Here is a 57,671-nt window from a genome sequence, read left to right on the forward strand (position 1 = left end):
GAGACAATTGGCCGAAGGCTAATGCAGAACTGATGCCATATCTTGTTGAGGCTGTGAGGGCAAACGCCACGTTAGAAGAATCCATGGGGGTATTAAAGGAAACCTTTGGCTGGAGTTATATTTACTAAGAGGGGGGGCAGTATGGAAAGGGATAAGAAAACAGCGAAAATTCTACTTTGCAAATGGGCAATGGATGCCCATGACAGAGGCGTGAAAACGATAGCAAGAACCCTTCGTGACGCTGGCTTAGAAGTCATCTTTACTCGTTTTGAATTGCCAGCAGAGGCAGTAAGGGCTGCCGAAGAGGAGGATGCTAATATTATTGGTATCAGTTGTTCCATGGGAGAGCATAAATATTTCGCTTCCGAATTTCTCAGACTTTTAAACGAGAGGAATATGGGTGAAATTCCTCTAATATTTGGAGGGGTTGTTTCACCAAATGATTCTAAAGAATTACTCAAACAAGGAGTTAAGGCAGTTTTTGGCCCTGGTGCATCTGTTCAAGAAATTTTAAAATATATTAATGGCCTGACAAGATGAAGAAAATAAGAGATGCAAAGGCTTAACAAAACCAAAAAATTATTGCATTTAATATTTTTTTGTAGTAGTAAACAAACCATATTTTTATAAAGGGGGGATATAAAAAGGTTTTATTTGTAGCATTTTTCATCTGAATCCTGAGTACTTTTTCCTGTAGTATCGCACTTCTGATATTTACTATTCCAATTACCTTCATCCTGTATTGATATTATCCTGTTGAACCAGTCATTAAATGTAATTTCACAGCATATTAATCTGATCCCCGAGTTCTAAACCAGAGGTTTATAATATGGAAACTCAAAGTAACACAGCCAAACTCAAGGTTGAGGGATTACACCTCAGCTTTGGGGGTGTAGCAGCACTTTCAGACGTGAGTTTTGAGATTAAAGAAAAAGAGATCCTGGCAATCATTGGCCCAAATGGTGCAGGAAAAACCTCTATCCTGAACTGTATAACGGGGTTTTACCGTACCCAGAGGGGCGATATTTATTTTGAGGGTAAGAGGATCACAAATCTCCGTCCTCATAAGATTGTGTCTTTAGGCATAACCAGGACATTCCAGAACATTGAACTCTTTACCGGACTTACCGCCCTTGAAAATCTTATGGCAGGAAGACATATACATATGAGACAGGGCTCCATTGCCGGCTCTTTATTTTTTGGCAGAGCAAGGAATGAAGAAGTTAAACATCGAGAGGTGGTAGAGGATATTGTAGAGCTTTTAGAGATGGAGGAGATCAGGCAGAAAGTTGTTGGGTCACTCCCCTATGGACAGCGAAAGAGGGTTGATCTGGGCAGGGCTCTTGCTTTAGAACCAAAATTGCTGTTATTGGACGAACCTATGGCGGGAATGAATGTGGAAGAAAAAGAGGATATGGCAAGATTTATTTTGGATATACAGGAACTTAAGGGTATCTCCATAGTGTTGATTGAGCACGATATGGGTGTTGTTATGGACATTGCCGACAGGATAGTGGTACTGGATTTTGGAGAAAAGATTGCTGAGGGCATTCCCGAAGAAATAAAAGCAAGTCCAGAGGTTATAAGTGCGTATTTAGGGTCATCCTCTTTAGGGAACCGGGAGGAACGATGAACAAAGAAGACACTACGGTCAAGCTTCTCAGAAGGAATTATATGAGATATGGCAATAAGGTTGTTGCAATGCGTGAAAAGACACGGGGCATCTGGAAGAGATATTCATGGGAAGAATACTATAACAACGTAAAATTCCTTTCTCTATGCCTGGTTAGCCTGGGTTTAAAACGGGGTGACAAGGTGGCAATTCTGGGTGAAACAAAACCTGAATCCTATTGGGCAGAGCTGGCTGCCCATGGAGCTGGAGGGGTTGCCGTTGGTGTTTTTGCTGATTGTATACCTTCGGAGGTTCAATTCTATGTATCCCACTCCGACTCAAAGTTTATTATAGCCCATGACCAGGAGCAGGTCGATAAAGTGTTGCAAATCAGGGATGAACTTCCAATGCTGAATAAAGTAATCTACTGGGATGAAAAGGGGCTGTGGTTTTATGACGATACTCTCCTCATGAGTCTGTCTGAGGCACTTGAAGTCGGGAAGGAATATGAGAAGAGTCATCCTGGCCTTTTTGAGGAAAACATAGAAAAGGGGAAAGGAGATGACCTGGCTATACTACTGTATACATCAGGTACTACTGGTCTTCCCAAGGGAGCTATGTTAAGCCATGACTGTATGATTGTCGCTGGCAGGGCATTTGATGAAGTAGATAAGCTTAATGATACAGACACATATCTAGCATTCATTCCCATGGCATGGGTTGGAGAGCAGCTTATTGGGCTTACCTGTTCTTTATACTCTGGCATGGCGGTTAATTTTCCGGAAAAGGCAGAAACTGTGCAGGAAAATATCCGTGAAATAGGTGCCAGTATTTTATTCTATGGACCAAGACAATGGGAGAGCGTTAATCGTATGGTACAGGCAAGGATGAGAGATGCGGCGTGGATAAAGCGTGTCTTCTATGATTTATTTCTCCCTGTGGGGCAAAGGATCGCCGATATGCATCTTGCAAAGGAAAAGCCAAATCTTCTGTGGAAAATCCTCCACTTCCTCGGGTACTGGACGGTTTTTAAACCCCTGAGAGACAAGTTGGGTCTATCAAAGATAAGGGTTGCCTATACTGCAGGCTCTGCGATAAGTCCGGATATTATCCGGTTCTTTCAGGGTATAGGCGTAAATATAAAGCAGGTTTACGGCGCTTCGGAAATGGGACTGGTAACTGCTCATCGGGAGGGTGATATAAAGCCCGAAAGTTCAGGCACTACTCTTCCGGGTGCTGAGGTTAAATTAACTGAAGAAGGTGAAATTTTGGTAAAAAGCAGAGGTATGTTTGTAGGTTATTACAAGGCAAATGATGCTTACCTCGAGAAGATGAAAGATGGCTGGTATGTGACAGGTGATTTTGGCCATATAGATGAAGACAGCCATCTTATTGTTATAGATCGGATGGAAGATCTCAGGGAACTTTCCAGTGGTCGTAAATTTTCTCCCCAGTATACAGAGGTCAGGTTGAGGTTCAGCCCTTTTATAAAGGACGCAATTGTAGTAGGTGGTAAGGATAATGATTACGTTGGCGCATTGGTAAATATAGATGTTGACAATGTGGGGCGCTGGGCGGAGTCAGAACGTATCTCTTATACAACCTTTGCCGATTTGTCTCAGAAAAAAGAGGTTATAGGGTTGATTGCAGAGGAAGTAAAAAAGGTGAATAAAACCATTCCTGAATGGACAAGAATAAAGAAGTTCATCAATCTCCATAAGGAGTTTGACCCTGATGAGGCAGAGTTAACCAGGTCACGGAAACTGAGACGAACATTTCTTGAGGAAAGGTATGGAGACCTGGTTGAGTCTCTTTATGGAGGGAAAAATGAGTACGAGGTGGAAACGACGGTGACCTATCAAGATGGTCGTAAAGGGTCATTGAAATGCACGCTTAAGGTCACATCTCTGTAGTCTGACAGGAGGTATAAATCTTGGATTTATTCTTACAGTTCTTTTTAAATGGTATTATGGTAGGGGGATTGTATTCCCTTATAGCAATAAGTATGGTTCTTATATATAAAGCAACGCGGATATTAAACCTTGCCGTTGGTGAGATGGTAATGTTGGGTGGGTTTTTTTGCTTGTCTTTTCTGGGATGGTTTAAATTTCCGATCTGGCTGGCTTTGCCTCTGGCCCTGGCTGGAGCGGTAGTACTTGGTTTTTTGATAGAACGATTGGCACTTCGTCCCTTGGTTGGACAGCCCATCCTGGCAGCTTTGATGGCTACCATAGCCCTTTCTCTGATCTTCCGAGGCTTCGGGATGTTTGTATGGGGGGCTTCAACCCTTCCCTATCCACCAGGAGGTATTTCACGTTCTCCTGTATTAGTGGGCCAAGTCGTAATACCTGGCGTGCTTCTCTGGACATTTGTAGTCTCTATTGTCATATTCTTAGCGTTGGCATTCTTCTTGAAAAAAAACAGGATGGGGTTTTTTATGAGAGCTACTGCAGAGAGCCATAAAATAGCCCAGTCTATTGGGGTTGATGTGAAAAGGGTTTTTGGTACCACGTGGGCAATCGGGGCACTTATTGCCGCCGTGGGAGGGATATTCATGGGGGCAAGAATGGGGGTTGGAGTTGGTGATACACCTCTTATACTGCTCAAAGCCCTCCCCGCAGTGTTATTTGGAGGGTTGGAATCGATCCCCGGGGCACTCATAGGTGGCATCATAGTAGGAATCATAGAGAATCTGACAGGGGGGTTTATTGATCCCAACTTTGGAGAGATTACACCCTATATAATTTTGCTCTTAATCTTACTCTTTCGCCCTGAGGGTTTGTTCGGGCTAAAAAGGATAGAAAGGATCTAATTGATATGTACCGTCCCTGTGGCACTTTTGATGAAACGTATACTCAGGACATTGCTATTATACGAACCCCAATGCATTGGGCATATTTGGTTGCTGGGACCGGCATTCTTTTGTTACTCCCTTTCCTTATAGGTGGAAAGTACATTGCCCTGGTGAACCTGATCGCCATTACCGTCGTTTCGGTTCATGGCCTCAATATACTAACAGGCTATACCGGACAGATATCGTTAGGTCATGCAGCATTTATGGCTGTCGGCGCTTATACTACCGGACTGCTTGCAGTGTATCTGAAATTTCCATTCTGGCTGGCACTGCCATGTTCCGGGCTGAGTGCAGGTATAGTAGGGATAATATTCGGTCTGCCCTCTTTAAGGATTAAGGGATTATACCTTGCAATGGCTACACTTGCCGCACAGTTTATTATTCCATGGCTTATCGTCAACGTAAGGCCTGATTTGACCGGGGGAACCGATAGTCTGGTTGTACCAACAGCACATATTGGCTCTTTCGCTTTCAATAGTCAGGAACGTATCTTTTATTTGGTTGTACCTGTAGCAATACTTGTAACTTTTTTTGTAAGAAGCCTGGTACGTACTCGAATCGGCAGGGCATTCACTGCAATCAGAGACAACGACCTGGCAGCAGAGGCTATGGGGATAAGTCTGTTTCGTTATAAGTTGCTTTCCTTCTTCATCTGTTCATTTTATGCAGGGATTGCGGGAAGCCTTTGGGCGTACTGGATGAGGGTAATAAACATCGATTATTTTGGCCTGCTGGACACTATATGGTATGTAGGGATCATTATTGTGGGGGGCATGGGTAGTGTACCAGGGGCAATATTTGGTACAATTCTGGTGCGTGTCCTGGATCTGTTTGTTAAATATATAGGTCCATGGATAGGGACTACCTTCGCTTCATTGGCAGGAGTGGCTGCTGCTGCCTTAGGACCTTTGGTGTTTGGATTGATTATTCTTGCCTTCCTGATTTTTGAGCCCCGGGGTTTGGCTCACAGGTGGGAGATAGTAAAGGGCTATTTTCGGCTTTGGCCATTCTCATATTAACGGTATCTGTTAAGGTAAGATATAGTATTCCTTTTTATAAAGGGAGTAAAAATACGTCAAGATAAAAAAAGGAGGGAGTATGAGAAAAACAAAAAGTGGTAAAGTCTTTTTAATTGGTTTTAGCTTATTCCTTATTTATTTTTTAGCCTTTTTTCAACCCGCAAATGCATCTCCAAGTAAACCCAAGTCAGTAAAGGTAGCCTTTATCGGTGATATCAGCGGCCCCTATGCAGCCATAACAGGAGCTACGTACTATGGCATGACAGATGCCCTGGAGTATGTCAATAAAGAGCTGGGCGGCATCAACGGTGTTAAGATGGAAGGCGTAATTAAGGATGACGGGGGCAGGGTAGCTGTTGGTGTCTCCCACTATATGGAAGTGAGGGAGATGAAACCGAGACCGGCGATGGTTTATATCATTGTCTCTGCATTGGGAGAGGCATTAAGGGAAAGACTCGCAGAGGATAAGATTGTCGCTATAAGTGTGACCGGTGTACCTGCCATCTATCCTGCAAAGTATACATTCGGCTGGTTTCCCATCTACCCTGACCTCTTCGGAGCATTTATAGACTGGTTAAAAGAGACATGGAAGGAAACAAGGGCACCCAGAGTAGCCTTTTTAACATGGGATAGTACCTATGGGAGAGGACCTGTTACACCCGAGGCATATGCTTATGCCAAATCAAAGGGTGTCGAGATGGTCGCTGAGGAGCTTTTTACACCGAGGGATGTCTTTGTCGGTACGCAGCTTTTCAGAATCAGAGCTAAAAAAGCTGACTGGATTTATACGAATACCACGGCGAATGCCCCATCGATCATAGTGACTTCGGCTCGTGAATCAGCGATAAAGATCAATCTTGCCGGTGGACTCGGCATGGACTGGTCATCAGTCTATATCGCCGGTAAAGCAGCCATGGAGGGTGCAATATCAGTTTACCCCAATACAAGTCTTGACGAAGAAAATCATAAAGGTATCAAAATCCTCAGGAGATATTTTGAGAAGAACAAGAGAAAGAAGTTTGACTGGAACTATATGTATCAACTGGCATGGCAACTGGTGGTGACAACAAGAGATGTCGTCAAAAGGGTCGTTGATAAGGATGGTTGGGATAACGTAAAGGGTGAAACAATTAAGAGAGAGATGGAAAGCCTGAGGGATTATCGACCCTTAGACCTTATTCATTACACAACTACGCCTAAAAAACATGCACCGGATAAAACATATATAATGCGGTTCACGGATGGGAAAATGATACCAATAGGAGGATTGAGAACCTGTCCCGACCTGAGGCCTGCGGAATTTAAATAACGCTGAAACGTACCTTCTGGATTTCAAGATATGATTCTTTCTCCCAACTTAGGATATATCCCATCTCAATAGTCTATTATATTGTGTACATTCTATTAGGGGTATGATGTGTCGTTTCGTATAAAGAAGAAAAGAGATTTTAAAAAGGCACTAACTGTCTAAAAGGAGGAGAAGGACATGAAAAGAACAAAGGTATGTAAAGTCTTTGCAATGGGTTTTATTTTACCCCTGACTTGTCTATTAGTCTTTTTTCAACCCGCAAATGCATCTCCAAGTAAACCCAAGTCAGTAAAGGTAGCCTTTATCGGTGATATCAGCGGCCCTTATGCAGCCATCACTGGACCTACATACTATGGTATGACAGATGCCCTGGAGTATGTCAATAAAGAATTGAATGGCATCGATGGTGTGAAGATGGAAGGCGTAGTTAAAGATGATGGGGGCAGGGTGGCTGTTGGTGTCTCTCACTATATGGAAGTGAGGGAGATGAAACCGAGACCAGTAATGGTTTATATCATTGTCTCTGCCTTGGGTGAGGCATTGAGGGAAAGACTCGCAGAGGACAAGATTGTCGCCATGAGTGTGACTGGTACACCTGCCATCTATCCTGCAAAGTATACATTCGGCTGGTTTCCTCTTTACTGTGACCTCTTCGGAGCATTTATAGACTGGTTAAAAGAGACATGGAAGGAAACAAGGGCACCCAGAGTGGCCTTTTTAACATGGGATAGTACCTATGGGAGAGGACCTGTCACACCCTAGGCATACGCCTATGCCAAATCAAAAGGTGTTGAGATGGTTGCAGAGGAGCTTTTCACACCCAGGGATGTCTTTGTCGGTACTCAGCTATTCAGAATCAGAGCCAAGAAGGCAGATTGGGTCTATACAAATACCACGGCAAACGGCCCCTCAGTAATAGCAACATCGGCTCGTGAATCCGCGATCAAGATCAATTTAGGCGGTGGGCTAGGTTTGGATTGGACTACAGTCTATATCGCCGGTAAAGAAACTATTGAGGGTGCTATAACAGTGATGCCATACACGAGTCTTGACGAAGAAAATCATAAGGGCATCAAAATCCTGAAAAAGTATTTTGCAAAGAATAAATCTGTTAAGAAATTTGACTGGAACCTTATGTATGAGATAGCCTGGCAACTGGTGTTGACAACAAGAGAGGTTGTAAAAAGGGTTGTTGACAAAGATGGCTGGGAAAAAGTGAGTGGTGAAACAATCAAGAGAGAGATGGAAAGCCTGAAGGATTTTCGACCATTGGATCTTATTCATTACACAACTACGGCTAAGAAGCATGCATCAGATCAAACATTTATAATGCAATTCAGGAATGGTAAACTTGTCCCGATAGGAGGATGGAGAACATGCCCGGACATAAGACCGCAGGAATTTAAATAGCCAGTTCTCTCCTATGCTATACAATGATCCAAGTATTTGTTTGCATGAAGGTGTTTTATGCTATTATTAAACTGCAGATAATCCGATCAAGGCAAATTTATCAACTTTTGACAATACGTTACTACCAGGAAGGGGGAAGATATGAGAAAAACAAAGAGTGGTAAAGTCTGTGTGATTGGTTTTTTGTTGTCCCTGATTTCTCTATTTGCCTTTTCACAACTCTCCGATGCGGCTCCAAAAAAACCTGAATCGGTAAAAGTTGTTTTTATGGGCGATGTCAGTGGTCCCTATGCTCCTATTACTGCACCCGCATACGTTGGTTTGACAGATGCCCTACAGTATGTGAATAAAGAACTGAATGGCATCGATGGTGTGAAGATGGAGTTTCTGCTTAAAGATGATGGGGGTAGGGTGGCATTGGGTGTCCAACATTACATGGATTTAAGGGAGATGAGACCAAAGCCGGTAATGGTTTATGTAGTAGTATCGGCATTGGGAGAGGCATTGAGAGAAAGATTTGCCGAGGACAAGATTGTTGCCATGAGTGTAACCGCTACACCTGCCATCTATCCTGCAAAGTACACATTCGGGTGGTATCCGATTTATCCTGACCAGTTCGGTGCATTTATAGATTGGTTAAAAGAAACATGGGATAAGCCAACAGCACCAAGAGTAGCCTTCTTAACGTGGGATAGTACGTATGGAAGAGCAGTTATGACACCTGAGTGCTACGCTTATGCCAAATCGAAGGGTGTTGAAATGGTTGCCAGTGAGCTTTTCAACGTGAGGGATGTCTTTGTGGGTACACAGCTTTTCAGGATTAAAGCGAAGAAGGCCGACTGGGTTTATACAAACACCACAGCAAACGGGCCGGCACTGATAAAAGCCTCAGCTCGTGAATCCGGGATGAAGATCAATCTTGCCGGGGCGATTGGTTTCGACTGGGCATCAGTTTATATCGCCGGTAAAGAAATCATGGAGGGTGCGGTAGTAGCGATGCCTTATACGAGTCTTGATGATGAAAATCATAAAGGCATCAAGATTGTGGAAAAGTATTTTGCGAAGAATAATAGAAAGGAGCCCGACAGGACTCTCATGTATGAAATAGCCTGGCAACTGGTGTTGACCACAAGGGAGGTCGTAAAAAGGGTCGTTGACCGACAGGGCTGGGAGAACCTTAGAGGTGAAACGATCAAGGGAGAGATGGAAAAGTTAAAGGATTTTCGCCCGTTAGACCTTACTCGTTATACCGTTACACCAAAGAAGCACGCACCGGATCAGGTAATCATAATGCAGGTAAGGAACGGGAAGTTTATACCCATAACAGGGTGGAGAACCTGTCCTGACTTAAGACCACAGGAATTTAAATAGCCAGTTCTCGCTCGTACGATATAATCATTCAACTCTTTGTGTACTTGAAGGTGTTTTATGCTATTATTAAACAATGTTGAAGTAATATACAGTAATGTAATTCTGGTACTAAAAGGGGTTTCCATAGAACTTGAAAAGGGGAAGATCATTGCCCTTCTCGGCGCCAATGGAGCTGGAAAAACCACGACCCTGAAAGCGATATCCGGGTTGCTTCATACAGAATTGGGTGAGGTAACCGATGGGAGTATCGAGTTCAATAACTCCAGGATAGACAGGATGCCCCCGGAAAAGATAGCAAAAATGGGCATTCTGCAAGTGATGGAAGGACGACAGATACTGGAACATTTCACTGTAGAGGAGGAACTGAAAGTCGGTTTTTATGCTATGGGAGATGGAAGGAGTTTGAGCAGAGATCTGGATATGGTCTATAATTATTTTCCCAGGTTAAAGGATCTGAAAGATAATACAAGCGGTTTTCTTTCCGGCGGTGAACAGCAGATGCTGGTAATTGGGCGTGCCTTGATAGCCCATCCAAAGGTGATACTTCTGGATGAGCCGTCTTTAGGATTGAGCCCTATGCTTGTACGTGAGATATTTGAGATAATAAAGAGAATAAATGCTGAGGAGAAGACTTCTATGCTTCTGGTTGAGCAGAATGCGGTGGCTGCTCTATCCATTGCTGATCATGGTTATGTTATGGAAAATGGGAGAATAGTCCTCGATGGACCTGCGGATAGATTAAAAGAGAATGAAGATATAAAAGAGTTCTATCTTGGGTTGACAGAGCTTGGAGAGAGGAAGAGTTATAGAGAGGTAAAGCACTACAGGCGAAGAAAGAGATGGCTCTCTTGAGCGGGAATTCAATTTAGTTATATTTAGAAGAGCTTTAATAGGGAGGTATAGATATGAATGCCCGAACTCAAATGTTAAAGGACAGCTTAATTATCAAGACGCACAGGAATGTAGCCCGGGGTTATGAGAGGGAGGAAGAGGGAATACCTTTCAGGCCTGGGATGGAGGTAAAGCTCTGCCTTGAGCGTACCAGGTTGCTCACCGATACGTATAAGGAAACTGAGGGCGAACCAATGGTCGTAAGGAGAGCAAAAGGTCTTGCAAGGATACTCGGGGGGATGACTGTGTATATACAACCCCAGGAGCTTATAGTAGGGAATTTTGCCAGTAGACCAGAATGTGTAACCCATTACCCTGATCTTCAGTGGAGGTGGCTTGACAAGGCTATTAATAATGGGTATCGGGATATACTCAGTGATGAGGAGAAAGACGAGCTGAAGGAGATCCATAAGTATTGGAAAACAAGGGCAGTTCATGGTATGGAGAGGGATCTTCTTCCTGAGGATGTAAGACCGTATTGGTCATTCAATGGGGCTCTATACTGGGCGTATCAGTGGGCTATGGCCACCCCGAATTATGAGAAGGTATTTCGGGTAGGTATTAAGGGGATAAGAGAGGAAACAGAAGCTAAGTTAAGAGAGGTAGAGAAGTCTTTTTCCAATAATCGCATTGGGAGCAAGGAATACATTGAGAAGAAGAGATTCCTGGAGGCAGTAATCATAACGTTAGATGCCTTTACTAGGTGGGCGAGGAGATATTCAGGGCTGGCGAGGGACATAGCTCGGGCTGAGGAAGATGCCCGGAGAAAGGGAGAGTTAGAAGAGATAGGCGGAATCTGCAGTTGGGTATCTGAGAATCCACCGAGGAATTTTCATGAGGCATTGCAGCTTTTCTGGTTTATACATTTAATAGTTGATTATATAGAAGTGCCCCTGGTTGGTTGTGGGATCAGGTTTGATGTCGCGTTCAATCCGTTTTATGAAAAGGATGTGAGGGAAGGTAGGATTACCCGGGAAGGGGCTCAGGAACTTACAGAATGTTTATGGCTCAAGTTTCAGGAGACTGGATTTCTTCATCCGCCCATATGGTCTGGTGCAGGCGGAGGGGGTTTAGGTTGGCAGACTTTGACCATAGGTGGAGTGGATTCTGATGGTAATGATGTGACAAATGATATGACTTATATAGTTTTGGATGCTATTAAATCGACTCGCACTATACAGCCTCCTCTTGCTTTAAGGTGGCATGAAAAGATACCCAGGGAGCTGGTTCTCAAGGCGATTGATGTTATAAGTACGGGTGTAGCCCAGCCTGCGATATTTAATGATAAGGCTGTTATTCCCAGGTATACGGAAAGGGGTGTTTCTTTGGAGGAGGCTCGTAGCTATTCTATCAACAACTGTATGTTACCTATAATCCCTGGCAAGAATATTACTACCCGTACTCAGGCAGGGGGTCTCCTATTTCTGCCGAAGTGTCTCGAATTGGCACTTAATCGAGGCAGGGATATGAAGACAGGGCAGTTGATAAGCTGTGAGACTCCTGATCCTGCTACATTTACATCTATTGAAGAGATAAGAGATGCTGTTTTGAAGCATTACAGTTTTTACTGTGACAAGGCTTTTCGGATCAGCGATATGGCAGATGCCCTTTATGAGGAGTATTTACCCCGTCCTTTCCTGTCGGCTTTTCTGGATGGGTGCATAGAGAAGGCAGAGGATTCGGGGAAGTGGAATTACATACCATGGAAAACTCTGGGGGTTCTTGGGGGGATAAATGTAGTAGACTCGCTGGCGGCGATTAGGAAGTTTGTTTTTGAAGAGAAGATGCTGACGATGGCAGAATTGGTCAATATCCTCAAGAATAATTGGGAAGGGAAAGAAGACGTTCGTATGATGTTTTTGAATGATGCTCCGAAGTTTGGTAATGATGATGATTCCGTTGATTTGATTGCAAGGGATCTGTATTACAGGATAGCGGAGGAGACGAAGAAGTTCAGTACCTACTATGGGACCGCAGGTTTTGTAGATGGTAGTGTGGCTTCGGCGCCTTATTCTTTTGCTGTAGCTACCTGGGCTACTCCTGATGGGAGGAAGGCGGGGGATTCTTTTCATGATGGGAGCATATCTCCTGAGACCGGGATGGACAAGAAAGGACCTACCGCTGCTCTCAAGTCAATTTCGAAGGTAGATCCGGTAAAGTCATGGAACCATCTTTATAATCAATCATTCATGCCCCAGTTCTTAAAGGGGGATAATGCGAATGTTTTTGCAGATTATCTCAATACATGGGGTGATTTAGGTATTCACCACATACAATTTACTGCTGTTGGTAAAGATACGATGTTAGATGCTCAGGTGCATCCGGAGAAGCATTCTGACTTAATAGTGAGGGTATGTGGATATTCTGCTTACTTTGTGGATTTAAGCAAGGGATTACAGAATGAGATAATAAAGAGAACCGAGCAGTGCTTTTAGTACCTCTTGAAAAATCCACGCTCTGTAACGGTGTTTTATTTCATTAAACCATGTGATGGTGCCTGTTTGGGGAAGAGTTGGAGTTGGAGGAAACCGCTGACTTTGTGGGGAAGGAAACACGAAATGTGGAGCCTTCTCTTGGATGAGAGGAAAAGGTTATCTGTCCACCGAGTTCGTCGACTATTTTTTTGGTTACCAGCAATCCCAGACCGGTACCGTAGCGTTCCTTGGTGGATAAGATCTCGGTGAATACATAATTTTTCCATTCCTCGGGTAGTCCCGGGCCGTTGTCAGAGACCTCGAAGATCGCTATCGGTCCCTTGTGGTCGGTTCTGATTACTACCCGATGTTCTCGCCGGTTCAGGTCGAACTTACAGGCTTCCAGGGCATTGTGGACGAGATTGCTTATAATTGTATGAAGGTCCTCAGAGTTAAGCGGTATATGACCCATCTGTGGATCAATATCTACATTTAGTTGAATTCTTTCCAGTGCAGCGGTTTCGTGAAAGAGATCAAAGACTTCCAGAACTACTTGATTCGGTTCGATAACACTAATCTTATGCTCCCGTTTTTTTGCGCAGTAGAGTATATCCTTCACCAGATTGGAAATTCGGGCTACGTTACGCTGCACGATGTCCCAGCCTTTTAAGGTTTCCCCATAGTCTCTATTCCTCAACCCCGAATTCACCACGTAAATTCCCCCATCCAGACCGGTCAGGATGTTCTTGATGCCATGAGCCATTGTTGCAACCGTATGCCCCATCATGGTTAACTCAGTTTGCAGGCGTTTTACCGGGGTTATGTTGGTGGACATCTCCATTACCGCAACAATTGTCCCCTGCTCATTTCGTATAGGACTGGTGTAAACGATTACAAATGCCTCCTTACCTTCACGGGTGATTACCTGCTCTTCGCTGGAATGGACCTGGCCGTCGGCGAATGTCTTAGCCACTGGACATTCAGGACAAGGGTCAGTTTTTCTTTTATAGACACTGTAGCAGAGTTCTCCTACACGGTCGCCAAAGTCCTCTCTAAAAAGCTCGTTGGTCTGGATAATGCGCAGTTCAGGATTTTGTACTGAGATATAGCAGGGGACTTTTTGGAAGAGTTGGCGATAATCGTGTTGGGTCGGCTCCCAACCGTCGATGCTGATTCGGTCCACGTTCTCTCCTCACCCAAATTTGTTGAAGTTTTATTTAACGCAAGCTTCAACCTTACTCAGTAGGTCTTCGGTAGAGAATGGTTTCTCGACAAACTCCTGGGGCTTTGGTAGTCCGCCGCGTTCGCGGGCAAAAAAATCTTTATACGCAGTAACGCCAGAAAGAATAATCACAGGAATATCACTGTATATTTCGCTCTTTTTCAGGTTGCGATAGAATCCCACGCCGCTCTGGTTTGGCATTATGATGTCCAGGATGACTACGTTGGGACCAAATTCCTTGACTTTGCGAAACGCATCCTCTCCATCCTCCGCCATCTCTGTTTTGTAACCGTTATTGCTTAGCAGAGAATTTAGATATGTCCTTACATCTTCTTCATCATCCACAATCAAAACTTTTTTTGCCATTTTTCCCCCTCCTTTTTCCCCTGAAAGGTTGATGACTTTGTAAAAAGTCCATCTGCCCGCCTCTGGCAAATTACTTTGCCATCCCAATTTTGACTTTTTACAAGTCCATCAGGATTTATAGTGGACAATTTGTTTGTCTTCCAGAACTCCTGATCCTTGCCAATGCTTCCCGTGCCTTCTCTTTTACTTCTGGTGGCTGGCTATTGTCTTCAGCTATTTTCTCCAGAGCAATCGTCACATCCTTGTTGTCTGTGCTACTTATCAGTCCCAGAGACCTTGTGGCTGAGATACGTACGTCAATCTCGTTATCGGTTAAACAGGTGATGAGAGGACTGCATGCGCCTCTTGCCCCGACCCCGATTTCTCCCAGAACCCAGGCCACACTAGCTCGAACATACCAAACAGAATCGGATAGGGCTGCTGTAAGGGCTGTTACCGCCGGAGCTGCCTTCGACCCTAACTCGCCGATGGTAAAAGCTACATACTCTCTGACATCCTCGTGTTCATCCTTAAGCATTGGTACAATCTTCTCTATAATTATATCCGATTCTAATCTAATATCCCGTAAGCTCTGCAGTGCGGCCAAGCGGACAAACCAGACGCTGTCTTTCAAGGCATCAACCAAAGCATCATAAACCACGGGGCTGCCGGCTCCAACATCTCTGAGAGTCCGGGCAGCGGCAAAGCGTATATGACAGTCGTCGTCTTTCATGTCGCGGATTAGCTGGGCTATCGCCTTCTTCATGAATATTGAGACCCTTTATCGACTGCCAGATAGCTGCTTAACCCTCTATGAGACTCCATTCCCCTTCCTTAATGCCCAATTGGTCCACAATGTCAGCTGCTAATCTGTTGAGGTGGAAGGAGTTAGGCTTATCCGGGCCCACCATGACAACCGAAGTCCTGAAATTAGAAGCGAATCGCTCAATAACCTGGCCTCCAAAGTCTGCGCCCCGATCAAGGTATCCCATTACAAGGAGGTCATACTCTCTCCGGCGGAGACAACGGGCCAGTTCAGCCCCTTCGTTGCCTTCACAGAGTCGAAAGCCGACCTTAACAAAATCTCCTAGCTTTGACTCATAGTATTCGCGGAGCTCCAACTCCTTTTTGACCTGAAATTCATCTGTTACCCGAACCACTTCTTGCTTTTTGCTATCTGCGTAAACTATCTCCCTGCGGAACCGGAAAGGTGACTCCAGCCAGTGAAATATGTTGAGTTGGATATCTTTCTTGCTGGCCAACCCAAAAGCGTAATCAAATGCCCAGTCACCCTGACGGGAGTAATGCGAACAAAGTCCAATTGCTTCCATGTGTTATACCCCTCTAAATTATTTACTTTTTCTCATTCTTTTCTGGAATAACCAAAGCTTCTGCCACCAAGTCTAATATCTGTACTATCTTCATGTCAAGTTTATAATGCTTGATCAAGTCACTCAGACCATCAACGCAGTTGTGACAACTAGTGCAGACGAGCTTGGCACCTGTCGCTATCAGTTGATCTGCCTTAATCTTTGCCACCTCCATCCTGAGGGGTTTATACTCAACCATCGACAGTGCCCCACCGCCGCCGGTACAGCAAAAGTTGTCCGACCTGTTAGGATACATCTCCCGAAAATCAGTACAGACCCGCTCCAATATCCAACGAGGTTCCTCGGTAAGGTCGCCGGAACGAGCCAGGTTACACGAATCATGATAGGTGACAGGCAGAGGATTCCGCGACGGGTCTACCTTTATTAGCCCCCGATTTATATAACGAATCAAAGTAATCATAATGGACTCACTGGGAATATCCTGCTTATATTTGGCCCAGTTGTAGCCTTCCCAACGGCTAGATCGGTATCCATGACCGCACTCAGAGATGACGATCCGTTTAACCTTTAGTCGCCTGGCTGCCTCGTAAAGGTTCTTGGCTATATAGCCACCCAGCTTGTCATCACCGGAGAAAAGTCCAAAGTTAGTCTGGTCCCAGCCGAAGCTTGGCATGGTCCAGCTTTCTCCGGCTATATGGAATATCTTGCAAGCGTAGCCGATGGAGCGAGGATCGTACTTGATCTCACGAGGGTTAACGGTATACATGAAATCGCAATCTTCTTTATCTATTGAAATTTTGAAACTGGGGTCGTCTAATTCAGCCTGGACTTCCTCCTGCTGCCATTCAAGAGTTTCAATGTAATCCTCCTGTGAAACCCCCATCTGGTTGCCAGTTTCCCATGAGTCCTTATCCACTACGAAGACTCCCTCGGGCACAATCCCGAGTTCTGTAAGAAGCCCGCGGGTGAGTCGAACAAGGACTGCTGTATCCACGCCCATCGGGCAGTTGAGGGTGCAACGCCTGCAACCGGTACAGGTTCCAAAGACAATATTTTTGAGACGGTTCAGGTCTTCATCATTCTTTGGGGTTTTCGCATGTACCCACCAGGGGAAAACGCGGCCAGCCCAGTCAATATGCCTTTTAAAGATTTGTCTGATCTGGTCGGCCTTGTAAGCTGGAGTCATAGTTGGGTCGTGAGGCCGGGCTAACGCATAATGGCATGAGTCGGAACACATGCCGCAATGCACACAACCTACCAATGAACTCACTGTCTGCCGACTCAGCCTGTTCTTCAGCATCTCCAGCAGGTTCTTTACATTGTCCCTGTTAGGGTCATAGACCTTTACTTTTCCTTCGACCACCGCAGGAGATTTTTGTTCTAAAGCCTTTTTCTGCTCTTTTAAATCCAGGGGTAAATTAACTACATCGGAAATATTTATGGTTTTATCGCTCAATTATATTCTCCTTTCCAAGGCTTGTTGTATTTGGGTATGTTATTCCATGCCGGCAGGTTTTTCTCCACCCTTTTTACGTGGGAAGACACCTCGATGCCCCATTGTTTTACCAAGGAAATAGCGGGTAAAAGGATAATATAGGTAATGGGAAATCTTGGAAAAGGGCACGTAAATCAAGAACAAAGTCGTCATGCCGAAAAAGAGTATCAAAGGCCACTCACTTATCTCATGCTGATTGGGCATGGCGAAAACCCCCGCAGCAAACCATGCTGTCAACAACGCCACTGAGAAATAATCATCCGGTGTACTGATAAGACGCATCACAGGACTGGTGATCCGTCGGATGAACCTTATCAATCCCACTGCAAAGGCAGCACCCATAAAAAGCTGAAAAATACGCACAATAGGTTCTGCCTCAAAGAACTCCGGCCAGTAGGGAAGAATAAAGGTTGCGGTGATTGCCACGAGTACTCCAAGGTGGAAGATCACAAATTGTACGTAAAAACTCAGATTTTTCCGCGCGCTTTCCATTGCCCAGGGCATAGCAACATTCATCATGGAGTAGGCTGCCCCTACTCTTGGACTGCCAACAGGGTTAGTAACCTCTTTGCCTGCCTTGAATCTGAACATCCATATCAGCCGTATTGTGTAAACTGTGGCCATGAATGCCAATGCCACAATCTGCACCTCATCCTCCAAAATCCGCAGAAATTCGCTCATTTACTCCTCCGTAAAAATAGTTTTTGAAATGCTTTAAATGGCTAAGAGCCGCAATTTCTATGCCAGAAATGGTCAAACGATGAAACCCTCTGTTTTCATAGATAAATTGCCATTTTTGGTTTTGGAAAAAGGGGGTAGACAACGGAAGGAAAGTAGCATAATGCAACTATCCAATTGGCAGGCGATAACTGTTTAGAAAAGGTAAACCTGTAACGATAGGAATAATGATGTATTGAATAAATGTAGCTAAAAATTATTAGTGTCGCATATTGCAACTCTATTATGCAACACCTTATACTAAGTTGCAATTGTCCATTCTTTTGAGTTTTCTCCACAAGGTACTTCTATGGATACCTAGCTCTTCAGAAGCCTTGATCTTATTCCAATTATGTTTTTTTAGCGTAGATAGGATAGTATTGATCTCCACTTGATTAATCAAATCCAAGCTTTTTCCGACCTTCTCCAGTTTACCTTCAATCCCTATTACGTAGGAAGGCAAGTGTTCTTTTGATATAATATTCCCTTTGCACAGAATAAAGGAATGTTCTAGAATATTTTCCAACTCCCGGACATTGCCAGGATAATTATACTGCATTAGAATCTCTATGGCATCGGATGATAACCTTTCAATGTTTCGCTGGTCCCTTTGGTTAAACCTGGTTATGAAATAGTCCACAAGGAGGGGGATGTCCTCTGGTCTTTCTCGAAGGTTTGGAAGTTCCAGTTTAATAACGTTCAACCTGTAGTACAAATCCTGACGGAATTGTCCCTCCTTGACCAACTGTTCCAGATTACGGTTGGTGGCTGATATCACTCTCACATCTACTTTGACGGTGTTAGTACCACCTAACGGTACAAACTCTTTATATTGCACAGCCCTTAGAAGCTTCACTTGAAGGGAAGGAGAAATATCACCTATTTCGTCGAGAAAGATAGTCCCTCCATTGGCCAATTGAAACCTCCCCAGTTTGTTCTTCTTAGCGTCCGTAAATGCCCCTTTCACATAACCGAAGAATTCGGACTCCAGGAGGGTTTCAGGAAGGGCGGCACAATTAACTTTTATAAGGGGTTTTTTCTGGCGAAGGCTTAAATTATGAACCGCGTTAGCAAAAAGCTCTTTTCCAGTGCCGCTTTCTCCTTGAATCAAAAGAGATGCATCAGTTCGGCTTATATCGGGGAGTATTTCGAAAATTTCCAGGATCCTCTTGTTCTTGGAAATAATCCCCTGAAATGAGTAGGCTGATTTAGGAGAATCAGAAAACCGGTATTTGGTAGGCATATCCCGGACAGCTATGATTCCTCCTGAGAAGGATCTTCCATGACTCTTGAGTATTGAGAAACGTATTGCAATGGGTATTGGCATCTCGTCCTTACGGATTATATCCGAGTAGTAATCAACGAAGCTCTCCCCATTATTGATCATATTTTGGACAGGGCATCCATCATTGCAGTTATAAAGACGAAGGATTTCGTAACAGTGCTTTCCCAGTGCTTCTATCCTTGGAAATCCTGTAATCTCCTCAGCTCTTTTGTTGAAGTAAACAATTCGAAACCCTGGGTCAATAATAAGGATAGCCTCACCTATATTCTCAAGAACAGAATCTCCGGATATTCCATTGAGAATATTCTTGTTAAAATTATCTTTGTCTCTAATATTATCCATAATGCATTCCAACTCGCCTCTTGGTTAAGCTGCTTGTCAACTTTATGGGTTAAATTGCCAAAAACCCTTAAATTAAAACAAAATAACATTTGAGAGAGAATATTTCAAGAAATTTATTTCCCCTATGTAATTGAAGGTAATGGATGAAGGCAGACCTGTTATTATATTACTATAGACTGGGAGAAGATTAAAAGGAGAAAAATAGAACAGGAAAAGAGAAAAGGTATTGACATTGCTTCAGATAGTGGTATTCTCAAAAACCATTTAGCAAATTTATAGGTCGTGCAGATCTATTTAATAACAGGAGGTGCAAGAATGCTGTTGTTGATGTTGTCTTATTTAGGTATTGGAATTTTTGTTGTGGTTATTTTGGGAAAGATCATAAAGTACTTTACTATGCCTTTGCATGTGAGATGGGAGCTTTATCCTCTCCCTCATGAAAAGGGACGCGAGTATGGAGGATCTTATTTCGAAGAATTGAACTGGTGGGAAAAACCCATTAAAAAATCAATGCTGGGGCAAGTTAAATTCATGGTACCGGAGATTCTTTTTGTGAAGTCGCTCTATCATGATAATAGAAAGCTCTGGTATGTGTCATTCCCCTTTCATTTTGGGATTTACCTGGTAATCGGTTGCCTGGGATTGATCTTCATTGGGGCTATAGTGAGCGTTGCGGGTTTATCTCCGCAAAACGCAATATCTGTTTTTCTACAGTCTCTGGCAGTTATTTTTGGTGCCGTTGGCTTTATGCTGGGTACAATAGGTGCAATTGGCTTACTCCTAAGGAGAACCTTCGATAAAGACCTGCGAGCCTTTGCAGCACCAATAGATTACTTCAATCTGGTATTTATCCTGGCTATTTTCTTAAGCGGGCTGATAGCATGGTTTTCGTACGACTCAGCGTTAACCGTCTCCAGGGATTACATGAAAGGTTTGATAACATTCAGCCCTGTGGTTGTTGGTAATTCAAGTCTGGTAGGGCATATAATACTTCTATCCCTTTTTCTCATTTATCTGCCCTTCACCCACATGACCCACTTCATTGGCAAATATTTTACATGGCATGAAGTGCGATGGGATGACAGAATAAATACAAGGGGGAGCGCCATTGAGGCAAAAGTAAACAAACTCTTGAACGTCAAGCAAAACTGGTCAGCACCTCATATGAAGCCAGGCAAAACATGGGCTGAGACCGCTACAGAGGAGGTTGAATAGATGAAGGCAGGAAAAATAAGGCTCAAAGATATTGGCAAACCATCGGAGCAGATGGTTCAACTCAACCCGGCAGACTTTATGAGGCTGCCATACCCTTATGATAAGGCAGATTCTGATCCTGATTTTAAGCAACTTACGGAAGATCAGAAGAAAAAATATGAGGCAACCCTTGACGGGGTATTGGCCATAAGTATACCCAAACCCGAGACAAAAGTGGAAGAGGAGGAACTCGTCAGGAAGTTTTTGTCAGGTCTTGAAAAGCTGCTCACAAAGGAGAATAACTGGACGTTTTTGCAGCCGCTAACCCTCTCTCTTGAGTACTGTGCCAAATGTCAGACCTGCAACGAGGCATGTCCTATATATGTTGGGAGCGGGAAGCAAGAGATATACAGGCCTACCTATCGATCCGAGGTCCTCCGTGCAATTGTGAATAAATATATCAAAAAGGGCGGAAAGACCTTTGCAAAATTCAGCGGCAACGACATCGATCTCAACTGGACGACAGTTGCCAGGTTAGCTGAACTGGCATACAGATGTACCCTTTGCAGGAGGTGTGCCCAGACCTGCCCGATTGGTGTTGACAACGGTTTGATAACCCATGAACTCCGAAAGCTCTTTAGCCAGGAATTGGGTATTGCCCCTGCCGAAATCCATACATTGGGTTCGATGAAGCATTTGAAGTCCGGATCAAGTACTGGTTTGATCCCGGTGGCATTAAAGGATACCATAGAATTCCTGGAGGATGACATAAAAGACAGGACGGGATTAGACATAAAATTCCCCATGGACAAAGAAGGGGCAGACATACTCCTTATCCATAATGCCGGTGAGTTCCTGTCATGGCCTGAAAATCCGATGGCATTTGCCATTATATTCGAAGCGGCTGGGTTAAACTGGACACTCTCCAGTGATCTGTTAGGGTATGATGCCGTTAATTACGGCTTATGGTATGATGATGTCCAGTTCGCCAGAGTAGCAGTAAGGCATGCCCAGATTGCCAAGAAACTGGGTGTAAAGAAGATAGTTATAGGGGAATGCGGCCATGCTCATAAGGCTATCTCTGTTATCGCCGACCGGATCATAAACGGGGAAATAAATATACCGAGAGAGAGTTCTTATACATTACTGGAAGATATTGTTTGTAATGGAAAACTAAATCTCGATCCCAAGAAAAACGATTTTCCTGTTACACTGCATGACCCATGTAATGTAACCCGACTTATGGGTGTGGTGGAGCCTCAGAGAAGAGTTATCCGCAAGATATGTCCCCAGTTCAGGGAGATGGAGCCCCATGGTGTCAAGAATTACTGCTGCGGAGGGGGGAGTGGCTTTGCCATTATGCCTTCAATGAATTTTCCCGACTGGAGGACAAGAATATCAGGAAGGATGAAATTCAAACAAATTCTTGATGCCTTTCAGGATGTAATAGACCCAGGTATAAAAAAGATGGTCTGTGCACCATGTTCCAACTGCAAGGGTGCTATCAGGGAAATATTAAGTCATTATGATGCATGGGAAAAATGCGGCATAGCATACACGGGTTTGGTTGAATTTATAGTCAATGCCATGGTTGACATAAAAGAACCTTACATCGAATGGCCTGAGATGTAAAGATGGTTGTTATCTTTGGGGGTGACAGGGAGATTAACTAAAGGAAAGTAGTCGTTAAGAAAGGGTTAATATAAAGGGGCGATTCACGAATCGCCCCTAATTTTTTAACCTATTTTATTTTGTCTCGAACTGTCTCGAGAAATTGCTGTCTGTCGATTGGCTTTTCCAGGTACCCCTCTGGTCCTGGCACAGAGCGCTTGTTAAGGAACTCCTTGAAGTCCATAAGAGGGTGCTCATCCCCCCTGAAACCTGTTACAATAATCACGGGGATTCCCTTCAATCCCTCATCCTTCCTGAGCTCTCTGTACAGACCTATACCGGATTTTTCAGGCATCAATATGTCCAGACAGACGAGATCTGGTTTATTCTCTTTTATTTTCTTTAACCCGTCTACCCCATCCTTAGCAGAATCAGTCTGATAACCATTCTCCTCCAGGAGAGTAGTCAGATAGGTAATTACATCAGGCTCATCATCAATGACCATTATCTTTTTGCTCATTATATCCTCCTTCGAATTATTTTTCTGATTCGCATTGTTAGTAGAATCATTATCCACTATTGAAGCATCGTAGAAACCCCTCCGGGGTCATAACAGTGCCAGGGAAAATATTTTCAAAGTGGGTATTATCCCATGTAACCATTGTTGAAACAAAGGACAGATGCTTTTGTGCCACTGAAATCATCAAGGCGTCACCCAGTGATTTCCTTTTTTTCAGCAGATCAAAAATATCCTTAATACCTACCCTTGGAAAGTAACTCTCAAAATCGGGAATAGGTAGAACAGTAACTTGGTATCTATCAGGGAAGTAAAACCATAATTCGGTTAATTGTTTTTCACTGAGATTAAATGAAAGAATTCCACAAAGCTCTAATAGATTGACAATAGTAGTAAAACCGGTCCTCTTTTTCGCTATATAGGTAAGAAACTTATAGTTATTCTGGTAATAAGTATCCCTTTTGTAACGGAGGTCAATCACAAAGATGTTTGTATCGATCAAAATTAGATCCTGCCTCGTACCCACTCAATGGCCTCCCGCCATCCTTTAAACCTAGGTTTTGTTCTCTCCAGACTTTCCTCAATATCTCTCCATGCATCCTTAAAAGGCCTCAACTCTCCTAAGGCTTTCCTCCCTTCCATTTCTGGTGGAGCAATTACAGCCACAGGCCTTCCCCTGTATGTAACAGTCAATCGTTCACCTGATTTGACCTTCCTAATAACCTCGCCAGTCCTTTGCTTCAACTCCTTGGCAGTTATTATACCCATATTACCCCCAGTAATTACTTTAGTGACATAATAAACACTTCATTCTGCAATGTCAAGACTAAAAGCAAGTCATCATCTGAACATAGAATCTAGTTCTTGGAGTCATAAGTCGGGTTGGTTTGCTTCGCCAAGAGCCATGGCAGTACCGAAGAGAGTTTAATAGGGATGGGTCCCCACTACAACGTCTTTTCCGAAGTTATCCTTCACAAGCGTGGTAAGCCGCTCAAAATCAATAGGACATTGAGCTGTCTTAACTGCCTTCACTATACATGTCCCCAGATGGATAACATTAAAATCTCGCTCTAAGGTATCGCCGATTTCCTTCATCAATTTTATTTTTGGAATAATAAGCCCTGGACAATCCCCACAGTTTCCAAGGGCTACCAGCTCGATACCATCCGCATACCTGGAAAACTCCCCTTCCTTCTTGCTGATAGCTTTGAGGCATTTCTCGCACGCTACACATAATTGATCTTGAATCCGCTTACATCCAATAATGGCGACTTTTGTCATCTTTTTTCCACTCCATTCTCCTTTGTAACCGAAGGTTATGTAGGTTTCATATTCCTTGCTTAATCCGGATTGAAGCATTGTCGCTTGAAATTGCCCCTCTTTCAGGGGCAGGTATGACTGGAAGGATGGAGACAAATACCCTATAGACAAGCATAAGTGTCGCAATGAGTCCTATAGTGAGAGCAAACTCGCCTATAGCAGGGAAGTAAGCCTTTTCTGCAAAAGGGGGTTGATACGCTACGAAGAACACCGCACATCGATTTAACAAGACTCCTAAAATATACATAGTGGCAGCGGTAAACAACCAGCCAGCAGAACTTCGAACCCGTGATGATAATAACATGAGAAAAGGAACCACTGTCAGGATACCGAACTCGAGCCAGAACATCCGTGATTGGGTCGACCCTTCGAAAAGGTATACATATGTACCTCTGTAAATCATGTCTCCAATTTTCAACACTATATAACTACCCAATAAATAGGGTATAAATTTAGCCAGTGGGGTCAAAATATCCATTTCTGTTTTATGACCAAACGACTTCGATGCAATCATAGACTCAAATATCACCATGGGATATCCAACAGCAATGGCAGAGGCAAGAAAAAACAATGGAGATAGAGGAGACCAATACAATGGATGCATCTTGTAAGGACTAATTACCATCAATGTTCCCAAAGACGACTGATGTAGGCAGGAGAGAACTACACCCGCAATCACAAAAACAAACATGACTTTCCCCAGAATGTTATCTAAGAAGCTGAGAAGCCTGTCTATAGGCTCATTAAAGAAGGAGAGCATTCCAGGAAGGTTTACTTGTCCGATAAAGCGCTCGGTCACCACTGGTAGAAATTCGATATACAACACCGTCAGATATACCATTACACACATGCCGACTTCAAATAAGACCGAATTGCCCTGCCACATCATGGGAAGGGCAGGATGCCATATATTATACCACCTTCCAAGGTCAAACATTAACCCAATCCCGACAAAGGTATACCCCAACATCGCTGTGAGGAGGGCTGGTCTAACAATAGCGTGGAAATGTTCTCTGTGTAAGATATGGGCCAAAAAAGCAGTTGTGAAGCCTCCGGCCGCCAGGGCTACCCCGCTGGCCACGTCCACCCCAATCCACATCCCCCATGGATACTGATCCGTCAAATTTGTTGTAGACCCCAAACCAAATATCATCCTGTACAAACCAAAACTCAGCCCAGTAATCATCAAGGCTATAAGAATTTTTACCCCTGTGGTAAAAAATCTTTTATCAATAGGAGTAGGGGTTTCATGGAAACTCATTTTTCCTGTCCTTCTTCGTTTAATACTGATTTAGATTCTGTCTTTCTTTGTCTCAAGAACCACATGAAACCACCGAGCACAGCGAATAAGGTCAAAGGGGGGATGAAATGCTTAAAAATAGCGTGTTGTATAGGTTCCGTATAACTGGGTGTCGATATATACCCAAACTTGGGGAAATCGATTTTCTCAAAGGGAAGGCTTGACAGGTAAAGCCACGAAGTCCCTCCCAGTTCATGCTCCCCATATAAATGGGGAATATATCGATCAGGATACTTTTCAATCCGCTTCTTAGCGATTTTGATTAATTCTCTTTTCTTTCCAAAAGTCATGACCTCCATAGGGCAAGCCTGAACACATGCAGGTGCTTTACCCTTAGATGTCCTTTTTTCGAAACAAAAAGTGCATTTTCTGACCTGAGGCGTCGTGGCATTATTATATTCATAGGCAGGAACCTGGAAAGGACATGCGGTCATGCAATAACGACATCCTATGCACTTCCATGGGTCATACTTTACTGCCCCATTCGATTCTTTTGTCAGTGCGCCAACGATACAAGCAGATACGCAAGCAGGGTCAGCACAATGCATACACTGGAATTTTACATAAACCGGGTTACCTGAATTCCCTGGATTGTTATAGCGATTAACTACGGTGTAAGAATCGGCAGCCATCCTTCTTTTTTTGTCGAATACTGAATTGTCATTGAAGGATTGGGGAGTCTTTCTTGGTAGTTCTTGATTTATCTGGTTACAAGCCTTTTCACAACTTCGACAGCCAACACACAAGGTTGTGTCAACAAGGACTCCCAAGGAGTCACGGAGGGTGGTAGTTTGCTCACCTGCCCAGACATTCACATCTTTCGCGAATAATGCAATGCCTCCAATTCCTGCTAGTTGTTTTATAAAGTCTCGCCGGTTGATCCCCATATTGTGATATTTCCCTGTTTCTAAAGAGAAGGCTATTGCTTGCTGATCCCAGTTTTTAGCCCCGTCTTTTCTGCATGACATCCAGTGCAATTCATAGGCTCAATTCTCATCTCTTTATGACAACCAAGGCATAGACGATGGTAAGCCCCAAGGAGACCGGGAGTATCTGTTTTCTTAGGTTCCATATTTACACTATGACAGGTGCTGCAAAGGGGGACTTCTTTCTTCGCTTCTAACGGGCTTTTATGATGACACGCAGAACAGATGGTTTTCTGGTCATTGTGGAACTTTTTAGCTAAATTGCTTGAATTAGATATTTCGGTCAATTTTTTGATTATACGGAGATGGGGAAATTTAGCCGGCATGTAATCTCTTTCCATGGTCTTGATGGTTATATCTCCAGACAAATTTGCAGGAAGAAGCTTATTAGGGTTGCCCAGCTTTGAAGCAACCCCAACTTCCTTAAATGAACCATTATGACAAGGGAGGCAAGACGCCTCAGTTAACCCACTTTCCAGTAGATGATGACATCCGGCACAGGACGGTTTTGATTTATAAGACGTATGGCAACCAATACAGCTCCGTTCAGATAACGGCTCATGATATGCTTTTGCCAGATTGACCATGCCACCTTCCGGACTGCCATTTATTGTATGACATTCTTTACAGGCAATTAATTTCTCGTGGTGACAGTTTCGGCATGTGAGACTCTGTGTCTCGTGACTTTTATGGTCAAAAGGAACCCCCTTCATCCTGGAACCTTTAATACTAATAAGGATTCTATCTGGCTGCCCTCTTTCCAATCTGGGTATAACCACCGCTTCCTTGGTTGTCTGTTGTTTCTTTTCAATATGACACCCCTCACAGACGTAAGGACCTGTTTTTTTGCTTTCTTTGCTAAGTTTCATATGGCAATTTATACAGTCTTCATGTGCCACATTTTTATAGGAACGTCTGTTCTCCTCGTCTTTTTCTCTATGACAATCCCGGCAAGAAGACTCCGTTCCCTTCTTATAAACCAGTTTCTTCTCTTTTTCGTCATAGATATGATGACAGAGCTTGCAATCCTTCTCAAGGCCTTTTTCATGCTGGTTATGCAAATAATAATCGAAACCTATTTTTGACCATGTTGTTTTTTCAATCTCCTTTTTCTTTATATAGAATTCCTTCCAGCTTAAGACCTCAGCTTCCTTAGTTACTTCCCTTCCTTCTTTATGACATGCAATACAGTCTTTATGATAAGTATCGTTCAGGGAATAGTAGTAATCAGGACCAATTGGAGCATACTTCATTACTCGAGATTTTTTCTTCACAACATGGCATTCCCCACAGGTCACAAAACCGGATTTTTTGCCTTTTTTTGACGTTTCAACGTGGCATCCTATACAACTATCATGATACGAATTCATGAGACCCTGTTTAGTGCTGTCATCTCTCAACTTGGGATATTTAAATGTAAATCCACCCTTCTCATCCTGAGGATGACAGACCCCACAGCCTTCTTTTTCCAAGGCAACTGTATGCCCATCATGGTAAAATTCCACCGGAGGCCGTTCCAATTCCTTGAAAACAGCAGTCTCAGAAATTAATATGGGAGGGGCAGAGGATTTCTCTTTATCTCCTCTTTCAGCCCAAATATTACCCATAACTAAAAGCAAGAAGAAAAAACATGTAGATATCCCTATTAAAACAATAAAACCAAGCAGTTTCTTATTCATTTCCTCTTCCTTATTGACATATCAAACTTTTAGCTCCTCTGGAATCTCCATAACGTCCACCAGTATTTCACTAAAAAACTTAACATGCATCCCAAGCTTATAGTAGTTGACTATATCTTCAATACCGCTATGGCAGTTGTGACAGGGTGTGATGACTACCTCGGCACCTGTGGCCTTAAGTTGTTCTGCTTTGACCCTGTTACCCTCTACCCGATTTTTCTTCCAGGGCGGGCCGCAGTTTATGACACCCCCACCTGCACAGCAGCAGTAGTTGTGTTCATATCGAGGAGAAACATCCCTAAAATCCTCACAGGTAGCCCGCATGATATAACGGAGCATATCCCCCAGCCCCCTGCCTCTTATAATATTACACGGCTCCTGTATTGTAACGGGTTGTTCGAATTTTCTGGCTATTTTTATCTTTCCATCCCTGATCAGTTCATAGTAAAACTGAACAGCATGAATCAACGGCACTGGAGGCTCCTTCCATGCTAGCCACTTAGGACCATCATAGACAGCACCCCGAAATGCGTGACCGCATTCACCCATCACAATCTTTTTTACTTTGAGTTTGAACGCTGCCTCAAAATGTTTTCTCTCAACCCGTGCCATGGTCTCAAAATCGCCTGAATACATGGGCATATTGCTATTATCCCAACCGTCAAAGGAAGGCATTGTCCAATCCATACCCGCCACAGTCATAATTATCGAGATATTGCCCAGAAGTTGGGCAAGAAATTTCGGTTCCGGGCCTATAACCGAGTACATAATCTCTGCCCCCTCTTTATCTAGGGGGATGCGTGCGTTCTTTACCTCATCCTGAGCATCTTCCTCCTGCCACTGGAGGGTATCGATCCATTCATCCTGCTTGACCCACATCTGGTTCATAGTAACAGCATGGCTGTTGACCGTGTCCTGAAGATACTGTGGTACTACACCTAATAAGGCGCAGATACGACGCACCAGAAGAAGAAGATATGCCATGTCAATGCCGAATGGGCAGTACATGCTGCAACGCCGGCAGACATTGCACTCTGTGTGGGCTATCCTCGAACAGTTTTTAATAAATTCTCCATCTACCCTGCCCTTTCTCTTCACTATTTCCCAGAGGGTTTGCTTCACCTTACCCACAGGCGAAAAACGGGGGTCCTTGTCATGGGAGAGGTAAAAATGGCATGCTTCTGAACATAAGCCACAGTGAACGCAGGTCTGCATGTAGACCTTTAGGCGGGCAGCAGCCCCTTTAGTTAAAACTTTATTTATCGTATCTTCTATCTTCTTCGGGGTGAGTTTCTTTATAGTTTCGTCTAAGCCCGGATCTACGACAATTTCCTTTGCAGGCTCAGCCATAAGCAATCCTCCTGAAAATATTTATGCCTACCAATCTTTAGAGTTGCGCACCGCACCAAATTCGCTGCCCATATATGCTCGGGTAAAGACAAAATATAGCATATGGCTCAACCTTGTAAAAGGGATAACGATTAACATAAGTTCACCAGACAGAATATGAAGAATCAATATCGTTTTATAGGGGAGCCATTGGTGGTATGCCAGAAAGCCGGTCAGAAACGGCGCCAGAGCTATTATCAGCAAAGCATAATCAGATGCAAAGGTGACGAACCTAACCTCAGGGAGTACTAATCTTCTGGCAAGGAAAAAAAACGCGGCAAGAATTACGATTACAGTCATTATATCAGCTGTCCCTTCAGGCAATGTCCACCAGCTAATTTTCCAGGACTGGTACCAGAGAATGTTATGAGACAGGAGAAAAATGGGTGTTAAAACCAGACAGATATGAAAAGCGAAGGTTGTTACCGTCATCAAAGGCCGTCTTCTCATATTGGTACTGGCAAAGGGGATAACCCAGTGAATAATGGATCGCAGACCATACTTTAGACTCATATATGGATATATGACTTTTTCCTTCTTTGCCAGTTTATGCATGGAACACAGCCGATAAAGACTACCCCCAATGAAGACTATGAATGAAATCCATACCAATGGTCCGCTCACAAATTCATACATTTCTCTAATTCCTCATTCTTTATGGGCGTTTTACAACCTTAAATTTCATCAGTATTCAGCGATTAATAAACCTCTTCCACTGGCATTACCCGACGGTAATACTTCCCATCCTGTATACTTCTTACCATAAGCTTTGTTCCATCAGGGCTGAAAACAGGGCTCCAGAGGTTTTCGAACGCCTGTTTCCCTGTTTTACCATCCAGGACAATGTAGAACTTGCCATTTTTTTCAGCCTTGGCAGCAACTCTATCACTGCTTGGGCTGAAAACAGGGTCCCATATCATATCAAAATCTTCTCCCCATGGGGTTCCGTCTAATGCAACTGTCCAGCGATTGTTTTCCTTAATAATGGCTGCCACTCTTTTGCTGTCGGGACTGAAAACAGGCGGCAGGACTGCATCCTTAAACGTCCTGTTCCAGGAAGAGCCGTCTATTGCAATTGTCCATTTGCCAAACTCCGGTGCTACCACGGCAGCGATTCTCTGCCCATCCGGGCTGAATTTCTGATGCCATGTCTGGACGAACTTCCTATCCCATATCAATTCGCCGTTCTTTGCCATGGTCCAACCCTCATCGACCTGAACAGGCGCCAGAACATCATACATCTCTGGGCAAAAGATTGGTTCCCAGACGCATTTGAATATCTTATCCCACGGAGTCCCATTTACTGCAATGGTATATTCATATTCACCAATCCTGACTTCTGCCGCTACGATACTGCTGTCAGAACTGAAGACAACGCTCCATACATTCAGGAAATTCCTCTCCCATGGTTTACCATTCACCGCAACCGTCCATATACCTTCTGCAAATCCAAAGATATCTCCTTCTCCGAGACGTTTGGTCTGTATACAGGCAGCAGTGAACTTTCCATTGGGGCTTATAGCAAAGTCCCTTGCTTCAACAAATCCGTTTTCCCAAGTCTTGCCGTTTAAGGCTATTCCATATCCATTTTCGCCTTTTATGTTCACTGCGATGCTTTTCCCATCGGGGCTAAGTTGTATATTCCAGGCATATTCGAAGCTTTCTTCCCATGTTTCATCATCTACCGCTACAGTCCATTCATCGTCTTTTCTCGACAAACCTGCCAGCCTGTCATCATGCCCGAATTTAAGCGACCATAATTTCTCAAAGGTGTTTTTCCAGGTTTCACCGTTCACACATGCTGTAAATTCATCATCTTCTGTCCTAACAGGTGCCGAAATTTTTTCGCCATCGTTACTGACAACAAATTCATAGATAGCCGGAAATTTACTTCTCCATTCGTTTATATCTGTAACCAGCTTCTCTTTGGTTTCCCAGTCAAAACTCTCTAGTTCAGCCATTGATTGCTCCCAAACCTCCCATTGACTATATAAAAAAGGATTTTGAATGAGCATTCATTCAAGGTTGACAAAAATCTAACATGTGTATTAGACATTGTCAAGAATTTTTATAATACTTTATCAAATTATTTTTCAAATTTATGTATCACTATGTGATATCTAATATATACTACACTTCAATTCAAATAGTGTTTATAAATAATAATTACAATAAGTTACAGTTTATTGTGGCTTGCGGTCGTTTATATTATTGTAAAAAAATTAGATATTTTGCCCAGTTAAAATTGATGCTAATGGTCCTCTAAATACCATACCTTCACAGGACTGTCAATTTAAATATTTCAATTTTTATAAAAATAAAACCTTGATTTATATATCACAGTGTGATATGCAAAATACTTGCATATCCCTTTAAAAAAGGGCAAAGTAATTGAAGAGAGGAGAAGGTATATTCGTAATTCACCTTATTAGATTATGGAAAGTAAAGAATTTTTATCCATACGCCTGAATATGGGGAAGACACAAAAAGAAATGGCCGAGCTTTTAGGTACATCCTTGCGGTCAATCCAGAGTTTTGAACAGGGATGGCGAAAAATTCCTAATGAAATAGAACGGCAGGTTCTATATGTGCTCGTTATGAGGAGCACAAAAGAACAGTCGTTAAGACCATGCTGGGAACTGGAGAGTTGTCCTCAGGACAAAAAGGAACATTGCCCCGCATGGGAAATGGATTCAGGACATCTGTGCTGGTTTATAAATGGGACAATTTGCAAGGGTAGAGCATACAGTGACTGGAGCGAAAAAATGGAATTCTGCCAGGAATGCCAGGTTTTCCAGCCTATTAAACAAATATACAACAGAGCAATAAAAAGAGAACAGGATGGGTTAAGAAAAGATACTGTACTATTCTTTGGGGGAGATGAAATACTTGAAGGCAAATCCGAAAAATGGAGAAGTTTCGATTTGTTCGATCAGGTTCCCACGAATATTGCTATAATCGATAGAAAGTATAGAATAGTAGATGTTAACAAGGGATTTAAAGATACTTTTGGGGACTGGAATGGCAAAAAGTGTTTTGAGGTATATAAGAAAAGGAAAAGAAGATGCCGTCACTGTGTTGCAACTGAAACGTTTGTAGACGGTAAAACCAGGGTTTCCCAGGAGCGGGGAAGAGATTTGAAAGGCAACCTTAACTATTATTTGGTCCATACATCTCCTTATCGAGATTTCGACGGTAATATTAGTCATATAATTGAGATGTCTACAGACATTACTGAAAAGGTTCAGATTCAGAATGAATACAGAACAATCTTTGACAATGTTCCATGTTATATAACTGTCATTAATAGAGATTTTCAAGTAGTAAAAAGCAATAAGTATTTTCAAAAGATCTTTGGAAAAACCCCTGGAAGGTTTTGTTTTGAGTCCTATAAAAAAAGGAATGAAGTCTGTGAAAGTTGTCCTGCCAAGATGGTCTTTGAAAATGGAAGAGTCTACAATTCTTTACAGGAGGGTTATGATAGAAAAGGCAACAAGGTTATTTACATGGTAACCGCAGCCCCGTATTCAAAAGAGAATAAGCATGTAAAGTATGTTATCGAGATGGCTCTTGATGTAACAAAGACTTTTTTGTTGGAAAGGCATTTAAAAGAAGCCAGGGAATTTCATCAAATTATGATTCAAAGTACACTGACTGGGATTATTGCTGATAATAAGGATGGAATAATAAATATATATAACCCCTCGGCAAAAAGAATGCTTAATTACCCAATAAATAAGGTTATTGGAAAGATGTCAGGGGAACAGATATATCCAAAAAATTTCTTGAGTGCAATCGAAGAAGGTGATGACACCGTAAGTTTTAGAGAAGGCGAAATGACCGATTATAAGGGAAATAAAGTTCCTATAGCTTTCTCAGGTGTTAGGTTAAAAAAGGACAACGATTATATTGGGAAAGTAATGTTTTTTCAGGATATCAGCAAAATTAAACAATTGGAAAGTGAAATAATTGAAGCAGAACGCCTTGCTGCAGTTGGTCAAACGGTAGCCGGCCTTGCTCACGGCATAAAGAATGTTCTCATGGGATTAGAAGGTGGGATGTACGTCGTTAACTCCGGCATGAATAGGAATAACAATGAATTGGTAAAACAAGGATGGGATATGCTCCAGAATAATATTGAAAAGATTTCTTCTTTTGTAAAAGAATTCCTGAATTTTGCCAGGGGGACCACCCTAAATGCCGAATTGATAGATCCATACTCTATAGCAGCCGATATTATAGACCTTTACAAAGATACTATAGCACAATCCAGGATAAGATTCATAACAAAACTGGAAGAGGGTATTGATAAGGCGGCCATGGATGCCAAAGCTATTCATACGTGTATAGCTAACCTGATCTCTAATGCCATTGATGCCTGCCTTGTAAGTGACAATAAAAATCCTACAATAGAGTTTTCTTTATTTGAAAAAGATGGTACTATCTGTTACGAAGTAAAGGACAATGGATCCGGCATGGATTATGAGGTAAAGAAAAAGGTTTTTACCAGTTTTTTTACGACGAAGGGATCTGACAAAGGAACAGGCTTGGGTCTTCTTACTACGAAGAAAATCGTTCATGAGCATGGGGGGAAAATATTCTTCGAATCCGAATTGGGGAAAGGATCGGTTTTCAGGCTGGAATTTCCTAGAAACCGTTTACCTGTTCCTCAAGGGACGTCCGTAAACTAACATCCATAGAAGAGGATAAAAATCTCCTTATCTGATTTTGTTAAGGAAAAAGAGGGATTTAATAATTTTAAATTCTGGAGGGATAAAATGGATGATATAAAAAACAAAACAATTCTTGTTGTGGATGATGAACCCGATATCCAGCTATTTTTAAAAACCGTACTCGAGGATGCCGGATTCAATGTAGTAACCGCAAATAATGGTAAACATGCTTTGGAGAGAATTAAGGAGTGCAAACCTGATTTAATCTCTCTCGATCTTGTAATGCCTAAGATGGGGGGGGTAAAACTTCTCTCATATCTCCAAAAGAATCCGGAATGGGCGAAGATCCCCTTTATTGTTGTTACTGCTCATGCCCATGATGAACTTGGCAGAGAAGATTTTATGAAGTTAAAGGCAGAAAAAGTCCTTCTTAGCCCTCACTCTTATATCGAGAAGCCAATAATACCTTCAGAATATATCAAAAAAGTTAGAGAATCCCTCGGGCTTGAAGCAACTGGAAATTCAGTAACAGAGGATTTAAAAACAAAAGTTAGAGATAAACTAAAAACTGCAACCAAAGGTAAGCTCGAAGAAGCGCTTAAAGTGTTGGGGGAGTAAGGTGAATACCTCAAAAACAAAAAGTCGTCCCAACACTGTTCAAATGAAACTGTTTTGAAAACCTACTTGCAATCCAGTTTATAGCTACCCAACAAGTACAATGCATAGGAACGATCACCGATGGGTTAATCTTTTCTAGCTCCTGGATTGTTCTCTCGGTAAGCGGTATGAACTCAGGGCCTGTTAAATGGAATCCCCCCATAACAGCATAGACTGTATCAACACCTGTAATTTTTTTTGCATACTTAACAGTGTTGATTATTCCGGAATGAGCGCAACCCGTTATAACGACCAGCCCTTTCCCTCTTATATTCATTACCAATCCATGGTCATCCAGGATGAGGTCGGATTCAAAATTCCCTTCCCGTTCAATGATAGCCCCGGGCATCCCTTTTTCAAAGTCAGTGACTCGTTCTACCTCTCCTAGCGAAAATATCAACCCCGAAGCGAGGGCATGCGGTGTCTTCGTTTTGACAACATTGACCCCGGTTTTTTGAATAGATGACTCCTCTAAAATGGGCATCCCTATCTTGGCTCCTATAGGTAATGAAAGTGCCCGCGGTAAAAAGGCATCAGGATGAATAATTACTGAAATTCCACGGTGAGTCACTATCTCCAACACTTCAGGTAATGCCCCGAAATGATCCATGTGACCATGGCTTATCACTACTGCCTCTATTCCGGAAGTATCTACCGCTAACATCTCCATATTATGAGGCACTCCTATCTTTGACCAGCCTGCATCAAGTAGTACGCTGTGATCCGTACCATTCTTGAAGGCTTTAACCAGCAAACAAAGGCCGTGTTCTGCCAGGAGTGTATCAGAGGGTATTCTCCCTTCAACCGCCGGAGGTATCCTCTTTACCATTTCAGAAGGGGACTCACTCATCGGGAGGGTATGATCTGAATAGTTGTCTATAATTGTGGTGATTTCAAGCCTATCTGCTTCTTTTATTTGGATAGTGGGATTTTGTTCTCCATTCATATTGTGGTTCCTCCTTTAGTACGGAATTGAAAATTTACGTCTTCCGGAGAAGCTGATTGGCAGCAACCAAAAGCGGGTCGCATACCGGGCTAAAAGGCGGTGCGTAGGCAAGATCAACCTGTGAAAACTGAGCAATCGTCATTTTGGCTTTTTACAAGCCGGTTCTCTGTTTCTCCATTCCTGTCTGACCGTCCCCATATACGAGACTAACTCGCATAACATCTAACGAAAGGTTGTTACTCCATTTTTGCTTCTATCTCCTCTTCTCCTTTGGCGATTATCTCGACCGCAACCTCTTCAGTCAAGTATGTCGTTCCACACTTGGGACACTTCAATGCGTCAACAAAACCTGTCATCTCCAGATATGAAGACACCACCTCTTTTACTTCCATCTTCTCTTTACACTTAAAGCAGTACCATTCCTCCACTGTTATTCCCCCCCCAACTCCGTTCTGTGAGAATACGCTGTGTGTACTGTGTAAGCTCCATCTCCAGCAAGAGAATACTCCACATAAAACGTGACATCAGCAACTCTGAGCTTTGCCAGGAATTTGTCAGACCCCTGCTGATAGAGTTTCCCCTCTTTCGTTTCAGCGTTATGTTTATCAATGATCAGTTTCCCGTCCAGATGATCAATCTCGTGCAGAAATACTCTCGCCAAGAGTCCCGATGCCTCAAATTCTACGTCTTTCTCATTAACATCTCTTCCCCTGACTAGTATTCTGGCATTCCTTGTTATACTTACTGTAACGTCCGGTAGACTCAAACACCCTTCTTCCCCCATGGTATTCCCTTCGGATTCAACTATCTCCGGGTTGATCAATGGTATCAAACCGTAACCGGAGTTGACCACAACGACCCTCAAGAGTATACCAATCTGTGGGGCTGCAAGTCCAATCCCCTTATATAGATACATCCTCCTCGCCATGTCATCGATCATTTCCCTGTCTTTTGCATCAATGGCTTCTAGGGGGATCGCCTGTTGCCTTAAAACAGGATCAGGATATATTCTTTTATCGACGACTTCCTTCGAAAAGTATCTGATTATAAATGTTTTCTACCTGCCTTCTTGTCTCCTCCATCGATCCATCATTGTAGATAACGAAGTCGGCAAACTTCATCTTTTCGTTTATAGAAATGTGCGCTCCTATCCTATTTTTTGCTTCTTCCTCAGTAAATCCTCTTTCTTTCAATCTCCTTATCTGGTTTTCTTCACTGGCATAAACTACAACTGCCTTATCAACCAATGTATGCTTAATCTCAGCAGTTAGTAGTGGCACATCTTTAATTATTATAGCATTAGGGTCTTTAATCCTTATCTTCTTAACTAATCTTTCGTCCTCCCTAAATATCTCAGGATGAACTATCTGATTCAGCCTTTGTAACTTTTCAGGCTCCTTAAAGACTATTGCCCCCAATTTCTGTCGGTCAATAGTCTGGTCTTCGTTCAGAATATCTCTTCCAAAATATTCCACTACACCCTTCCACGCCCTTTTTTGGGGGAGCATCACCGCATGGCCAAGCACGTCCCAGTCAATCAAGTATGCCCCCAAATCTATAAAGAACTTAGTAACCGTGCTTTTCCCCGACGCAATACTGCCGGTTACACCAATGATAACCATCTTATGCTCCTGTTGAATCCTGTAATTTGGATGTCTGAACTGTTAAAGTAGTATCATTTCATGGAAGACATACGTTGAAGAAAGACACTATTTTTTGTAATTTCTCTTCCACGAGTCCCTCTTGTAAGCCAAATAGTCTTTTATTGCCTCTTTTAAGGTATTTGAGGCTAAAAGAGCGCAATGCTTGTTGTCTTCAGGCAGTCCACCCAATGCATTCAGGATAACCTCCTGGCTTATCTTTAATGCATCTCTTATATCCTTTCCAGTTGCCATCTCGGCTGCCATACTTCCAGCTGCAATTGTAGCTCCACAGCCGTCAGTCATAAACAAAGCTTTTGTTATCCTGTCATTCTTGACCTTCAAAAATATCTGTACGGTGTCTCCACACGGACCGGTTATATACCCAGCCCCATCCGGGTCTTGCATCTTACCAATGTTTTTCGGATTGAGCCAGCGATTTACAACCTCTTCTGAGAATGTCTCCCGGGCATCTTGAATAATAGATGCCTGTATCTCTTCAATCATCTTATCTACATCATAAGTATCGTCCTTAGCCATGCTTATGTCCACTCCTCTGTAATCTTTTTTGTCTATGAACAATTTCCCTTAATCTCTGCCGCATCTATTGCCACCAGAGCAGGGAGGGGTATCACAGCGCTCTTCCCTCCCGCAGCAAGTAGTTCCAGAGGGTCGGCTGCTGTCTTTGGATACGAAGGATGATACCGACATTAACTTTTCCAGATTAGAGCTCCCGCAACTCTTGCACAGAGAAAGATCACTGTGAGAACCAATGCCGGCCAATATTTCTGACACCTGCCCACATTGGCTGCAACGGTATTCATAAATTGGCATAAGTATTGCATCCTTAAGTCAAATAGTTTTCAGAAGATTGTTTAACTCCTCTGACATATGATGATCTGTAACGATCATCTCCAGTTCTTTTACCTCTTCTATCTCTTTAACTGCCTTTAGAATCTTGAAGGCCAGAGGAAAAACCAGTGGGCATACAGAAGAAGAGGGACGGAACTTGAAACTGACCTTACTTTCATTCGTAATCATCAGGTCTTTGATCAGCCTCATGCTGATTACATCCATCCCCGTTTCGGCATCTATTACAGTCTTTAATCTCTCGATGACCTTATCCTTTAAGTCCATCCTGAAGTTTAGCCTCTATCTTTTCCCACATCTTCTTAATTATCTCAGCAACAATTCCCGAATCATATTCCACTAACGCTTGACGCTCCACCATTGCCTTGGTTACAACAGGGTCATAAGGGATCTCTCCCACCACTTCTATGTTCTTATCTTGGCAGTAATCCTCTATCTTCCGTGTATTTTCCGGGTTGATGTCGCACTTATTAACACAGACCATGGCGGGGACATTGAAATGTTTAGCTACATCCAATACCCTTTCCAGATCGTGGATTCCTGAAAGCGTGGGTTCAGTAACTGCCAGAACCAGGGTTACACCAGTGAGGGCAGCAATGACAGGGCAACCTATACCAGGAGGGCCATCTATAATGATCAAATCCTTGTTTTCATCCTCGGCTATTAACCTAGCCTGCTGCCTTACCAGAGTAACCAGCTTCCCAGAGTTTTCTTCTGCGATCCCCAGCCTGGCGTGAACCATAGGGCCAAATCGCGTATCGGATATGAACCAGTACCCTGATAACTTCTCCCCCATTTTTATGGCACCAGTGGGGCAGGCATGCATACAGAGCCCGCACCCCTCACAGGAGATGGGGTCTCTCGTAAAATTATGGATAGCATCAAAACGGCAAACCTCCATGCAGATACCGCATTGATCACATTTGTCTTTATCCAAAGATGGGGCACGTCCTCCATAAAACTCTTTTCCTCTTTTTATATGTGGAGTCAGGATCAAGTGTAGATCGGCGGCATCCACATCACCATCGGCCATAACGTGGTTTTGAGCCAGTGCGGCAAATGCTGCTGTTATGGTGGTCTTTCCTGTCCCTCCTTTACCACTGATTACAGTCAGTTGCTTCATTCTCTCTTCTCCTGCCCTCTTTTTCTATCTCATAGTAAAGTTCTTGAAACCTTTTTTTGTTTTCAGGAAGCTCTTCTAGTAATGGAATGCCTCTGGAATATGCCTCCGCTATTCTTCTGTCCGCAGGAATTTCCAAAAGGATGGGAATCTTTTCTGTTTCGCAATACTGCCAGACCTTACGATCACCTATATCGGAGCAATTTATCAATAACCCTAAAGGGATGCCTAACTTCCTTACCATTTCCACTGCTAATTTAAGATCATTTAACCCAAAAGGGGTAGGTTCGGTAACCAGAAGACAGAAATCGCTCCCCTTTACCGCTTGCACTACCGGACATGAAGTGCCGGGTGAAGAGTCTATAATAACAGTCTTATGATTATTTATAAACCTCTTTTCTGTGCGGATCAGGGGGGGTGCCATCGGTTCTCCCACATTTAATATGCCGTGAACAAACTCGATATTTCCAGCCTTTCCCTTTTCGATTATACCGATCTCTCTTTCCACCTCTTCTATGGCACCCACCGGACAAATATATGAACACCCTCCGCAACCATGGCAGAGTTCAGGAAAAATGAGCACTTTCTGCTTTATAACTACAATGGCATTGAACTCACAGACCCGGACACACTCACCACAGTAAGTACATCTGGATTTGTCCACTTCAGGGACAGGAATACCTACGGAGATACTATCTTCTATTTGAGGTTTTAAGAAAAGATGTCCATTTGGTTCCTCCACATCGCAGTCCATGTATTGGGCATCCTTTAATGAAAGGGCAAGATTGACAGCAACCGTGGTTTTCCCTGTTCCCCCTTTTCCACTGGCAATAGAAATTATCATAATGGGCAACCTCTGAGATAAGAGAGGGCAAGAGAGAAAGGAGGACCCCAGGGTAGGTAGGAAGTACCCTGGAAAATGCATCTGCTCTCTGACTTTTACACTCTCTTGCCCCAGTTCTTTCTACTTTCTTACCATACTGGTGCCACATTTTGGACAGCTTATCTGGTTACATGGCGATCCTACGCGATGGGGGACTGTAGTGTTACAATTGGGGCAAATGCACTCTCCGCCGCGACCAGCGCCTGGCCTATTACCACCCATCCTTCCAGCGCCTCTACCACCCCTACCCATGCCTCTTCCTGTTCCTTGACCTCCCCCGCCGGGAGGCCCTGTTCCGTCTCCTCTGGGCATTTTTCTCACCCCTTCCTTTAATTATAGACTTTGAAAAACTCGCTTTCAGTCATTGCGAGGCGTGTGCATGCCGTGGCAATCTCTTTGATAATTAACACGTTATGAGATTGCCTCATAAGCCTTTGGCGGATTCGCAATGAGAAATTGGGCATTTTTCAAAGGTCTCAATTAGTGTCCATCAACAAATGAAACGAGGGAACTGATTATAATCGTCTAGCCCTTTTTCTTGAGGGCCTCTTTTACGTCCGAGATCCCTGTGGTTTGCTTTTTGTTAACAGGGTTTCCCCTTTCCTCCAGTTTATCTATCCTGTCCATGGCTTTTTCCAATTGAGATCTGAGTACCTGAGACTCCTCCTTCAAAACAGTAAGCTCATCAACCTTAGATGGCTGGCCTGGCCCCATTCCTCCACCACGACCCATGCCCATACCGAAGTGAGCGTCTACCGAGGGACCCGAAGCAAGGGGTCGCAATTTTCCGTTCTTATAGCCTTCTACTGCTTCTCTGACTTTTCCGGCAACTCCTGTAATTATACTTACACCGGCAGCCTGTAATGTGTTATATGCATTTGGTCCTGCATTCCCCGTAAGGACAAACTCTACCCCTTTATTGGCTACAAACTGGGCAGCCTGTATACCAGCCCCACCGGAAGCGCTAATGCTACTGTTCTCTATCGATTCAAATTGCATGGTATCCGGGTCAACAATAGTAAAGTACTGACACCGGCCAAAGCGGGGATCAACCTCGGCATCCAACCCTTTGCCGGTAGCACTAATACAGATTTTCATTTAATTCACTCCCTTCCAATGAGATAGGTTAGTTGGGTGAATTTACCACCCAAATCTTCTACCTCTACCCATACCTCTTCCCATACCAAAGCCTCTACCCGTACCTCTTCCCATGCCAAAGCCACCGTAAGGATAAGCCTGATATGGAGGATATTGATAGTTTCCGTATGGGTATCCTGCAAATGGTGCTCCGTAGTGATATCCCATATAGGGGTCTCTCCTTCCCGCAAAGTTGGGGTTACAAAATCCCCTCCCTCCCCCGGTCATTGGACCGAGTCCTCTTGGCCCTGTTCCATCAAATCCTGGCATACGTTTCACCTCCTTTTAGTGATCACATATATTAGCCCCGGTCACTAATCTGTCATTAAGGAAATCCTCAATTACATTATCTATCAAACCTGAAGCCCCTGTGATAACAATAATCCCTTTTTCGGCAAACAACCCTTGTGCCCTTCCACCCATACCACCGGCAATGATGCAATTTACCCCCTTTTCTGCTAAAAATACCGGCAAAAAGCCAGGCTCATGACCAGGGTTATCTATCAAATTCCTGGTTATTACCTTTCCGTCCTCTACCTTGGCAATGGTATAGGATCTGCAATGGCCAAAATGCTGGGAAACCATGTTGCCATCAGTAGCAACAGCTATCTTCATTGTTTTATCCCCCTTTATTATTAATGTTTTTTACCCTTCAACATCTCCTTCACCTTAGATATACCTGTAGCTCCCTCCTTTATTAATGCGGATTTTGCTAAGGAACCATTAACAAACCTCTCACATTTCTCACCAATCTCTCTAAAGGCTTCGGTTGCCTCTGAGTCTGGAACGTTCTCCACAAAGGGTATTCCCCTGTCAGATTTTTGAACGATGTCCGGATCAAATAATATCCTTCCAAGAAATGGAACCCGAAGTTCTGAAGCTGCCTTCTCTCCCCCCCCTATCTTGAAGAGATCGATAGCTTTTCCGCAATGAGGGCAGGAGAACCCGCTCATATTCTCAACAATTCCTACCACGGGGATTTTCAGCATCCGGCTGAAAGTTACCGCTTTCCTGGAATCAAGGAGGGCCACGTCCTGAGGGGTGGTTACGATAATCGAACCATCCACATTATTGATCAACTGGGCAATGCTCAAGGGTTCATCACCTGTTCCGGGCGGAAGGTCAACTATCAGGTAATCGAGATCACCCCATGAGACTTCGCTTAAGAACTGTTTAAATGCCCCATGCTTCAGAGGTCCCCGCCAGACGATAGGATTATCAGGGTCAGTAATGAGAAATGCCATACTAACTACCTTGAGATTTGGATTAAAAGAAACCGGTTTTATCCCATCAGGCGATCCCTCAAGCCTTTTCATGTCCAGACCCAACATCTTAGGTATATTAGGACCGTGTATATCTGCATCGAGTAGGCCAACCGCGAATCCATTTCCGGCCAGAGTCACTGCCAGGTTAGCAGCTACTGTACTTTTGCCTACTCCCCCCTTTCCACTCATCACCATAAATTTATGCTTTATCTTTCCAATCGTTTCCCTGAGTAATGCCTCGGTATGAGCATCCTTCTCCTCTTGTGAGCACGTGCCCTCTTGACCGCAGGTTTCACAGGTAGAGTCTCTATCACATTTCTCCTGACTCATAATAACCTAGCCCCCTTCATTTTTTCTTATCATTCATTGCCCATGGTGGCCCAAAGAATTTACCCTTTCTTCCTCTGAAACTCCTGCCTCCCCTTCTACATATCCTGAGGCCAGGCTCTAATTCCCCATTTAAAAACAGACTTAGTGCCTCGCTGGCCTCACCAGCAATCTCTGGAATAACCGATATCCCCAGATTTCTAAGCTGATTATGGCAGAACCTGTCTATACCCCCGCAGATAAGGGTATCAATCCTCAGAGAAGCAAACTGGTCAAACCATCGAGGAAGCGCCAATCCGGTCATAGATATCGTTTTTTGAGTTGTAACTTTGCCATCTTCTATTGTTAATATCCATATCTCCTGGGAAAAACCAAAACGGGGAGATATCCAATTGCCAAAAAGAGGTATGGCAACATTCATCTTCCACCTCCATTGTTAAGTAACAGCAAATAGTATGCCATGGACATTTTTTGGGGGGGGATATTTAAGAAAGATTATTGATTAAAACAAGTTGAGGGAATTGATGGGTTATGAGCAAGGGAGGGAAGGGGCGATATCTAGATGCAATAATACATCGTATCGCATGCAACAGTTGCATAAATGCAACCACAACCGGTATTTAAATGCCGTACTTCTTCATCTTTCTCCATAGAGTGGATCGGTCAATCTTTAATTCCTTTGCTGTTGCTACTCTATTCCCATGGTACTTATCAAGAATTCCCCTGATTAACTCTGCCTCAGCATCCTTTAAGGGATGACTCATGGCTGGTTTTCGTGGAACTTCTCTCTCTCTAAAACCCCTGGTAAGCTCCGGCGGCAGGTGTTTTATCTCAATGATTCTGTCCTTACAAAGGACAAAGGCATGTTCGATGATATTTTCCAATTCCCTTATGTTGCCGGGAAAGTCATACCCCATCAGAAATTCCATCACAGTATCAGAAACCCCAACGATAATCTTCCCTTTCCTTAGATTGAACTTGTGAATAAAATTGTCTATAAGAAGGGGGATATCTTCCCTCCGTTTAGCCAGAGGAGGGAGTTCAATCTTTACCACATTAAGCCGATAAAAGAGATCCTCCCTGAAGCTTCCGGTTTTAACTAAATCAGAGAGGCTTTTGTTAGTGGCGGTTATTGCCCTTACATTAGCCTTAACTGGGCTTATTCCCCCCAGGGATTCATATTCTTTTTCCTGTAAGACTCGAAGGAGTTTTATCTGAAGAGCAGGAGACATATCCCCTATCTCGTCCAGAAAGATGGTGCCTCCTTCTGCCAGGGCAAATCGGCCCGGTTTATTTTTTTTGGCATCGGTAAATGCCCCTTTAACATAACCAAAGAGTTCAGATTCTAAGAGTGTGTCAGGGAGTGCTCCACAGTTTACCTTTATATAAGGGTGGTTTTTTCGATGACTCAGGTTATGGATAGCCCTGGCAAAAAGTTCTTTACCAGAACCGCTTGGCCCCTGGATCAGGACTGTTGAATCACTTTCGGCAATATCCGGGAGTATATGGAATATCTCCTGAATTTGATGATTTTTGCTGATAATGTCCTCAAGGGAATACTGTTTGGATATCTCCTTTTTTAATTCTTCTTCTACCGAGATATCCCTGAAGGTCTCTACTGCCCCAATGACCTCTCCTTTCTCCTCTTTGAGGACAGCCGTGTTGATACTGACCGGCACTTCTTTTCCCTCTTTGTTCAGGATGTTGACGGGTAAATTGATAATAGCTTTGCCTGTCCTCAGGGTCTGTTTGAGGGCACAGTGAGTCTGGCAGATATTGGTTCTGAAAATATTGAAACAATACTGCCCGATAGCTTCATTTCTTGTAAATCCTGTAATATCCTCTGCCGCTCGATTAAAGGAGGTAATTTGGTCCTGATCATTTATGGTGAATACCCCATCAGCTATACTATCCAGTATAATATTTAAAAAGGAAGCCCCCTTATCTGCCTTCATGGTTAATATTATAAACTCAATCGGTAGATTTATCAAGGTTTGAGTGAAAGTTTTTCGGCAAACACCCGTTCTCTTTTTCGTTGACTTACTCCAATAGAGTTGGTTAAATAGTCTTTATTATGAATATTTTACTTATCGAAATAAATCCGTTCATACCTCCATCTGTCCCTATTTCCATCGCCTATATTGCAGCCTTTTTGAGGGGTCACGGGTTCAATGTAAATGTTATGAATATTGGAGAGAACGCCCCTTTTTCTCTTAATCTTCTCCATTCATATATCCGCGATTTTAAACCATCGCTGATAGGGTTTTCTACCTATCAGCGAAACATCCTCTTTGTTATCGGGCTGGCAAATTATGTAAAGTCCATTGACCCGAAGATCAAGATTGCAATAGGCGGCCCTCAGGCTACTTTTATGCCACCTTCTGCATTTCAATCCATCGGCTCTATCGATTATATATGTAGAGACGAAGGCGAAATTGCTCTTCTGAACGTAGCCTCGGCCATTAGAGATGGAATTGACAATACTGCAATATCAGGGAACTCCTGCAAATGCGAAGACGGTCTGTTTTACGATGGTCCCGGTGTAGAAGCCTATAGTGATCTGGACAGATACCCCTCCCCTTATCTTCATAACGACCTTATTAATTTCTCTAACCTTGAAGAGGCAATCCTGTTTACTTCAAGAGGGTGTCCCTATAGATGTGTCTTCTGTTATACACCTAACGCTTTTAAACGAAAGGTCAGGTTTCATTCTGTTGAGAGGGTAATAGAGGAAATTGACTGGATTTACCGTAAAGGCATTAAAAAGTTCTGGTTTGCAGACCCGAGTTTTTCCATCAATATTGATAGAATAGATCAACTGATGGAAGAGATTCTCCGAAGAAACCTTAAGATACAGATATGGCTTGAAACCAGAGCGGATCTTGTCAATGACGAGCTTATGAAAAAGATGAAAGCCACAGGAGTTTATCTTGTTGCCTACGGGCTGGAATCGGCATCGGGGAAGGTTCTTAAAGGTCTCAAAAAAGACATTTCTCTGGATGACATGCGAAGGGCAATAGAATTAACCCAGAATAATGGCATAGACGTAGAGTTATTTACTCAATACGGTCTTCCCAATGAGACCTTTGATGATGCGATGAAGACATTACAGTTTCTAAAAGACAATGATGTAAAAGTAAGGGGGAACTCTAACTCCCAGCAGATGCAGGTGTATTTTGGCACGGATGTATTCAACTCTTATCACGAATATGGTGTTCGTCCACTGGAAAAGAACATACCTGCATATATGTCCATAGGGAAACAGTACGAGACAGAACATCTGTCCTCTGAGAAACTTAAGAAAATCAGGTTGATATGGGAAAAGGAATCCCTTGATGGGGTGAAGAGAAAGGTTTCATAGGGTATAATACGTTATAATAAACCATATAATCATTTGTTGGGCTGAAATATGACAACTTCAATCGATACAATACTTTTTCGGGATCTAGCCAAACAAGATCCGAAAGATGTTTGCAGGCGGGCATTATGTGAATACGATGACGGGAAAAAGTATTATACCTTATCTGTATGGGGTGACGATTATGTGATATATCCTCATCAGTTTAAGATTGATCGTATTACCACTAACTTTCCAAGCCCTCATGATTATTTTCATCATTTCATTATACATTATCTTCTGAAATCAAAAGAAATTGAAATTTACAACGAATGGATATCCGAGAAAGACATTCCTGGTGGTGTTACATTTTTTCGTGGCCCTCATGAAATACCAAGTTATTTAATCTCTAGACAATATGCCAATGATATTAACGGATTCAGAAAAAGATGTGAACAACTTCACGGCATTTCACTTGACATGGCAGATGCGGCATACAGCTTTAAAATAACAACACACATTCCGGTGGCTGTTCTATATTGGAAGGGAGATGACGATTTTTCCGCTGAATCGAAAATACTCTATGATAGTAGCATTACTGAACATTTAACATCTGATATTATATTTGCTTTAGCAGTCGAAATTTGCACAAGAATAGGGAATCCCTTGATGGGGTGAAGAGAAAGGTTTCATAGGGGGGTATTGTCAAATTTATATCAAGATAAGCATGGGAGCAGGTCTTATTGACCGGTAAAGCGAGGTTAATATGAGCAAAGAATTAATAAGCGACAAGAGTTTAATAAACGAAATCAAAGAGTTAATTGAAAAAAGCAGACAACAGGTTGCCTTATCGGTCAACGCGACAATGAGCTTTTTGTATTGGCAAATCGGAAAAAGAGTAAATGAAGAAATCTTACATTATAAAAGGGCAGAATATGGAAAGCAGATTATTGCTACACTGTCACGACAATTGGAAATGGAGTATGGAACGGCATTTTCAGAGAAGAACCTACGAAGAATGATGCAGTTTGCTGAGGTTTTTCAGGATGAACAAATTGTCGTATCGCTGATACGAGAATTGAGTTGGACTCATATTTTAGCAATTATTCCAATTGAAGACTCCTTAAAGCGGGATTTTTACATACAGATGTGTAAGCTCGAAAAATGGAGCGTCCGCACTTTTAGAGAACGTATCCAATCCATGCTCTATGAACGCACCGCCATCAGCAAAAAGCCGGAAGAAACCATTAAAAACGATTTGGCATTGTTGCAAAATCAACAAAAGTTAAGCCCTGATTTAATTTTTCGTGACCCTTATCTTCTTGATTTTCTTGGATTAAAAGATACCTATTCCGAAAGAGATTTAGAAACATCTATCCTTGCCGAGTTGCAGCATTTTATAATTGAAATAGGAAATGACTTTGCTTTTTTGGCCCGTCAAAAACGCATTACAATTGATACCAGGGACTATTACATTGACCTTTTGTTTTATCACCGCAGATTAAAATGTCTTGTAGCGATTGATCTGAAAATTGGTGAATTTGAAGCTGCATACAAGGGGCAGATGGAGTTGTATTTACGCTATCTCGAAAAATACGAGCAGGTTGACGGCGAACACACACCCATCGGCTTGATTCTATGCACTGGCAAAAACGAAGAACACATTGAACTATTGCGGTTAGATAAAAGCAATATCCGGGTAGCCGATTATTTAACCATATTGCCACCCAAAAAATTGTTGCAGGAAAAATTGCATAAAGCAGTTGAAATTGCCCGGCAAAAAATAAAAGAGAACGATCATGAGTAACATCGGCAAAAAAGAACGAGAAACTCAAAGTCGTGCAGTGGGCTTATTTCAAAAAGAATTGATATGTCAGTTTACTTTATCATAGAGTCTAAGGTAATAGACAAAGACAAATATGCTCAATATATAGACAAGGTATCGCCGATAGTTAAGAAATACGGAGGGCGATATCATGTTCGTGGAGAAGCTATCAAGGCTTTTGGTTCATGGAAGCCGGAAAGAGTTATTGTTATTGAGTTCCCCACAAAGAATCATGTTCATGATTGGCTGACATCATCTGAATACAAGGCTATCGCATCATTGCGTGAAGAGAGCGCTGAAACACAGGCTATTCTTGTAAGTGGTTATGAAGGGTGAATAATTCGTAGTAGGTATGAAATCAGGTCAATAACATGTGAGTTTGAGGAAAAAAAATGGCAATCAAGAAATCTGAATTATACAGCTCACTTTGGGCAAGTTGTGACGAACTGAGAGGCAGTATGGACGCCAGCCAATATAAGGATTATGTATTGGTGATGCTGTTCATGAAATATGTTTCCGATAAAAAAGACCCGCTTATTGAAATACCTGCAAATGCCAGCTTCTACGACATGGTAAAGCAAAAAGGCAAATCTGACATCGGTGATAAAATCAATAAAATCATTGGAGAGTTTGCCAAAGGCAATGGTCTGACTGGCGTAATTACAGTTGCTGACTTTAATGACGATGAAAAGCTAGGCAAAGGGAAAGATAAGGTTGACAAATTAACCAACCTGATTACCATTTTTGAAAAACCGGAACTGAATTTTAGCGATAACCATGCGGAAGGCGACGATCTGCTTGGTGATGCCTATGAATACCTGATGCGACATTTCGCTACTGAAAGCGGAAAAAGCAAAGGACAATTTTATACACCTGCCGAAGTTTCCCGCATAATGGCAAAAGTAATTGACATCAGTAAATCCAAAAGCCAGTCGGAAACCATCTATGACCCTACTTGTGGGTCGGGGTCTTTGCTGCTGAAAGCAGCAGATGATGCGCCGCACGGTATTACCATTTACGGGCAGGAAAATGACAACGCCACACGCGCTCTGGCCGTAATGAACATGTGGCTTCACGGCAACCCCGATGCCGAAATTTTGCAGGGCAATACGATGGCTTCACCACAGTTTACTGATGATACCACAGGCGAACTCAAACAGTTTGATTATGCCGTTGCCAATCCCCCTTTCAGTTACAAAGCCTGGATGAATGGCTTAGACCCCGTCAATGATATTTACAGACGTTTTGAAGGTTACGATGCTGTTCCTCCCAAAAAGAATGGCGACTTTGCCTTTTTGCTGCACCTGATTAAATCGCTGAAATCAAAAGGCAAGGCGTGTATTGTCTTACCTCTGGGCGTTTTGTTCCGAGGTAGTTCCGAAGCCAATATCCGTAAAAAGATTATCCAAAAGGGTTATATCAAAGGCATTATCGGTTTGCCGCCCAACTTGTTTTATGGAACAGGCATTGCCGCCTGTTTGATTATAATAGATAAAGAAAACGCTGCAGAGCGCAAAGACATTTTCATGATTGATGCAAGCAAGGGATTTATAAAAGACGGTAACAAAAACCGTTTGCGTGAGCGGGATATCCATAAGATAGTGGGTACGTTTAACAATCGCATTGAAATACCCAAGTATTCAAGAGTTATTCCACTTGCTGAAATTGCCGATCCGAAGAACGATTATAACCTGAACATCCCTCGTTATATTGACAGCCAGGAAGCAGATGACATACAGGACATTGAAGCCCATTTGGTAGGAGGTATTCCCAGAAGTGATATTGAAGCATTAGAAAAATATTGGACGGTGTATCCTTCATTGAAAAGTGAGTTATTCAAAACCATCGATAAGCGCGCGGAATATTATCAACTAAACATTGCAAACGAAGAAATCAAAAACACTATCTTTCAGCACCCTGAATTTACAGCTTTCAGTAAAAAGATGGATTCAGTATTCAAAAAATGGGAAACCAAAACGATAGTCTTTGTCAAATCATTGGACAAAGACTTGAAACCCAAACAGGAAATACAATCCATTTCTAAAAATCTGTTGAAACATTATGCAAATATACAACTTACTGACAAATACACTATGTATCAGCACCTGATTGACTATTGGAATGAAACCATGCAGGATGATTTTTATGAATTGGCCGCTGATGGCTGGATAGCAGGCAATGAAGTAAAACGTATAGAAAAGAAAATTAAAAAAGGCGATAAGGAAGTAGTGAAACAAGTGGTAGGTATTGAAGGACTGGAAGGCAGATTGATACCGCCTGCACTAATTATTCAGGAATATTTTACTAAGGAGAAGGCTGCTATTGACACATTGGAATCAGAGCTTGAAACCGTAAATGTCAAAATTAATGAACTGATTGAAGAACATGGAGAAGAAGACGGTTTGCTGAGCAATGCTATAGACGATAAAGGTAAAATCAGTAAGAGTAATTTGCAAAAAGCCATAAAAGATTTGGGCAAACGCAATGCTGACAATGCCGAAGAATACGACATGCTGGAGCAATATAAATGGTTGATAGAAGAAGAAGCAAATAAAAAAGCTCAAATCAAAGCAGCAAACACAGTATTGGAGGGATTAATTATAAAAAAATACCCAACGCTGAGCATTGACGAAATAAAAACCATTGTAGTGGAAAAGAAATGGATGTACAGCATGAAACAGCGAATCCGCACTGAAATGGACAATATCAGCCATCGTTTGACCCAGCGCATTAAAGAACTGGCTGAACGTTACGAGATGCCTTTGCCGAAACTGAGCAGAGAAGTGGATGAGCTTACCGTAAAGGTAGAAAGCCATTTAAAGCAGATGAAATTTGTATGGTAGAAGCTATGGGAATACAGAAAGGGTTTAAGCAGACTGAGGTTGGGGTGATTCCGAGGGATTGGGGGTTATTCCCGATTGAGGACTTAACACCGAAAAATAGAAAATACAATATTGTTGATGGACCATTTGGCTCAAATTTAAAAACTATTCATTATCGCAAATCTGGTATTCCTATAATTACAAGTGGATATGTAACAGATGGGAAGTTTTCGGCATCGGAATACCTTTACGTTGACTTAGAAAAATTTAAGCAAGAGAAGCGAAGTGCTGTAAGGGGTGGAGATATAGTAATGGCTAAAATTGGGGAGAGATGTGGCGCAAGTGCAATTTTGCCAAAAGATCACCAAGAAGGCATTTTGTCGGGTAACGCATTAAAAATCACTATTGATGAAAATAGATTTTCAAAAGACCTAATTGCTCAAATATTATGGAATCATCACATAATGGGGAATTTTGAATTATTAAGGACCACCGGTGCACAACCAGCCATTTCAATGGCAAATCTGAAAAAATACAAAATCCCCCTCCCCCCCACCAAAGCCGAGCAAACCGCTATCGCCGCCGTCTTAAACGATGCCGATACCCTCATTACCCAATTGGAAAAACTCATTGCCAAAAAGCGAGCCATCAAGCAAGGGGCAGTGCAGGAGCTGTTGAAGCCAAAAGTAGGGTGGGAAGCTAATAAATTAGGAGATTTCCTAGATTATGAACAACCCACAAAATATTTAGTGGCAGATACAGAGTATAACGACCATAATCAAACGCCAGTTCTTACGGCAGGTAAATCATTTATACTTGGTTATACAAATGAGGGGTTTGGCATTTTTACAAATCTTCCAGTAATCATTTTTGATGATTTCACCACTTCTATCAAGTTTGTTAATTTTCCTTTTAAAGTTAAATCATCTGCGATGAAAATGTTAAAGCCTAAGAATGAAAATGTAAATTTGAGATTTGTTTTTGAGTTAATGCAAATGATAAAGTTCGATAGCACTGACCATAAACGATATTGGATTTCAGAATATCAAAACATTGAAGTTAAAGTTCCCGAATCAAAAGAACAAACTCGAATCGCCCAAATCCTCTCCGACATGGATGCAGAGATAGAAACCCTAGAAAGGAAACTGAAAAAATACAAAATGATTAAACAGGGAATGATGCAGAATTTATTAACGGGGAAAATAAGGTTGGTATGATTATATTCATATAGTCCTTTTCTCATGTGACAGGCCATTTAAGGACAGCCTCTGTAAGTAGATGATATAGTTAATGTTTCACGATTATTAAAAATTTAAAGGGCTCCTTAGCAATAGTATTATAAATAGCGCAGTGTGACATGGATATAAAAGAACTTCTTAAAAAGAACGGGCCAATGCTTTCTTCATCAATAAAACAGACGATATTGGCATCTGGATTATCTGATGAAGCTGCCCGCAAGCAAATTTCGAGGGTCAGCAAACAAGTTAAAAAGCTCCATGTAAAGCTCTTTCCCAGGAGGGCTTACTTTTTTTATTTAGAGGATCAAGAAAATACAACCAAATTCTTTGAAAATTTAGTTGCGGCACTAAAAGAGACAAACTCTATACATTATGGTGCAATTGTTGCTTTGGCCGCCAGGGGTGGGAAGGCAAGTCTGGAGAAATTCAAGGTATTATCAGGCGCACCAGAAAAGCGGAAGAAACAGAAAAATTTCAATCTTTTAGTTAGTGAACTGATTAATTCAAAACTTGCTTTTAAAAAAAATGAAGGTGGAGTAGAACTAATAGAGTTGAACATTAATCTGGCATCTTGTTTCAACAAGGACAAGATCGAAGTGCTTGAAGTTTTGGAGGAATTAATTGTAGCAGCTATGACGGACTGGTTGAAGAAAACCGGGCTTGGTTCTTATAACAAACTGAAACGCTCTAGTGATTTCAATTCCTATTATTGGGATATAACAGTTCCTTCGTATGTGTTCCCTTTTTGTATAAAGAAAGAAAATGTAAAACCAGGTTTTATTGTCGTAGATATTCTCCCACAATACAACATTCAAACAGAACACATTAAATACTTTATTAAAAAATTCGAGTCATCGAGAAGTCAATACCCTGGTAGATTTTTCCCCATTTTGATAGGAAATAATTTCGAACCAGATGCGTTCACCTTAGGCAAGAAATCAGGATTCTTAATTACAACACCAGGAAACCTTTTTGGCGACTCTGTAGGTGCTTTACTCTCAGACCTCAAGAATACTTTGGAAAACATGTCAGCCGCGGCCACAAAGAAATCAGAGGAGGAGATTTCGAAAATGATTCGTTCGGTTGCTAAACTGGAAGGAAAATCGAATAATATCCGCGGACAATTATTTGAATTAGTTGCAGGACATATTGTTTCAAAAGCTTTTAGTGGTTATGTAGATATTAGGAAAAAAATTCATGATCAAAATGGTAGAAAAGCTGAAATTGATGTAATTTGTTTCGAAGGCAGTAAAGCAATACGAATATTTGAATGCAAAGGAAATAATGCAAATCAGGTAATTGATTTGCCAACGATACAGGAATGGGAAACAAAAATAAACATCATCCGAAACTGGCTAGACTGTAATAATGAATATAGGAGTCGAAAGCAGTATTTCGAATTTTGGACAACAAGCAGTTTTAAACCTGAAGCAATCTCCTATCTAGATAAGGTTAAAGCCTCTGTTAGAAAATACACTGTAGATTACAAAGCATCTAATGGTGTGTTGGCTATGGCAAAAAATGAAAATCTCAATTCAATTCATGCTCTTTTATTAGAACACTATGGAGCAGAATAATGGACAACATCGGCAAAAAAGAACGGGAAACCCAAAACCGTGTGGTGGCGTTGTTTCAAAATGAACTGAAATACCGTTATCTCGGCAATTGGGAAGAACGGGAAGACAACAGCAACATTGAGGAAGAAATATTAGCCAATTATCTCACCCAAAAAGGATACAGCCGAAACCTGATAGACAAAGCTCTGTATGAATTCGGCAAAACAGCCAATGACCAGGGTAAATCACTTTATGACGTCAATAAGGAAGTGTATTCCATGCTTCGCTATGGCGTGAATGTGCAGCCCGAAATCGGACAGAACAAGGAAACCGTCTGGCTCATTGACTGGGAAAACCCCTTAGAAAACGATTTTGCCATTGCCGAAGAAGTTACCATCAAAGGAATCCACAAAAAACGTCCTGATATTATTTTGTATGTGAACGGTATTGCATTGGGTGTTTTGGAGCTCAAACGAAGCACCGTATCCATATCTGAAGGCATCCGTCAAAACCTGGACAATCAAAAACATATCTTCATAAAGTCGTTTTTTAGCACCATTCAGTATGTCATGGCAGGAAATGACATTGAAGGCCTTGCGCATGCCGCGATTGATACCAAAGAGAAATATTTCCTGAGATGGAAAGAGGTCAGTGAAGAAGTCAATAAAGACCATCTGTACTTGCTTCAACTTACCAAGCCCATCCGTGACAGAGCAACCTGTTATGATTATCCGCTCGATAAAAACATTGTGGAATTGCTGCATAAAGAACGCTTTATTGAGTTGCTGCACGATTTTATTGTCTATGACAGAGGGCAAAAAAAACTGGCCAGACCCAATCAGTATTTCGGCGTTAAAGCCGCACAGGATTTTGTGAAACGCGGAGAAGGCGGCATCATCTGGCACACACAGGGTAGTGGCAAGAGTTTAACGATGGTATGGCTCACCAAATGGATCAGGGAATACAACCCCAACGCCAGGGTGCTGATTATTACCGACCGTGAGGAACTGGATGACCAGATAGAAAAAGTGTACAAAGGAGTTCAGGAAGATATTTACCGTACCAAAAGCGGAAAAGATTTGCTGAATAAACTAAATGATAATTCGCCTTTGCTGATGTGTTCACTGATTCACAAATTTGGTGGTAAGGAAGAGGTGGATGACAAAGACATGGATGATTATTTGCAGGATTTACGCAGTAGCATCCCTTCTAATTTTAAAGCTAAAGGCGATATCTATGTATTTGTGGACGAATGCCACCGAACACAGACTGGCAAGTTACACGAGGCCATGAAACAATTTATACCCGATGCTTTATTTATTGGTTTTACCGGAACTCCTTTACTAAAATCCGACAAAAAGACCAGCTTGGAAGTTTTCGGAAGATACATTCATACTTACAAATTTGATGAAGCCGTAAACGATAAGGTAGTGCTGGATTTACGTTATGAAGCCAGAGACATAGAGCAAAACATTACATCGTCGGGAAAGGTTGACGAATGGTTTGAACTCAAAACCCGTGGCCTTACTGACTTTGCCAAAGCCGAGTTGAAACAGAAATGGGGCACGCTGAAAAAGGTGTTCAGTTCCAAATCGCGATTGGAAAAAATCGTACTTGACATGATGCTCGACATGGAGAAAAAAGAACGTCTCCAAAACGGCAGGGGCAATGCCATGCTGGTTTCAGACAGTATATACAATGCCTGTCGTTATTATGAGCTGTTTCAAAACGCAGGTTTAAAAAATATGGCTATTGTAACGTCATTCGTTCCAACCCATACTGATATTAAGGGAGAAGAAACAGGCGAAGGATACACCGAAAAATTGCAGCGTTTTGAGATATATCGAAAAATGCTGGCAAACTATTTTAACGAAGACCCCGATACAGCTATCAACAAGGTCGAGCAGTTTGAAAAAGAGGTAAAGAAAAAATTTGTAGAAGAACCTGCCCAGATGAAATTGCTGATTGTTGTAAACAAACTGCTCACCGGTTTTGACGCACCATCGGCCACTTACCTGTACCTGGATAAAAAACTCAGGGACCACGGGCTTTTTCAGGCAGTTTGCCGTGTAAACCGATTGGATGATGATAAGGAATACGGATACATAATTGACTACATGGATTTGTTCAGGAGTTTGGAAATAGCTTTCAAGGATTATACTTCCGAAGTGTTCAGTGGCTATGAAAAAGCAGACATTGAAGGCTTATTAAAAGACCGCCTGCAAAAAGGCAAAGAAAGATTAGAAGAGGCATTGGAAGCCGTAAAGGCATTATGTGAAGCCGTTGAACCACCCAAAGACACTCTTTCCCATATTCATTACTTCTGCGGCAAAAACACCGAAAACCCGGATGAACTGAAAGACACCGAACCGAAACGGGTTTCCTTGTATAGACTGACCATTGCGCTCATCCGGGCATATACCAACATAGCCGATGAAATGAAAGAAGCAGGTTATACTGATAAAGAAGCAGAGCAGATTAAAAACGACATCAAACACTTTGAAAACCTGCGAAAAGAGATACAGCTTGCCAGTGGCGATTATATCGACTTGAAACAATATGAGCCTGCTATGCGTTATTTGATTGACAGCTACATCGGAGCGGAAGAAAGTCGTATGCTTGCCAATTTTGATGACATGAGTATGGTTGAATTGCTGGTTGAAAAAGGAAAAGATGCTATAAATGATGTACCCAAAAAAATCCGTGATAATAAAGATGCAATGGCGGAAGCCATAGAAAACAATTTGCGTAAAGTAATAATTGAAGAAAGCCCGACCAACCCTGTTTACTATGAAAAAATGAGCGTGCTTTTAGATGAACTCATCAAGCTGCGCAAAGAAGCCACTTTGGAATACGAAAAGTATTTGCAGGAAATCATTGACCTTTCAAAAAAAGTGAAGAAACCAAACACTAATTCTGAGTATCCTTTTTCAATAAATACAAACGCTAAAAGGTCATTGTATGATAATCTTGGCAGAAACGAAGCAATTGCAAATGAATTAGACCATAAAATATTAACAACGAAAAAAGACGGGTGGAGAGATAATATTCAAAAGTCAAAAGCCGTCAAATACGCAATTGGAGAAGTATTGGAAGAATACGGCATTAAAGAGCCGGATGCTTCATATGTGTTCAATCTTGTTAAAAATCAAAGAGAATACTGATGGAACAAATCACTGTCAACAATATCAAAATTGATGTAGTTCGTAAAAACATTAAAAACATACATCTGGCCGTTTATCCGCCAACAGGTAGGGTGCGCATTGCCGTACCATTAAAAGCAAATGATGATGCAGTTCGCCTTTTTGCTATTTCAAAATTAGGCTGGATAAAACGACACCGACTAAAATTTGAAGGGCAGGAAAGAATTACACCAAGAGAATACAAAAACCGGGAAAGCCATTATTTTCAAGGCAAAAGATACCTACTGAATATCATTGAAGAGGATGCACCACCCAAGGTTATTTTAAAAAACAAAACTTACATCGACCTTTATGTAAGACCTGGGATACCAGTTGAAAAACGGCATACAATAATGACCGAATGGTATCGGGTTGAACTGAAAAAACAAATTCCCGCAATGATTGAAAAATGGGAAAAAACATTGAATGTCAAAGTGAACGAGTGGCAAGTAAAGCGGATGAAAACCAAGTGGGGCTCGTGCAATATTGAAAAGAAAAGAATTTGGATAAACCTCGAGCTGGCTAAGAAGCCGGATTATTGTTTAGAATATATCATCGTACATGAAATGGTTCACTTGTTGGAAAGGCATCACAATGACAGGTTTCTATATTACATGGATAAATACTTGCCAAACTGGAA

The 57,671-nt window shown here is 42.4% G+C and carries 55 protein-coding genes and 1 pseudogene (1 of these 56 running past the window's edge); 23 read left to right on the plus strand and 33 right to left on the minus strand.

What is annotated here, in order from left to right; translation table 11 throughout:
- The first annotated feature begins 141 nt into the window (after window positions 1-141).
- The 10 genes and pseudogenes from AB1401_09940 to AB1401_09985 all read left to right on the plus strand — a co-directional run bounded on the left by AB1401_09940 (window position 142) and on the right by AB1401_09985 (window position 12,901).
- Window positions 142-540, plus strand: coding sequence for a cobalamin-dependent protein (locus AB1401_09940; protein MEW6615771.1), 399 nt, complete (start codon window positions 142-144; stop codon window positions 538-540).
- 289 nt (window positions 541-829) lie between these two features.
- The gene (locus AB1401_09945) at window positions 830-1,633 is read left to right on the plus strand and encodes an ABC transporter ATP-binding protein (protein MEW6615772.1); all 804 of its coding nucleotides are present in this window, start codon (window positions 830-832) and stop codon (window positions 1,631-1,633) included.
- Window positions 1,630-3,525 carry an AMP-binding protein gene (locus AB1401_09950; GenBank protein ID MEW6615773.1) on the plus strand — a complete coding sequence of 632 codons (1,896 nt, stop codon included), beginning with the start codon at window positions 1,630-1,632 and terminating at the stop codon, window positions 3,523-3,525. The genes AB1401_09945 and AB1401_09950 overlap by 4 nt, the downstream gene beginning before the upstream one ends.
- Before the next feature lie 20 nt (window positions 3,526-3,545).
- Window positions 3,546-4,424 carry a branched-chain amino acid ABC transporter permease gene (locus AB1401_09955; protein ID MEW6615774.1) on the plus strand — a complete coding sequence of 293 codons (879 nt, stop codon included), beginning with the start codon at window positions 3,546-3,548 and terminating at the stop codon, window positions 4,422-4,424.
- Window positions 4,425-4,429: 5 nt separating this feature from the next.
- Entirely contained in the window at window positions 4,430-5,485 is a 1,056-nt protein-coding gene (locus AB1401_09960; GenBank protein ID MEW6615775.1) for a branched-chain amino acid ABC transporter permease, read from the plus strand.
- A 79-nt stretch (window positions 5,486-5,564) separates the two neighbouring features.
- Window positions 5,565-6,794: an ABC transporter substrate-binding protein gene (locus AB1401_09965; GenBank protein ID MEW6615776.1), complete on the plus strand. Its 1,230-nt coding sequence runs from the start codon at window positions 5,565-5,567 to the stop codon at window positions 6,792-6,794.
- 210 nt (window positions 6,795-7,004) lie between these two features.
- A pseudogene (locus tag AB1401_09970) lies at window positions 7,005-8,204 on the plus strand (ABC transporter substrate-binding protein).
- 141 nt (window positions 8,205-8,345) lie between these two features.
- Window positions 8,346-9,575, plus strand: a complete 1,230-nt coding sequence (locus AB1401_09975) for an ABC transporter substrate-binding protein (GenBank protein ID MEW6615777.1) — start codon at window positions 8,346-8,348, stop codon at window positions 9,573-9,575.
- Between the two features lie 57 nt (window positions 9,576-9,632).
- On the plus strand, window positions 9,633-10,427 hold the full coding sequence (locus tag AB1401_09980) for an ABC transporter ATP-binding protein (protein MEW6615778.1): 795 nt from the start codon (window positions 9,633-9,635) through the stop codon (window positions 10,425-10,427).
- A gap of 53 nt (window positions 10,428-10,480) precedes the next feature.
- On the plus strand, window positions 10,481-12,901 hold the full coding sequence (locus AB1401_09985) for a pyruvate formate lyase family protein (GenBank protein ID MEW6615779.1): 2,421 nt from the start codon (window positions 10,481-10,483) through the stop codon (window positions 12,899-12,901).
- A gap of 43 nt (window positions 12,902-12,944) precedes the next feature.
- On the opposite strand, the gene AB1401_09990 is transcribed toward AB1401_09985, so the two are convergent.
- From AB1401_09990 to AB1401_10020, 7 genes are all read right to left on the minus strand, one after another.
- The gene (locus AB1401_09990) at window positions 12,945-14,063 is read right to left on the minus strand and encodes an ATP-binding protein (protein MEW6615780.1); all 1,119 of its coding nucleotides are present in this window, start codon (window positions 14,061-14,063) and stop codon (window positions 12,945-12,947) included.
- A 30-nt stretch (window positions 14,064-14,093) separates the two neighbouring features.
- On the minus strand, window positions 14,094-14,468 hold the full coding sequence (locus AB1401_09995; GenBank protein ID MEW6615781.1) for a response regulator: 375 nt from the start codon (window positions 14,466-14,468) through the stop codon (window positions 14,094-14,096).
- Window positions 14,469-14,583: 115 nt separating this feature from the next.
- Complete coding sequence (locus AB1401_10000; protein MEW6615782.1) at window positions 14,584-15,213, minus strand: HEAT repeat domain-containing protein; 630 nt, start codon at window positions 15,211-15,213, stop codon at window positions 14,584-14,586.
- A 37-nt stretch (window positions 15,214-15,250) separates the two neighbouring features.
- Complete coding sequence (locus tag AB1401_10005) at window positions 15,251-15,778, minus strand: universal stress protein (protein MEW6615783.1); 528 nt, start codon at window positions 15,776-15,778, stop codon at window positions 15,251-15,253.
- Between the two features lie 22 nt (window positions 15,779-15,800).
- The gene (locus AB1401_10010; GenBank protein MEW6615784.1) at window positions 15,801-17,234 is read right to left on the minus strand and encodes a (Fe-S)-binding protein; all 1,434 of its coding nucleotides are present in this window, start codon (window positions 17,232-17,234) and stop codon (window positions 15,801-15,803) included.
- 39 nt (window positions 17,235-17,273) lie between these two features.
- Entirely contained in the window at window positions 17,274-17,954 is a 681-nt protein-coding gene (locus AB1401_10015; GenBank protein MEW6615785.1) for a hypothetical protein, read from the minus strand.
- A gap of 292 nt (window positions 17,955-18,246) precedes the next feature.
- The gene (locus AB1401_10020; GenBank protein MEW6615786.1) at window positions 18,247-19,617 is read right to left on the minus strand and encodes a sigma 54-interacting transcriptional regulator; all 1,371 of its coding nucleotides are present in this window, start codon (window positions 19,615-19,617) and stop codon (window positions 18,247-18,249) included.
- A 315-nt stretch (window positions 19,618-19,932) separates the two neighbouring features.
- Between AB1401_10020 and AB1401_10025 the strand changes: the two genes are divergently transcribed.
- Window positions 19,933-20,832 carry a respiratory nitrate reductase subunit gamma gene (locus AB1401_10025; GenBank protein ID MEW6615787.1) on the plus strand — a complete coding sequence of 300 codons (900 nt, stop codon included), beginning with the start codon at window positions 19,933-19,935 and terminating at the stop codon, window positions 20,830-20,832.
- Entirely contained in the window at window positions 20,833-22,443 is a 1,611-nt protein-coding gene (locus AB1401_10030) for a (Fe-S)-binding protein (protein MEW6615788.1), read from the plus strand.
- A gap of 109 nt (window positions 22,444-22,552) precedes the next feature.
- On the opposite strand, the gene AB1401_10035 is transcribed toward AB1401_10030, so the two are convergent.
- The 10 genes from AB1401_10035 to tmcD form a co-directional block, all read right to left on the minus strand.
- Window positions 22,553-22,942 carry a response regulator gene (locus tag AB1401_10035; GenBank protein ID MEW6615789.1) on the minus strand — a complete coding sequence of 130 codons (390 nt, stop codon included), beginning with the start codon at window positions 22,940-22,942 and terminating at the stop codon, window positions 22,553-22,555.
- A 49-nt stretch (window positions 22,943-22,991) separates the two neighbouring features.
- Window positions 22,992-23,465 carry a hypothetical protein gene (locus AB1401_10040; protein ID MEW6615790.1) on the minus strand — a complete coding sequence of 158 codons (474 nt, stop codon included), beginning with the start codon at window positions 23,463-23,465 and terminating at the stop codon, window positions 22,992-22,994.
- The gene (locus AB1401_10045; GenBank protein ID MEW6615791.1) at window positions 23,444-23,707 is read right to left on the minus strand and encodes a type II toxin-antitoxin system prevent-host-death family antitoxin; all 264 of its coding nucleotides are present in this window, start codon (window positions 23,705-23,707) and stop codon (window positions 23,444-23,446) included. Before AB1401_10045 ends, AB1401_10040 begins: the two co-directional genes overlap by 22 nt.
- Before the next feature lie 156 nt (window positions 23,708-23,863).
- On the minus strand, window positions 23,864-24,220 hold the full coding sequence (locus AB1401_10050) for a CGGC domain-containing protein (protein ID MEW6615792.1): 357 nt from the start codon (window positions 24,218-24,220) through the stop codon (window positions 23,864-23,866).
- Window positions 24,221-24,266: 46 nt separating this feature from the next.
- On the minus strand, window positions 24,267-25,520 hold the full coding sequence (gene nrfD, locus AB1401_10055) for an NrfD/PsrC family molybdoenzyme membrane anchor subunit (protein MEW6615793.1): 1,254 nt from the start codon (window positions 25,518-25,520) through the stop codon (window positions 24,267-24,269).
- The gene (gene hybA / locus AB1401_10060) at window positions 25,517-26,527 is read right to left on the minus strand and encodes a hydrogenase 2 operon protein HybA (protein ID MEW6615794.1); all 1,011 of its coding nucleotides are present in this window, start codon (window positions 26,525-26,527) and stop codon (window positions 25,517-25,519) included. Before hybA ends, nrfD begins: the two co-directional genes overlap by 4 nt.
- Window positions 26,479-28,164: a sulfate respiration complex hexadecaheme cytochrome HmcA gene (gene hmcA, locus AB1401_10065; protein MEW6615795.1), complete on the minus strand. Its 1,686-nt coding sequence runs from the start codon at window positions 28,162-28,164 to the stop codon at window positions 26,479-26,481. The genes hybA and hmcA overlap by 49 nt, the downstream gene beginning before the upstream one ends.
- A gap of 21 nt (window positions 28,165-28,185) precedes the next feature.
- Window positions 28,186-29,514 carry an electron transfer complex ferredoxin TmcB gene (tmcB, locus tag AB1401_10070; GenBank protein MEW6615796.1) on the minus strand — a complete coding sequence of 443 codons (1,329 nt, stop codon included), beginning with the start codon at window positions 29,512-29,514 and terminating at the stop codon, window positions 28,186-28,188.
- Between the two features lie 27 nt (window positions 29,515-29,541).
- Window positions 29,542-30,189, minus strand: a complete 648-nt coding sequence (gene tmcC / locus AB1401_10075) for a TmcC family electron transfer complex membrane anchor subunit (protein ID MEW6615797.1) — start codon at window positions 30,187-30,189, stop codon at window positions 29,542-29,544.
- 62 nt (window positions 30,190-30,251) lie between these two features.
- A complete protein-coding gene (tmcD, locus tag AB1401_10080) occupies window positions 30,252-31,514 on the minus strand; it encodes an electron transfer complex subunit TmcD (protein MEW6615798.1) in 1,263 nt (420 codons plus the stop codon).
- Window positions 31,515-31,988: 474 nt separating this feature from the next.
- On the opposite strand from tmcD, the gene AB1401_10085 reads away from it, so the two are divergent.
- On the plus strand, window positions 31,989-34,244 hold the full coding sequence (locus AB1401_10085; GenBank protein ID MEW6615799.1) for a PAS domain-containing protein: 2,256 nt from the start codon (window positions 31,989-31,991) through the stop codon (window positions 34,242-34,244).
- A gap of 87 nt (window positions 34,245-34,331) precedes the next feature.
- Window positions 34,332-34,844, plus strand: a complete 513-nt coding sequence (locus tag AB1401_10090; GenBank protein ID MEW6615800.1) for a response regulator — start codon at window positions 34,332-34,334, stop codon at window positions 34,842-34,844.
- 10 nt (window positions 34,845-34,854) lie between these two features.
- On the opposite strand, the gene AB1401_10095 is transcribed toward AB1401_10090, so the two are convergent.
- From AB1401_10095 to AB1401_10170, 16 genes are all read right to left on the minus strand, one after another.
- The gene (locus tag AB1401_10095; GenBank protein MEW6615801.1) at window positions 34,855-35,829 is read right to left on the minus strand and encodes an MBL fold metallo-hydrolase; all 975 of its coding nucleotides are present in this window, start codon (window positions 35,827-35,829) and stop codon (window positions 34,855-34,857) included.
- 236 nt (window positions 35,830-36,065) lie between these two features.
- Window positions 36,066-36,257 carry a hypothetical protein gene (locus AB1401_10100; GenBank protein MEW6615802.1) on the minus strand — a complete coding sequence of 64 codons (192 nt, stop codon included), beginning with the start codon at window positions 36,255-36,257 and terminating at the stop codon, window positions 36,066-36,068.
- 2 nt (window positions 36,258-36,259) lie between these two features.
- Complete coding sequence (def, locus tag AB1401_10105) at window positions 36,260-36,877, minus strand: peptide deformylase (protein ID MEW6615803.1); 618 nt, start codon at window positions 36,875-36,877, stop codon at window positions 36,260-36,262.
- Window positions 36,843-37,451 carry a dephospho-CoA kinase gene (gene coaE / locus AB1401_10110; GenBank protein MEW6615804.1) on the minus strand — a complete coding sequence of 203 codons (609 nt, stop codon included), beginning with the start codon at window positions 37,449-37,451 and terminating at the stop codon, window positions 36,843-36,845. The genes def and coaE overlap by 35 nt, the downstream gene beginning before the upstream one ends.
- An 87-nt stretch (window positions 37,452-37,538) precedes the next feature.
- On the minus strand, window positions 37,539-38,009 hold the full coding sequence (locus AB1401_10115) for an iron-sulfur cluster assembly scaffold protein (GenBank protein MEW6615805.1): 471 nt from the start codon (window positions 38,007-38,009) through the stop codon (window positions 37,539-37,541).
- Between the two features lie 48 nt (window positions 38,010-38,057).
- Window positions 38,058-38,303: a zinc ribbon domain-containing protein gene (locus AB1401_10120; protein ID MEW6615806.1), complete on the minus strand. Its 246-nt coding sequence runs from the start codon at window positions 38,301-38,303 to the stop codon at window positions 38,058-38,060.
- Window positions 38,304-38,321: 18 nt separating this feature from the next.
- On the minus strand, window positions 38,322-38,606 hold the full coding sequence (locus AB1401_10125; GenBank protein MEW6615807.1) for an iron-sulfur cluster assembly protein: 285 nt from the start codon (window positions 38,604-38,606) through the stop codon (window positions 38,322-38,324).
- The gene (locus AB1401_10130; GenBank protein ID MEW6615808.1) at window positions 38,590-39,462 is read right to left on the minus strand and encodes an ATP-binding protein; all 873 of its coding nucleotides are present in this window, start codon (window positions 39,460-39,462) and stop codon (window positions 38,590-38,592) included. Before AB1401_10130 ends, AB1401_10125 begins: the two co-directional genes overlap by 17 nt.
- A complete protein-coding gene (locus tag AB1401_10135; protein MEW6615809.1) occupies window positions 39,434-40,303 on the minus strand; it encodes an ATP-binding protein in 870 nt (289 codons plus the stop codon). Before AB1401_10135 ends, AB1401_10130 begins: the two co-directional genes overlap by 29 nt.
- A gap of 120 nt (window positions 40,304-40,423) precedes the next feature.
- On the minus strand, window positions 40,424-40,654 hold the full coding sequence (locus AB1401_10140; protein ID MEW6615810.1) for a hypothetical protein: 231 nt from the start codon (window positions 40,652-40,654) through the stop codon (window positions 40,424-40,426).
- A gap of 213 nt (window positions 40,655-40,867) precedes the next feature.
- Window positions 40,868-41,440: a NifB/NifX family molybdenum-iron cluster-binding protein gene (locus AB1401_10145; protein MEW6615811.1), complete on the minus strand. Its 573-nt coding sequence runs from the start codon at window positions 41,438-41,440 to the stop codon at window positions 40,868-40,870.
- Between the two features lie 42 nt (window positions 41,441-41,482).
- Complete coding sequence (locus AB1401_10150; protein MEW6615812.1) at window positions 41,483-41,749, minus strand: DUF5320 domain-containing protein; 267 nt, start codon at window positions 41,747-41,749, stop codon at window positions 41,483-41,485.
- Window positions 41,750-41,764: 15 nt separating this feature from the next.
- Complete coding sequence (locus AB1401_10155; protein ID MEW6615813.1) at window positions 41,765-42,094, minus strand: NifB/NifX family molybdenum-iron cluster-binding protein; 330 nt, start codon at window positions 42,092-42,094, stop codon at window positions 41,765-41,767.
- Window positions 42,095-42,114: 20 nt separating this feature from the next.
- Window positions 42,115-43,074 carry an Mrp/NBP35 family ATP-binding protein gene (locus tag AB1401_10160; GenBank protein ID MEW6615814.1) on the minus strand — a complete coding sequence of 320 codons (960 nt, stop codon included), beginning with the start codon at window positions 43,072-43,074 and terminating at the stop codon, window positions 42,115-42,117.
- Between the two features lie 16 nt (window positions 43,075-43,090).
- A complete protein-coding gene (locus AB1401_10165) occupies window positions 43,091-43,492 on the minus strand; it encodes a hypothetical protein (GenBank protein MEW6615815.1) in 402 nt (133 codons plus the stop codon).
- Between the two features lie 199 nt (window positions 43,493-43,691).
- Window positions 43,692-45,026 (minus strand): sigma 54-interacting transcriptional regulator, encoded by a 1,335-nt coding sequence (locus AB1401_10170; protein MEW6615816.1) that lies wholly within the window; start codon window positions 45,024-45,026, stop codon window positions 43,692-43,694.
- 119 nt (window positions 45,027-45,145) lie between these two features.
- Between AB1401_10170 and AB1401_10175 the strand changes: the two genes are divergently transcribed.
- The 9 genes from AB1401_10175 to AB1401_10215 all read left to right on the plus strand — a co-directional run.
- Window positions 45,146-46,432: a radical SAM protein gene (locus tag AB1401_10175; GenBank protein ID MEW6615817.1), complete on the plus strand. Its 1,287-nt coding sequence runs from the start codon at window positions 45,146-45,148 to the stop codon at window positions 46,430-46,432.
- 48 nt (window positions 46,433-46,480) lie between these two features.
- Window positions 46,481-47,086 carry a DUF3786 domain-containing protein gene (locus tag AB1401_10180; GenBank protein MEW6615818.1) on the plus strand — a complete coding sequence of 202 codons (606 nt, stop codon included), beginning with the start codon at window positions 46,481-46,483 and terminating at the stop codon, window positions 47,084-47,086.
- Window positions 47,087-47,174: 88 nt separating this feature from the next.
- Complete coding sequence (locus AB1401_10185; protein ID MEW6615819.1) at window positions 47,175-48,215, plus strand: PDDEXK nuclease domain-containing protein; 1,041 nt, start codon at window positions 47,175-47,177, stop codon at window positions 48,213-48,215.
- A 63-nt stretch (window positions 48,216-48,278) separates the two neighbouring features.
- Window positions 48,279-48,569, plus strand: coding sequence for a DUF1330 domain-containing protein (locus AB1401_10190; protein MEW6615820.1), 291 nt, complete (start codon window positions 48,279-48,281; stop codon window positions 48,567-48,569).
- Window positions 48,570-48,625: 56 nt separating this feature from the next.
- Window positions 48,626-51,076: a type I restriction-modification system subunit M gene (locus AB1401_10195; GenBank protein MEW6615821.1), complete on the plus strand. Its 2,451-nt coding sequence runs from the start codon at window positions 48,626-48,628 to the stop codon at window positions 51,074-51,076.
- A complete protein-coding gene (locus AB1401_10200) occupies window positions 51,070-52,272 on the plus strand; it encodes a restriction endonuclease subunit S (protein ID MEW6615822.1) in 1,203 nt (400 codons plus the stop codon). The genes AB1401_10195 and AB1401_10200 overlap by 7 nt, the downstream gene beginning before the upstream one ends.
- A gap of 140 nt (window positions 52,273-52,412) precedes the next feature.
- On the plus strand, window positions 52,413-53,870 hold the full coding sequence (locus AB1401_10205; GenBank protein MEW6615823.1) for a hypothetical protein: 1,458 nt from the start codon (window positions 52,413-52,415) through the stop codon (window positions 53,868-53,870).
- Window positions 53,870-57,013, plus strand: a complete 3,144-nt coding sequence (locus AB1401_10210; GenBank protein MEW6615824.1) for an HsdR family type I site-specific deoxyribonuclease — start codon at window positions 53,870-53,872, stop codon at window positions 57,011-57,013. The genes AB1401_10205 and AB1401_10210 overlap by 1 nt, the downstream gene beginning before the upstream one ends.
- Window positions 57,013-57,671, plus strand: partial view of a SprT family zinc-dependent metalloprotease gene (locus AB1401_10215; protein MEW6615825.1) — the 5' portion only. 58 nt of this gene lie beyond the right edge of the window; only the first 659 of its 717 coding nucleotides appear in the window; it begins with the start codon at window positions 57,013-57,015; its stop codon lies beyond the right edge, outside the window. Before AB1401_10210 ends, AB1401_10215 begins: the two co-directional genes overlap by 1 nt.

This window comes from Thermodesulfobacteriota bacterium, from assembly GCA_040757775.1.
Taxonomy (GTDB): domain Bacteria; phylum Desulfobacterota; class UBA8473; order UBA8473; family UBA8473; genus UBA8473.

Excerpts from the sequence above, each read along its gene's own strand:
- AB1401_10050 (MEW6615792.1), bottom strand. The coding sequence starts at position 24,220 with ATGACAAAAGTCGCCATTATTGGATGTAAGCGGATTCAAGATCAATTA.
- AB1401_10005 (MEW6615783.1), bottom strand. The coding sequence starts at position 15,778 with ATGGAAGCAATTGGACTTTGTTCGCATTACTCCCGTCAGGGTGACTGG.
- tmcB (MEW6615796.1), bottom strand. The coding sequence starts at position 29,514 with ATGGCTGAGCCTGCAAAGGAAATTGTCGTAGATCCGGGCTTAGACGAA.
- AB1401_10085 (MEW6615799.1), top strand. The coding sequence starts at position 31,989 with ATGGAAAGTAAAGAATTTTTATCCATACGCCTGAATATGGGGAAGACA.
- AB1401_10205 (MEW6615823.1), top strand. The coding sequence starts at position 52,413 with ATGGATATAAAAGAACTTCTTAAAAAGAACGGGCCAATGCTTTCTTCA.
- AB1401_09965 (MEW6615776.1), top strand. The coding sequence starts at position 5,565 with ATGAGAAAAACAAAAAGTGGTAAAGTCTTTTTAATTGGTTTTAGCTTA.
- AB1401_10095 (MEW6615801.1), bottom strand. The coding sequence starts at position 35,829 with ATGAATGGAGAACAAAATCCCACTATCCAAATAAAAGAAGCAGATAGG.
- AB1401_10160 (MEW6615814.1), bottom strand. The coding sequence starts at position 43,074 with ATGAGTCAGGAGAAATGTGATAGAGACTCTACCTGTGAAACCTGCGGT.
- AB1401_09945 (MEW6615772.1), top strand. The coding sequence starts at position 830 with ATGGAAACTCAAAGTAACACAGCCAAACTCAAGGTTGAGGGATTACAC.
- AB1401_10145 (MEW6615811.1), bottom strand. The coding sequence starts at position 41,440 with ATGAAAATCTGTATTAGTGCTACCGGCAAAGGGTTGGATGCCGAGGTT.
- AB1401_10045 (MEW6615791.1), bottom strand. The coding sequence starts at position 23,707 with ATGGGTATAATAACTGCCAAGGAGTTGAAGCAAAGGACTGGCGAGGTT.
- AB1401_10170 (MEW6615816.1), bottom strand. The coding sequence starts at position 45,026 with ATGAAGGCAGATAAGGGGGCTTCCTTTTTAAATATTATACTGGATAGT.
- AB1401_09960 (MEW6615775.1), top strand. The coding sequence starts at position 4,430 with ATGTACCGTCCCTGTGGCACTTTTGATGAAACGTATACTCAGGACATT.
- AB1401_10175 (MEW6615817.1), top strand. The coding sequence starts at position 45,146 with ATGAATATTTTACTTATCGAAATAAATCCGTTCATACCTCCATCTGTC.
- AB1401_09975 (MEW6615777.1), top strand. The coding sequence starts at position 8,346 with ATGAGAAAAACAAAGAGTGGTAAAGTCTGTGTGATTGGTTTTTTGTTG.
- AB1401_10190 (MEW6615820.1), top strand. The coding sequence starts at position 48,279 with ATGTCAGTTTACTTTATCATAGAGTCTAAGGTAATAGACAAAGACAAA.
- tmcC (MEW6615797.1), bottom strand. The coding sequence starts at position 30,189 with ATGTATGAATTTGTGAGCGGACCATTGGTATGGATTTCATTCATAGTC.
- AB1401_10090 (MEW6615800.1), top strand. The coding sequence starts at position 34,332 with ATGGATGATATAAAAAACAAAACAATTCTTGTTGTGGATGATGAACCC.
- AB1401_09995 (MEW6615781.1), bottom strand. The coding sequence starts at position 14,468 with ATGGCAAAAAAAGTTTTGATTGTGGATGATGAAGAAGATGTAAGGACA.
- AB1401_10180 (MEW6615818.1), top strand. The coding sequence starts at position 46,481 with ATGACAACTTCAATCGATACAATACTTTTTCGGGATCTAGCCAAACAA.
- AB1401_10120 (MEW6615806.1), bottom strand. The coding sequence starts at position 38,303 with ATGCCAATTTATGAATACCGTTGCAGCCAATGTGGGCAGGTGTCAGAA.
- AB1401_10140 (MEW6615810.1), bottom strand. The coding sequence starts at position 40,654 with ATGCCCAGAGGAGACGGAACAGGGCCTCCCGGCGGGGGAGGTCAAGGA.
- AB1401_10155 (MEW6615813.1), bottom strand. The coding sequence starts at position 42,094 with ATGAAGATAGCTGTTGCTACTGATGGCAACATGGTTTCCCAGCATTTT.
- AB1401_10030 (MEW6615788.1), top strand. The coding sequence starts at position 20,833 with ATGAAGGCAGGAAAAATAAGGCTCAAAGATATTGGCAAACCATCGGAG.
- AB1401_10135 (MEW6615809.1), bottom strand. The coding sequence starts at position 40,303 with ATGATAATTTCTATTGCCAGTGGAAAAGGGGGAACAGGGAAAACCACG.
- AB1401_10185 (MEW6615819.1), top strand. The coding sequence starts at position 47,175 with ATGAGCAAAGAATTAATAAGCGACAAGAGTTTAATAAACGAAATCAAA.
- coaE (MEW6615804.1), bottom strand. The coding sequence starts at position 37,451 with ATGGTTATCATTGGTGTAACCGGCAGTATTGCGTCGGGGAAAAGCACG.
- hmcA (MEW6615795.1), bottom strand. The coding sequence starts at position 28,164 with ATGAATAAGAAACTGCTTGGTTTTATTGTTTTAATAGGGATATCTACA.
- AB1401_10150 (MEW6615812.1), bottom strand. The coding sequence starts at position 41,749 with ATGCCAGGATTTGATGGAACAGGGCCAAGAGGACTCGGTCCAATGACC.
- AB1401_10025 (MEW6615787.1), top strand. The coding sequence starts at position 19,933 with ATGCTGTTGTTGATGTTGTCTTATTTAGGTATTGGAATTTTTGTTGTG.
- AB1401_10115 (MEW6615805.1), bottom strand. The coding sequence starts at position 38,009 with ATGGCTAAGGACGATACTTATGATGTAGATAAGATGATTGAAGAGATA.
- AB1401_09985 (MEW6615779.1), top strand. The coding sequence starts at position 10,481 with ATGAATGCCCGAACTCAAATGTTAAAGGACAGCTTAATTATCAAGACG.
- AB1401_09940 (MEW6615771.1), top strand. The coding sequence starts at position 142 with ATGGAAAGGGATAAGAAAACAGCGAAAATTCTACTTTGCAAATGGGCA.
- AB1401_10015 (MEW6615785.1), bottom strand. The coding sequence starts at position 17,954 with ATGAGCGAATTTCTGCGGATTTTGGAGGATGAGGTGCAGATTGTGGCA.
- AB1401_10195 (MEW6615821.1), top strand. The coding sequence starts at position 48,626 with ATGGCAATCAAGAAATCTGAATTATACAGCTCACTTTGGGCAAGTTGT.
- AB1401_10125 (MEW6615807.1), bottom strand. The coding sequence starts at position 38,606 with ATGGACTTAAAGGATAAGGTCATCGAGAGATTAAAGACTGTAATAGAT.
- AB1401_10165 (MEW6615815.1), bottom strand. The coding sequence starts at position 43,492 with ATGAATGTTGCCATACCTCTTTTTGGCAATTGGATATCTCCCCGTTTT.
- nrfD (MEW6615793.1), bottom strand. The coding sequence starts at position 25,520 with ATGAGTTTCCATGAAACCCCTACTCCTATTGATAAAAGATTTTTTACC.
- AB1401_09950 (MEW6615773.1), top strand. The coding sequence starts at position 1,630 with ATGAACAAAGAAGACACTACGGTCAAGCTTCTCAGAAGGAATTATATG.
- AB1401_10130 (MEW6615808.1), bottom strand. The coding sequence starts at position 39,462 with ATGAAGCAACTGACTGTAATCAGTGGTAAAGGAGGGACAGGAAAGACC.
- AB1401_10210 (MEW6615824.1), top strand. The coding sequence starts at position 53,870 with ATGGACAACATCGGCAAAAAAGAACGGGAAACCCAAAACCGTGTGGTG.
- hybA (MEW6615794.1), bottom strand. The coding sequence starts at position 26,527 with ATGTCATGCAGAAAAGACGGGGCTAAAAACTGGGATCAGCAAGCAATA.
- AB1401_10000 (MEW6615782.1), bottom strand. The coding sequence starts at position 15,213 with ATGAAGAAGGCGATAGCCCAGCTAATCCGCGACATGAAAGACGACGAC.
- AB1401_10035 (MEW6615789.1), bottom strand. The coding sequence starts at position 22,942 with ATGAGCAAAAAGATAATGGTCATTGATGATGAGCCTGATGTAATTACC.
- AB1401_10200 (MEW6615822.1), top strand. The coding sequence starts at position 51,070 with ATGGTAGAAGCTATGGGAATACAGAAAGGGTTTAAGCAGACTGAGGTT.
- tmcD (MEW6615798.1), bottom strand. The coding sequence starts at position 31,514 with ATGGCTGAACTAGAGAGTTTTGACTGGGAAACCAAAGAGAAGCTGGTT.
- AB1401_09980 (MEW6615778.1), top strand. The coding sequence starts at position 9,633 with ATGCTATTATTAAACAATGTTGAAGTAATATACAGTAATGTAATTCTG.
- AB1401_10020 (MEW6615786.1), bottom strand. The coding sequence starts at position 19,617 with ATGGATAATATTAGAGACAAAGATAATTTTAACAAGAATATTCTCAAT.